The following is a 53,156-nucleotide window of genomic DNA, read 5'->3' on the forward strand; positions in this document are numbered from 1 at the left end:
TCAAATACGACGACCCCGCCCGCGGACTCGTCTCCGCCGGCCTGTGGCGCCTCGGCCCCAAAGGCCGCCCCCTCGCCATCATCTCCACCGAACTCCAGCCCCGCTTCTACGGCAGCCCCCGCATCATCTACGAATACCTCTCCCTCACCCCCAAAGCCTTCAGCATCACCTCGACCGACTCCCGCTGGGCCCCCTCCGCCAGCGAGATCGAATTCAAGCCCATCCCGAACGCCCCCGAACCTGCCGAGAACGCCCCCCAGCGCCTCATCCAGATGCGGGCCCAGGCCCGCCGCTTCACCGCCTCGGAAGTCGTCAAAGAGCGGTTCGAACTCCGCCTCATGCCCCAGCCCATCGAACGCTACACCCCGGAGGGATCCGACCGCGCCGACGGCAGCATGTTCCTCCTCGCCTTCGGCCTCAATCCCGAGGCAATCCTGTTCATCGAGTCCGACGGCAAACAGTGGAACTACGCCATCGGCCGCCTCGCCGGCGCGAGCAAGATGAACGCCGAAATCGACGGCCAGCCCGCCTGGGAAATCGGCCCCGTCAAATACGGCTGGCAGAACTCCTACACCGCCTCGAACTCTCAGGCCGACATCCCCGGCATCGCTCCCAACGGCACGCCGGTCAAACCGATGGAACCGTGATCGGACAACATCGTCCGGGGCGGGCCGTTCCCGCTCCCCCCCTTGACGATGCCATTCCAAACGGGGCAGACTGCTGTCGACAGGCCGAATCAGACGGCCACCTGCTGAACTTGGACTCGAATCCTCATCGCGAGGGGGCCATGCGATCTCGTCTTCTTTTCGCTCTGGCGGCGCTGAGTGCCTCGACGGCCTTCGGTGAATGGAAACCGCCCGCCGACCCCAATCCCAGCGCCATCCTGCAGGAGGCAGTGGCGGACAGGACCGCGCGGCGGTACGAGGACGCGCTCGCCAAGCACGTCTGGTTCCACGAGCACGCCCTGGAATACGAACAGGCTCAGTACGGCGTCCGCCTCTCGTTTGCCCTCGCATACTGGGCGGAGCTGGGCAAGGTCTATTCGCCGGCTCAAAAGAAGCTCGAAGAGATCCGCGACGAGACCGAAAAGAAGGTGCTCGCCAATCCGACGGAATCGGCCCCTTTCCACGACCTCACAGCTCTCAACAAGACCCTCCAGGATGAGATCCGGACCCGGGAAACATTCGAAGCGGTCGAAGCCAAGGATGCGGTCGCGGCCCGCACGCTGTACGACCGCGCCCAGCCCGCGCTCGTGAAGACCAAGGCCTACAAGCTCTGCGGCAAGTACATCGACGGTCCGCGGGACTTCAAGGCGGCCCAGAAGAGTCTCGAGGAGGGGCTGCAGCTCGCCAAAGACCCGCGCTTCGGCCCCTCGCTGGAATCGCACTACAGAAATGCGTTCCGAAACAAGGTGACAACCCTCGTGGCGCTTCTCGTCGTCAACGAGCGCAAGGACGAGGCGGAAACGGTCGCCAAGTCCGCCCGCGCGGCCTCGGACGACACGGTGCTGTCCAAGCAGCTCGACCTCGCTCTCGAAGGCAAAGTCCCCCCTCCGTGGCCATAACCCCCTGCAGCCAGGGCGGAGCGGGGCGGGATCGCATTGAGTCGAAGGGCCATCGTTCCGCGGATCGCAGGACAACATGCATTCCGGCCAGGTCTTCTTGTATGTGATCCTCGCCGCGGCGGTTCTCCCGCTTCTCCTTTGCAAGGACCCATCCGCCTCACCTGCAGGCCGGGGCGACAACGCGGACGGAAGGCGCCCCTCCGACGGGGGTGGCGGTGGTGCTGGCCATGACTTCATTACAGGCGACGGCTCCGAAGGGAGCGACGCGGACTGCTCGGGCGGAGGCGGCGACTTCGGCGACGGAGGAGCGGGCTCCAGCAATGGCGGAGACGGTGGCGGAGGGGGCTGTGGAGACGGCGGTGGTGGAGGTGGCGACGGCTGAGGAGGTGACGGTGGCGGCGGAGACGGGGGCGGTGGATGGGGCTGAGCGGGGGCGATTCGCGTGGGGAACGGCTCATATCGGCCCACAGGGCCATCCGTTCCCCCAGCCAGAACCAACGGCCCTGGTTTCGCCGACAGACCGGATGTCGGCCCAACGGGCCAACCATTCGCGTCTCCTCGCGGGCCTGGACGTTTCCGCTCGGTCACCGTCCGGCAAACCTAGAACAAACCGGCGACAGCACGGAACAGGACAAACGCTCCGGTGAACAGGCAGATCAAGGCCAGAAAGCTCAGAACCGCCGTGAAAAGCAACCGTAACCGCTCGACCGCGAGAGAGGCGACCGAAGACATCGGTCCCTGGCGGATGAGCTCAACGATGTCGATCCCGTCGATTTCTTCCGCGAGAGACGGAGCGTCGAGACTCTTCGCCAGCGACTGAAGGGCTGCGGCGTACTTCTCCCGCGGAACTTCGACGTTCAGAATATTCACATCGCGTCGAATCTGGATGGTCATGGGCTCTCCCGATCGCCTCAGAACTCCAGCATCGCGTCTGGACTCTGGCTGGACGAGTCGCGGTGACGCGATGCCGCCGACGGGCCGCGGCCCGACCTCTACGGTCGTTCAACTCGGGACCGCTTCGCCCGGCCCGCCGCCCCGGTTGGCCAGCCGCTTCAGCCGCACCCCCAGCGCGATCGACAGGATCCCGAACGTGATCGCGTTCGCCCCCACGATCCACGCGATCGTCACCAGCCCCGCCGCCGGCCAGAGCAGGAGCAGCACCCCGAAGGCGACCGAAGCCAGCCCCGCCAGACCCAGCAGCAGCTCGTCCTCAATCACCTTCCGCAACCGGATCGCCGCCACGATCTCAAAGATCCCCCGCAGGATCGCCCAGATCGCCACAAAGGCCAGCAGCACCACGGCCGTGATCCCCGGCCACGCAAAGGCCGTGATCCCCGCCAGGATCCCCAGCACTCCCACCAGGATCATTCCCCACCACGCGCCCCCTTCGACGCGGCCGGTCATCGCAATTCCCAGGACCGTCGCCCCGTCGATGATGACGTGGGCGGCGTACAGCAGGACCAGCGTCAGGACGGTGATCCCCGGCCAAGCAAACGCCATGATCCCGAAGGCGATGGCGCAGATTCCGCGCACCAGAAACATCCACCAGTTACGAGTGAGTCCGGCCAGCATAGCGACACCTCAGAAGTGGGAGCACAGGTGAGTCGATATGGTACCACAGGAACAAGTCGAGCGCGATGTTGGCCCGCGCCCTCTCCTCCCTGGCGGACTGGTAAAACCTCCGGGAGGGCGAGGCTCCTGCCGAGCCGCAAGCCGGCGCGGGCGTCGATCCCGGTTCGGACGCAACCTCACAACGGACGACTGCACAATGAGAACGACCAAACGTCGGTGGGATCGTCAATGGCGGACGAGGATCGTGCTGCTCGCGTGGGTTTTGTCGCTGCTGATCCTCACCACTGTGGGACAGCCTGAGTCCCGCGCCGCGGAGCCCGTCATGCCCGAGCACTGGATCGAGCGCCCGTCCCTCCCCGACCCGCGAGGCTTCGCCAGCATGTTCGCCGGCGTCTCGAACGGCGCGATCCTCGCGGCCGGCGGCGCCAACTTTCCCGGGGCCCTGCCGTGGGAAGGGGGCCGCAAGGTCTGGCACGACCGGATCTTCCTCGCCGACGTGAAGGGGGGCGCATGGAGACTCGCCGATGAGAAGCTCCCCCGGCCGCTTGCCTACGGTGTCTCGGCGACGTGGCGGGACGAGATCCTCTGCGTCGGCGGCGAAACATCGATCGCCGATCCCCCGGGATCGCAGTACCGATCGGAAGCGTTCTCTCTCCGCTGGACCGGCCAGGCGATCGAGCGAACCGACCTCCCGCCGCTCCCGCAGCCGATCTCCAACGCCTGCGGCGCGCTGATCGACTCCCGCCTGTACGTCGCCGGCGGCGCGTCCTCGCCAACCGCCACCAGCACCCTCCACACCTTCCTGATGCTCGACCTCGCCGCCCCGGCCGCGGAACGAAAGTGGGCCCCCCTCGACCCCTGGCCCGGCCCCCCGCGGATGCTCGCCATCGCGGCCGTTCATGACGGCGCGTTCTACCTCCTCAGCGGCACCGACCTCTCCGCCGACGTCGACGGCAAACCCCAGCGCAAGTACCTCCGCGACGCCTACTGCTTTACCCCCGCACACGGCTGGAAGAAGCTGACCGACCTGCCCCGCGCCGCCGTCGCCGCCCCCACACCCGCCCCGGTCCGCAGCGGCCACATCCTCGTCATCAGTGGAGACGACGCCTCCCAGCTCCACCTCCCGCAACCGGAGCGAACCGGCTTCCCCGCCGACATCCTCGCCTACGACCCCGCGACAGACCGCTGGCTGAGCGCCGGCCGCAGTCCCGCCCCCCGCGTCACGGTTCCGACGGTGAAGACCCCGACCGGCTGGCAGATCCTCAGCGGAGAACAACGCCCCGGCGTCCGCTCGCCGCAGGTCTGGGAATTTCTGAGTACGCCCCCCAAGTAGTCCGACCGACACCAGCCCGACGCGCAAGCGAGGGATCACTCCCCTCGCCCTTCGCTTGAGCTTCGGGTGAGTGAGCCAAAGATGGAACGGTGCGCGGTGTGGGAGACAGCACGACCGCTTTCCAAGGGCACGCCCACAGCTGAGCCGCGCCGGCGTTGTTGCGGTTCATCAGCCTTCGGGTTTTTGAAACACAGAGACGCAGAGGACACGGAGAGGAAGGATGCAGAGGCCGGGCGGGAGGCCGTGGGGACCACCTTCCTGCCTTGATCTGTGTCCATCCGTGTTCATCTGTGGCGCCCCCTCTTTCCCTAGACCGCTTGCGAACATCTTCATCTCCTGTCGTCCCTCTCCGTGTCCTCTGCGCCTCTGTGTTTTCCATCTCTTCTCATCAGGACCCTGCAGAGCGCCGAGATGGCCTGGGCGCGGTGCTCACTCTGTGGCTCAGTAACGGGATTCCGCCTTAAGCCTTCCGCCTCACCTCTTCCCTCTCCATCATCCAACTCCCCGGCCACCTCGCGGAGCGCGCTCATGCCTGCAGACCGTCCGTCTCTCTCTCTCTCCCTCCGCACCGCTTGGATGGTCGTGGCCCTCCTGTGGCCCGTCGCGCTGCTGAACTATCTCGACCGGCAGATGCTCGCCTCCATGAAGTACTCCGTCATGGAAAGCATCCCGACGATCGGGTCGGACAAGAACTGGGGCTACATGCTCGGCCAGTTCAAATGGGTCTACGCCTTCCTCAGCCCCATCGGCGGCCTCATCGCCGACCGCATCGGCCGCCGCTACACCATCTGCGGCAGCCTCTTCGTCTGGTCCGCCGTGACGTGGTGGACCGGCCACGTCAACAGCTACACGGAGCTCCTCTGGGCCCGCTCCCTGATGGGAATCAGCGAAGCCTTCTACATCCCCGCCGCCCTGGCCCTTATCGCCGACTACCACACCGGCCACACCCGCTCCCGTGCTGTGGGCCTCCACCAGATGGCAATCTACTGCGGCGTCATCGTCGGCGGCTTTGCGGGCTACATCGCCGACGACCCCCAGCTCACCTGGCGGTTCGCCTTCGATGTCTGCGGGATCTTCGGCATGCTCTACGCGGTTCCGCTCCTCATGATCCTCCGCGACGTCCCCCGCGACACCAGCGCCAACGCGGCCGACACTCCGCGGACCACCTCCGCCGCGGCGACGATCACGCAGCTCCTGACGAACGGATCGTTCATCCTCCTCGTTCTCTACTTCACCCTCCCGGCCCTCGCCGGCTGGGTGGTCCGGGACTGGATGCCAGCGATCCTCAAGGACAAGTTCCACATCGGCCAGGGGCAGGCGGGCGTCTCCGCCACGCTCTACTGGCAGGCGGCGGCGATCTTCGGAGCGATCCTCGGCGGCTGGATGGCGGACGGCTGGATGCGGCGGAACATCCGCGGCCGGATCTACGTCAGCGCCCTTGGGATGGTCCTGATCATTCCGGCGATCTTCGGACTCGGCTACGCCTCGACGCTCGGGATGGCGATTGCGCTGCTGGTCCTGTTCGGTCTTGGCTGGGGCCTCTTCGATGGCAACAACATGCCGATCCTTTGCCAGATTGTTCGTCCCGAGCTCCGGGCGACGGGCTACGGCATCATGAATCTTGTCAGCATCAGTTGCGGCGGACTCGCCGACTGGGGTTTCGGCGAGATGCGCGACCGTCAGGTCCCGCTGCATCTCATCTTTGGTCTGTTCGCCGCCTGTGCCGCCTTCTCGGCGATCCTCGTCCTCCTGATCCGCCCAAGAGCCGATCTCAGCGGAACGCCCTCCTGAATAAACCGGGTCCAGGGGCACCCTGGTGGGGAGTGCAGAGGGGCAACGCCCCTTTGCCCGCCGGAGGCCTGGCCGTCGAGAGACGTCTGAAGGAGCGAGTGTCCAAGCGCGGACACCGTGTCGGATGCCCCCTCACCAACCCGCCGCGGCTGTAAAGCGCGCGGTGAGTTCTCAACGCCGGTTCCACAAAAGGGACGTCCGTTGCTTACCACGGTTCCTCATGGAAATGCCTCCGGCGGCAAGGGGGCGTGGCCCCCTTGACCCCAGGCTGCTGTCGCACGTTGGGTTTGAGCAATGGAAGTCCGTCCGGCAAGGACACGGGTTGAGCCCTCGCGACAAGCGGACCCCCAACCCAACCGGCGAAAACTGCGTTTCCCAACACCCCCCCAACCAACTCCACTGGACGGTTCCCGGCAGCTCCAGCGACAACGACGCCACACGTCGTTCCGCTCGAGGTCCCGCATCATGCCCTGGAAGCCGCTCTGCCTCCCGCTGCTCGCCCTGCTGCTGAGCGCCGGCTGCGTCACCCCCCTGGGTAAGAGCCGGACCGCGGCCCGCCACTCCGACTCCGAAGACGAGGACGACGACGACGCCACCCCGGAAACGATCCGTCGCCACACCGGGAAGCCGACCTACGAGCCGGACCCCTGGAACATCAACAAGTGGCTCAAGGACGAACGGACCGCCGAGATCGAACGCAACCTCGGAGTCCACTGACCCCGCCCGGTCGCCGCGTCCCGAGTCGTCCCCCGACATCGCTCCACCGCGTCCCACCCTCCCGCTCCTGACCCGCCGCCGCAACGCCGCTCTCCCCCCGGATGAGCCGCCGCGGCCTCTCGGAAAACTCACTCTCGCGGCCGCTTGCTCGCCGCATTCCGCCCCCGTACGCTCACGCTCCAGATCTTCCTCCGGTCCCGCCACCCCGGCCTGAGATGAGACGCGTGGCGCGATCGGCCCGGCCTCTTTTCCGAGGATGTTCAACATGCTGTTTCGGTCGCTCTCGATGCTCGTGGGATGGGCCGCCGCCCTCTCCGCCTCCGCTGCCTTCGCGGACGTCAAACTCGGCTCCCCCTTCCAGCACCACATGGTCCTGCAGCGGGACGCCAACGTCCCCGTCTGGGGCTGGGCCGACGCCGGCGAAGGAGTCACCGTCACCATCCGCGGCCAGGCCAAGTCCGCCAAGGCGGGCGACGACGGCAAGTGGACCGTCACCCTCGACCCCCTCTCGGCCAGCAGCGAAGCGACCTCGCTGACGGTGAAGGGAAAGAACGAGATCAAGCTCGACGACGTCCTCGTCGGCGAAGTCTGGGTCTGCAGCGGCCAGTCCAACATGGAATGGTCCATCGCCGCCTCGATCGATCCCGACCTGGAATCGTCGGGCGCCAACTTCCCGCAGATCCGCCTCCTCCAGATCCCCAACGTCCCCATGATGGAGCCGCAGCAGACCTGCGGCGGCGAGTGGAAGGTCTGCACGCCGGACGCCGTCCGCGGCTTCTCCGCCGTCGGCTTCTTCTTCGGCCGGCAGCTCCACCAGACCCTCGGCGTCCCCGTCGGCCTCATCGCCTCGGACTGGGGCGGCACCCCGGCCGAAGCCTGGACCAGCCCGGAAGCGATGGCCGGCACCGCCGAACTCCAGCCGGTCGTCGACCGCTGGAAGGGAATGGTCGCCAACTATGAGAAGAACAAGGACGTCGTCGGCCAGGACGGCAAGAAGCCCCAGGACCCGACCAAGAACCCGCACCACCCCAGCGTCCTCTACAACGGCATGATCGCCCCCATCGCCGGTTACGCCATCCGCGGCGCCATCTGGTACCAGGGGGAATCGAACGCCAGCCGCGCCTACCAGTACCGCCTCCTCATGCCGACGATGATCCAGAGCTGGCGGACCGCCTGGAAGCAGGGAGACTTCTCCTTCTACCAGGTCCAGCTCGCCAACTTCATGGCCCCCAAAGGCGAACCCGGCGACAGCGCCTGGGCCGAACTGCGGGAAGCCCAGATCGTCGCCACCAAGGCGATCCCGAACGTCGGCGCTGCCTGCATCATCGACATCGGGGCCGAGAAGGACATCCACCCCAAGGACAAGCAGAACGTCGGCAAGCGCCTCGCCCGCCTCGCCCTCAACCGGGACTACAACCGCAAGGACGTCGTCCCGCACGGCCCGCTCTACCAGTCCTCCGAGGTCAAGGAGGACAAGTGCGTGATCAAGTTCGACATCGCCGGCTCCAAGCTGATCCCCTACTACGGCCAGCCCCTCAAGGGCTTTGCCATCGCTGGTGAAGACAAGGCCTGGAAGTGGGCCGAAGCCAAAATCACCGGTCCGGACACGATCGAAGTCTGGAGCAAGGACGTCCCCGCCCCCAAGTCGGTCCGCTACAACTGGGCCGACAACCCGAGCGGCACGCTCTATAACGAGCTCTACCTCCCGGCCTACCCGTTCCGGACGGACGACTGGAAAGGCGTCACGGCTGACGCGAAGTAGTTGACCAGCGACCGAATCGTCGAACCCCCACGCCCCGCCCGGTGTCCCCCAGGCGGGGCGTGTTCATTTCCTCACCCGTCCGCGTCTGAACCGGTCCGTTCCCGTTCCCGCCACCTCCAGCGCCGACGGAACCCCCGATGTTGATCCGGTGTCTCGGCTGCGAAGTCATCCACGATTCCGCGGCGGCAGTCTGCCCCGGCTGCGGCCGCTGCCCGAACTGCGGAGACCGCCGCATCTCCAGCCGGGACCTCCAATCCCACCACCTGTGCCCCCAGTGCCGAACCCCCTACTGCAGCGGCTGCAGCCGCTGCCACCAATGCGGAACCGTCCGAACGTTCGAAGCCCCACCCTGCCGCTGCGGATTTCCACATCAACCGGGCCTGATCGAAGCCCTGGAGAACCGCTGCGGAGTCCCCTCCGGCGAATGAATCCGAAGCCCGCCATCAATCATGTCCCACCGCCTCCGCCACCTTGACGCTGGCCCGGCGGAAGGACTAACGTCCGCGACGCCGCAAGGCACCGGGGTGTAGCTCAGCCTGGCTAGAGCGCCTGCTTTGGGAGAGCGTGTTCTCCACAGCGCCCCACCTCTGCGGCCGTGGATTTCTTGGCATCAACCCCGTGTCAGCCGGTTTTCACACCACTCTGACCCCTTATGGCCTTCGCGACAGCCTCTGCCGTGATCTCGTGGTCTCCGGTCTGCGCGTGTCCGTAAAGGTCGATCGTGGTACTCGCCAAGGTGTGCCCGAGCATGCTGGAAACCAGATGGACTGGCGTCTGTGCTTTCAGGGCCAGCGTCGCAGTGGTGTGCCGGGCATGGTGCAAGCCGCGGTGAGCGAGCCCGAGAGTTTTCAGGAGCGGCTTCCACATCCGGTTCCCGAAGTTCGATCGCCGGAGAGGCTTTCCCCGCTCCCCGATGAACACCCACGGATTCGCTGCCTGCTTTTCCCGCACGGCGAGTTGACGGCGCTCATGCAGGGCGTCGAGGCATATCTCGGACAGACCGATGGTCCTTTTGCCCGCCGTCGTCTTGGGCTCGCGCTCATGAATGACTCCGGCGACTTCCGATCGCTGCCGTGTGACGGAGATCGTTTTGTCATCCCAGTTGATGTCCTTCCACTGGAGGGCAAACAGCTCTCCCTGGCGGAGGCCGCAGAAGAACGACATCACGAAGAGGGCATACAGCCGATCATTGCGGACAGACGCCAAGATGCGCTGCACCTCTTCGACCGTGAACGGAATGATCGTTGGTCGTGGCATCGACGGGCGTCGCACCCCCGCCGTGAAGTCGTATCCAGTGGCACCCATCTCAATGGCGCCCTTTGCCGCCGCGCGAAGAACAGACAGGGCGATCTGTCGAGTGCGAGCCCCAATCTTCGTCGACTTTCCCTTCCTCTCGACGGTTCTCTCTTTCAGGGACGCCATCCAGCGACTGACCTCGAACGCTGTCAGCTGCGAAAGGTAGTAGTGCCCCAGGTCAGGGATGATGTAGTTGTCGATCGAAAGCCGGTAGGACTGACGCGTCGCCGGCGCCAGTTCAATTGCCTCCATCCAGTTCTGCAGAAACTCCCTCAGAGTCATTCGCCCAACGGAAACGGATCGCTGGCGAACGATTGTCCGCATGGCCTCCAGTTCCTGCAGAGCCTGCTCTCGCGTTGCGGCATATCGCTCAGTTCGCTTCTGCTTGCCATCCAGCAACGTGACGCAGACCCGGGCCACCCAGCGCCCGTCCTTTCGCCTGAAGACAGAGCCATCACCTCGGCGGCCGCGGCTTTTTCGTTTTCGGTTCATCGCTTGTTATGGTCTCCATGTTGTCGAGAACGACCGAGCGTTGAAGAAGCAGGTTATGTCCCCACTTCTTGTGGAAAATCCTGTTGGCGTGGACCTTCGAGCGAAACGTCTCCAGCTCCTGGCCGAAGAACGCCGCGTATTCGGAATCGAGATACCAGTCGGTCCCCTCGAAGGGATTTCTGTTTGACATGGGCGCGCAGGCTCCGTAGCATCACCCGCACGCAAGGCGCGAGTAATTCCTGTGAGAGGGAGTCATTCAGCCGCGTTCGAGATGCCGAGCCGCTCCAGAGGATTGCCGTCCTCTGGAGCTTTTCTTTTGGCCTGACTGCGGCGACGAAGAGTTGTCCGCGCTACGGGAGCGGGCGGGGGCCGACAGCTGGAGGCGCGCGAAGCCGCGCGAGAGAACACCACGGTGGTTCTTCCTTGTTAACGCAAGAGAAGATTTGCGCTGCGCGGTCTTGGCGGACCGCCGCGACGCCGTGGCTGATTGTGTCACGTTGTTTCGGAACGTCAACCTTTCTTCGCAGAACGTTGAGGGTTGTCAACACGCTGTTTTCATAGTCCCGGCTGATCCGCAGCCGTGATCGCCGCGTTACGCTGACTGGTTTGAACCTCTGGAGGGCCTGGAGATGAGTCAGAACACGATAGCGCCAGCCGGGTCGCATCGCGACAAGGTGGCAACCGCCATTGTCTTCGTGATCATGGGCGGGTTCATTGGATGCGGACTGCTCGGCTTTGATGCCGCGCAGCCGCCCGGCACGGGGAACCCGTGGGTCCCGGTGGTTGGCTACGGGGTCATTCTCGTGGCCGCGCTCTTCCTCGGTGTGACGACGTTGAACACGCTCGCCGCCGCCGCGGACTACCTGAAGCAGATCGCCGACCAGCAATCGGCAGCGATCGCGAGAAAGCAGGGTGCAGCCGCTCCACCGAAGGCTCCGTCTGAGGCCGATCGCTTTGCGGACTCGCTCGCCTCTTCGCCGCCCCCCGCCTACAAGGGGCGTGCTCTCGGCAAGCCGGACCTGTAGCCGCACCGGCACGTCCGCCAGGTCGAGGCGGTTGAAGCCGAGGTAGACGACCACGATGAGAGTGTGCATGTTTTGACTTTTGGGTCTTGCGCCAGCGGGGCGTCGTGGTGAGAATCGGGCCGTTCTTTCCAGTTCTCACCGGAGGCCACCATGGGCGTTTCTGTTGCTCGTTCCGAAACCTTCTACCGGGAGTGGCTCATGGGCCGTGGCAAGTGGAATCCTGAAGACTTTGGCATTGCGGACCTGACGCGGGAGCAGGCGATCGACGCTATCTGCAACCAGTTCGCCGACACCTTCCATGGAACGTGGACTGTCGATGAACTGGTCCTTCATCCGGTGGATGCGATTCGGTTTTGCCAGGACGTTCGGTACCGACAGCGGTGGTACGACTGCCCTGACGACATCATCCTGCGATCCCTCATGAGTCGCCGGAAAAACCCGTAGTCCCCGGTTGCGAGCACGAATCCATTCGACCTCCCTCAACGTCAGAGTGATGTTGTCGCCTTCGATGACTCTCTCCCCGTTGGGGGTGGTGAGAATGGGCATAGGACGGTTCCTGAGCAGTGGGCGCACGGGGGCCCGGAGACGACACCGCGGCGAAGTGCGCGCGGCGGGACACGGAGTGAATCAGGGATAGAGAGCGACGCGAGCAGGCGCCGCCGGTGGGTCAGCGTACCCTAGAGAGACGGCCAGAGCTGGCGGGCCTGTAGCATCACAGCATGGGCGCGGAGGAACGCGAGCGACCGGCACAGGTCCGGGTCGGTTCTCCAATCGGTGATCTGGTCATCAACAACGTGGCGCATGGGGTTCCTCCGATCTTCCTCCAAAGGGGAAACGTGATGTGGGTTTCGGGTCCGATCCAAGAAGCCTGAACATCACAGGCGGCGGCAGCGATCCAACGCTGTCATCAGTGCAATACGAGAAGAATGCAGTCCCGGATGAGTCGGGTCAAGGACATTTGGTCAGCAGTGGACAGATTGTAGCCTGATCGCGGGAAACCCAACGTTTCGTCAAGCAGGTCCACAATCACTTGACAGTTTCCATGTGGAGAACGTGTCAAACCTCGATCCCGGCCGCGGCGGTGAAGATGTCGTCGAGGGCCGCTTCTAACCCTGGGACCGCAGCCGCAATCAACTGCAGCATCGGCGAGTCCCGGCGGAACGTGAGAGCGTTGCGATAGGCGATCAGGGCTTCCTCCCCAGCAGACGCGACCGCGGTTTCGACCGCCTCCAGAAACCCCGCGCGGCGGAGGGCGATCTTGGCCTGGAGCGGGGAGACTTCGGCCGGGATGGATGCGGCATCCCAATTCCACGCGGCAAGGATTCCGTTCGCCAGATTCTGCAGCTCTTGGCTGACGCCCTCCGCGAAGTCGATCCGCTCTTTCGACAGACCGACGAAGCCGACCCCTTCACGAGTCAGGAGGCGGGACAGGTCGTCCACCCGTCCCCGAAACTGCAGCATTTCTTCCATCGTCGGGATCATGCGAGCACCTGCCCCCCGACGGTGTAGTAGTAGTAGGTCGAGTTCCCGCTCCCTGTGGCGGATTCGGTGACGTAGTAGACCGCGTAGCCAGTGTTGGCATCGACCGTCATCGTCATCCCGAAGCCTGGGATGATCGTGCTGTTCCAGTCCATCCACTGCGTGTGCGAGGTCGTGACGGAACCAAGGCCAAGGCGAGCCCCCTGCGATCCCGCTCCCGATGCGTTGAACGCTCCGTTGAGCCAGAGCATGGTCGAACTGTGGGCCATGCACGAGACCCACTCCATCGTGTGCGTCGAGGCGTTGTTCCACCCTCGGACCGTCGTGCTGGAGTAGGTGTGGTTCGTGGCGTCCGTGCGATGGAACCGCCTGCTGACGGGGTGCCAGAGATTCGACACGAACCGCTTCGCCAGAGAGTCCTCGGTTGTGCTGGTGCCGGTGGTCCGGATCGTTCCGAGAAGCGTTCCGCGGTTCGCCGCGACCGTTCCGCCCGCCATGACCGGGGTAAAGGACGACGTGTTGACCCAGATACCGTTGAGCAGAGAGACCGCCGCCGAGCGGGTCGTGTCGTTCGTCCAGGCCGGGGCCAGGTCAATCACCGGCGCGCCGCCGGAGTCGTAGGCGAAGACGTCATAGTTCTTCCCCGACGTGAGCCCCGAGAGTGAGCGGCTGAGCTCCGCGAAGGCGTACGGCACCCACAGCGTCCCGTTGTAGATCGAGACGACGTTCCCCCGCCACGGCGTCAGATAGACGGTTGACTTTGCCGCCTGATCGGCTGTGGAGATCGGAACGCCGGTTTCCAGTGTCAGCCGGCCGCACAGGAAGGGAGTCGGATTCGCAAGGGACGCGTTCCCGAGACCCAGGTTGTCCCGAGCGCCGGCCGCCGTAGTCGCGCCGGTGCCCCCTTCCACGATAGGAAGCCCGGACGGCAGGTCGATCTGCGAGAGGAACTCCATCCCTTACCCCAGAATGACGACCTTGAGGGCGTTCGACCCGGGAGCGGCGGCGAGAGTCACCGTTGCCGTCGTCGTGCTGGTCATCTGGATGTCGCAGCCGACGACATTGTCGTTCGAAGCCCGGCGGACCTGGGCGACGAGGTCCTTCGTGCCGAGGTTGTGCGTGATCGTGTAGACCGTGTCCGACCCGTTGCCGAAGGTCGAGATGTAGCGGAGCTTGCGGTTGGCGTAGCCCGCGAGGGTCTCGGGTGTGACGACTCGCGTCTGATCGGTCCCAGCGTCGACCTCCCCCTGGGTTGCGAGCTCGACCTTCCCTTTCACTGTCGTCGAGGCGTCCGGCACCGCCGCATCGAATGAGTCCCAGACGATGTCATCGGTGTCGATCGTCCCGTTGACCTCCGTCTGTCGCCAGCGGGTCTGAGCGTTCGCCGTTCCCTCGTCGACGGTCACGACGGCGTTCTCGAGCTTGTCGAACGTGTCCGCGTCCGGGCACCGGGTCATCGCGGCCGACGACCCGTTGTAGAAGTAGATCCCGTTCTCGCTCTCGTCGGTCTGGCTCTTCACCAGAATCCGGTCGTCTGTCGCCGGCGTGACTCCGTCGATGGTCCCCCCGGGCGAGCTCAGATTGACGTTCCCCGTCGTCGCGAGCCGGACATTGTCCTTCCAGTTCAGGCCTTCAATCTTGGCGTCGACATACGCCTTAGTCGCCGCGTCCTGGGGGTCAACCGGGTTGATGAGGTCTGTCGCCGTTGCGACGTCACCGAAGCTGATGTTCGAAAGCTGGTCCATGGCAGGTTCCTAAAGCAGCCTTGCCGAACCGGCAACGGCGGTGTTGAAAGTGATCGTCAAGGTGTTGAGGGAAACGTTGTGGACCGTGCCCCCCATGATCCCACCACCGACGCGGTAGATCGTGACGTCGGGCCAGTAGCCGAGGTTGTGATTGATCGTCCAGACCTCCGCCGCCGGCGTCTGGGTATGGGTACGGGGAACGATGTTGATCCCGTCACGCCCGCGGGGGCCGCGGTAGGTCTCGACCTCAATTGTCCGTGTGACATCGACGTTGATGACCTTCGCGACAGGCTCGACCGTGACGCCCCCCTGCACGATGACTTCCGTCACGCGCGGGCGAGGCTCAACGGTCGTGTCGCAGTCGCTCATGAGGGATCAGCGGAGGTGGGGAGGATGACGAAGTTGCGGCGCGTCCATTCCTTCCAGCGGGGCGGATCTTCCTGTACCTGCTCTTGGACGATCAGAGTCCCCTGGTCGTAGGACGTACCGAAGGTCTCCTCCTCGTACTGGAAACTGACGCGGCCGACCCCCTTCCGCTCTTCCTCGGTCGCGCCGTCCGGGTTCGGGGCGATGTACTCGGCCTCATAGTCAGTCAGTGCCGTATGTCGCGTCTTTCCGTCGAGGCTCTGAACGATCAGCCGCGCGCCGATCCACTCCTCCGTGTTGAGTGGCACGCCGTCCTCCCGAAGGCCGAAAACGATCTCATCGACCGTCAGGCGGGGGATCTGTTCCAGTCCGCAGCAGGCACAGCAACTCATACCCACTCCTCCGGTCCGCTGTAGTGGCGGCAGACGATCGACCAGTCGACGACCGCGGCGAGCTCGGCATCCCAGGCGGCATAGAAACTCGGGTCGTACCATGCAGACCCGCGATGGTTCGCGAAGGGGTGCTGCGAGAGGTACGGAGACCGGATCAGCATGCAGCCGAAGCCGCTGCCGTTGATCTCGTCGACGCCCTTCCCCTCCTCGCCGTCGCGGACGTTCTCCCCCGCCTCCCGCTGAATGTGCCAGTGCCGATCGTCGTGGTGGCGGGTCCGGTAGGCGGCCGTGACGAGGTCGATAACCGGACCGACCCGCCGCATCAGCCGTTCGATCACGTCAGCCGGCGGGAGGATGTCGTCCTCCAGGCAGAGGCTCCACGGCGTCGTCAGGCCGCGGGTGAGCTTCGCCCAGGCACGAGCGACGGCGAGGTTGACCTCTTGCCCGTTCTGCCGGCGGGGGGCATCTGCGACGCCCTGGGGGCCGACAGCCTGCCGGATGTGGCGGACGTCGGTGTAGCCGCTCCGGCCGATCCACTCCGCGACCGCCCGGGAGAAGTCCGCGTCCTGGGAGGAGTCGAGCAACCGGAGCTCGATCTGGTCGTGCGGCCACGTCTGGCGGTCGAGCCAGGCGAAGAGTTGTTCCCACGCCCAGAGGCGACCGGCGAGGGGGATCAGGATCGTGATCGTCTCCGTCGAGGCCGAGGCGAGCTCATACCAGCTCTTGCACCGGACCTTCGTCAGCATCGAGCCGTCCGGGTGGCGGCGGTAGCGGTAGATCGCGGGGGACTTCCGCCCATGCCAGCCATAGCGGAGGATCTGCCGCCACAGCCACCAGTCTTCGTGAGCGGACGGTTTCAGGTGCTCCTCGAAGACCTGGGCGAGTTCGAGTGCCTGCCGGCGGACGACCGATCCCGCATGCAGGTGGTTCTGCCGGTCGATCCAGTACGGGTCCACCCATTCATGGAAGTCCGTCCGGCCAGTCACGTCGCCGAATCGTTCCATGTCGCTGTAGACGATCCCGACTTTCGGCTCCTCGTCGAGGATCTTGCACGCCTCCGAGAGGTAGTCCGGGGGGAGGACGTCGTCCGCATCGAGGAAGCAGACGTTCGCCGCGCGGGTGAGAGCGAAGCCGGCCCCGCGGGTGGCGTGGACGTTCCGATGCTCGACCCGGATGTACTTGACTTGGTGGTACCGGGCGGCCACCTCCGCTGTGTCGTCCTCGCTGGCGTCGTCCACCACGATGATCTCAGCCGGGTTGGCCGCGATCGCCGACTCAATGCACTCCGCCAGGAACCGTCCGTAGTTGTGACAGGGGATGACGATGGCGACGTCGTTCCAGGCGGGGAGCGTCTTCTCCTTGACCTCGGCCGGCAGGAACCCGGTCACGAAACCGCTGATCGACAGGGCCAGTTGCATCGCCAGCGTCTCCGGCTTGCCCTCCGCCTGCAGGATCGCCGCTTCGATGTGGATCCGGGTGACGGTGTCGAACGACGGAAGCCAGACGATCCCCTTCGACGCTGCGTTCTCCTTCACGCGGTCGAGGATCCAGTCGATGTTCGCCCGGCAGCCGACCGGACCCCACTCGTCCATCTTCGCCGCGACGGAGTTGCACCGGCCGCACGTCTCCGAGAAGCCGACCTGCTTGTATCGCTTCTTGAGGAAGAACCCCGGACCGTTCGCCGGGCGCGGCGGCACGTTCCGTCGCCGGCGGCTGTGAACGACTTCCCCGGGCATCAAGCCTGATTGCATGGTTGCTCCAGATACGGCAGGCCAGTGATATCGCCGGGGTCCTCACACTCTTCGCAGCCGTCCGGGCAGGGAGTCACGAGGTACATGTACCGCAGGCGGAGCGACGCGAAGCCGTCAGCACAGGCTCCGATCACGACGTCGTACTCCGCGGAGGCGTTCTCCGGGATCGTGGGTTCCAAGTCCGCAATCGCGTTGTCGATCCCCTCCTGCTGCGGAACGCCATCGACACAGACGACCTGAACATTGGACGTGAAGGCTTCCTCCCACCGGCAGGTTGCCGTCGGCGGGCAGCTCCCGGCCTCCGTCTCCTCGCCGCTGCAGGTCGATCCAGGCGCCCCGCTGTTCGTCACCTTGGGGAGCGAGATGCCTTTGATCTGGACGATGCCCGCCCGCTCAGCCGCGTCAATTCCCGGGTCGTATGCGGGGTTCACGCTGCCCTGATACGACCACGCGGTTTCTCCGGGCACAGTTGACACGAGGGCCAAGAAAAAGCCTGTGTTGCCCTCTATGGTCGAGTTGATCGACTTCACGGCGAAGAGGTAGTTGTTGAGGTCCCCCTCCACGAGCGAGTAGCCGTTTTGGGCCTCCATGTCCTCCTCTGTGTCGTACCAGTATTTCGTCTGGCTGGTCAGGGACCTTCCGTTGTCGAACCAATCCGCCCGGAGTTCGAGCGTCGGCTCCTGGCACCAGTTCTCCGACTCCTGCCCCTCGTAGGACGGCGTGCCCCCCTCGCCCTCGTGGAGCACGTAGTAGCGGTAGAGCCGCGGGTTCTGACCCTCCCCGGTGCAGAACTCTTCGTATTCGCACAGATCCTTATCGATGAACGTAGCCGCCGCGAAGACCTCCCCGGGACCGGCTTCGACGAAGAGCCAGACCAGCGTCGTCGAGTCCTCGAACTTGTAGGCGTTGCAGTTCCCACCGCGGGGGAGGCGGAGGTTCGCGGGGAAGCCCGGGACAGAGATTCCCTTGATGTCCGGGCACTCGCCGGCGGAGCTCATCCAGAAGTTGGGATCGTCGACCGGCACGACCCAGTTGTCGCACGCCCCGACCCGCTGGAGGGTGATCTTCTTCCCGGCCACACCAATCAGCTTCTCGGTGTACTCCCCGCCGGTCGGGGTGTAGCTGTAGAAGGCCCCATCCGGGACCGTCATCTCGTAGGCTTCGGGCGGATCCTGCGGGCAGGACCAGCAGGTGTAGAACGGGAGCCGCAGCGTCGGCGTCACACAGATTTCGCAGACCGCCGGGGGCTCGACGTTCCGGAAGTCCTTCAGCGTCCCCTTCCATACGCCGTTGCACCGCAGACCACACGCGGGGGTCAGGCAGTACTCGACGTAGATTTCCGGGGCGTTCGGGTACTCGACCGAGCGCCGCCGCAACTTGATCGTGAGCGCCCGCCGGTCGACCTCCCACCGGTAGTCGTCATGGACTGGCTCCGGCGCCTCTTCCCCCTCCCACTCCTCCTCCGGCGGGATGTAGTCCGGCCCTGCAAACCAGTTCGAGACCCAGAGGCATTCCCCGGAATACTTGAGAGTGACGAGCGACGAGGCGGCCGACCACAGGATCTTCTCCAAGGCATCCGGCCAGCGGACCCACCACGCCGGCGGATACATGTACCGCGTCTTGTTGATGCAGCCGCATTCCGGCTTGCAGTCGTGGTTCGCTGTGCCGTCGAGGGAGTCGCCGCAGCCGCAGCCCTGGGAGGCGAAGGGCAGGCCGAAGTAGTTGACGTCGAAGGAGAAGATCTCCCACTGGCCCTTCCGCGGTGGGTCCTCCCCTTTCTGGGAGGAGATCTCCATCCCTGGCGTCCAGTAGATGATGAACGGCTCGCCGGTGTCGACGTCGCCATTGCGGGCGTAGGCGTCGACCTGCATGCCCTCAACGCCGTTGATCTGGACCTTTCCGTAGTAGCCCTTCGTGATCGGCTGAATCGCGTGAGCGAGCGCCGGCGGATCGTCGTACGGGACCACGTTGGACCGGCCGGGCGCTTCACCTCGCTGCCGGCTCCGCGCCATGTCGGCCAGCTCGTTACCCAGAGACTCTCCGAAGATGACTCCTCTCTTCTTCATCCGACCAGCACCTCAATCGGGGCGAAGTCGGCGAGGGGGTAGTTGCCCCGATAGATGTAGTTCGGCTCAGGCTTCTCCGTGTCGCTGTTCAGTTCGACGGTGTTGCCACCTTCTGGGGACAGCCACTGCGGTGTAGACACGCGGCGGTTTCCGAACATGAAGGGGACCAAGTCATCGGTACCAGCGTCCAGGTAGTCCATTCCGACGTTGGCGAACTCCGTGTCCCAGTTGATCGCGCGGCGGTATTTTCCAACGTCCGCAAAGGAGTCGATAAAGTGTTCCGCGGTGACGTCGGTCCACGTGTCACCCGACTTCTGCTCGTCGAGGCTCATGACCACCGTTTCCCCGTCGACTTCTGCCTCGGGGCCGGCCACTTCTCCGAGCCTGAGAATCCGATAGCCCGTGATGATGTCGAGCATCCAGCGGACTTCGACGAAGCTGTAGTCGTTCTCCGTCAGTTGCTCCGAGATGCTGATCGGAATGAGGCGGGCGGAGCGCCGCGGGAAAACCCGCTGGAGGCTATGACCGACGAAGATCGAGCTCTCGTTGATGCAGTCCCCGAGTCCGGTCCAAGACGTGGCCCGACTGAACCACCAGTCCGGCACGTTGTCGAAGTTCTTTCGGAACGACAGTTGAAGGCGGCTGATCTCGATCGCCGGAGGCGGGTCCAGGGGGACATTCGCCGCGTTCTGATACGCCTTGCCGTATCGGTCGACCGGCGGAACATAGACCTGTGCGACTCGATTCCCCTCCATGATCGTCGGCCGGTCGAGGGGATTCCGGAACGCGATCTTGTCCTCTTCCCGCTGGGAGAGGGGGCCGTTCGAATAACTGGCCGTCGCGACGAAGAGCCCCTTGTCTCGGTCCGCGTTCGGGTTGACGCTGACTTCCCGGCACCACGCGGTCGACTTCGGATGGGTGGCCCCGCGGGAGACGCCTGTCGCCTCCAGTGCGGCCCGGACGTCCGTTGGATCGTCCTCATCAATCGCATCGCTGTAGATGTGAAAGACCCGCGTCAGATCCTCCTGCTGAAGGGAGAACTTGCCGGTGTACCGGAACAACTCTTTTATCCAGAGGATGGCCATTATCGGTCGATCACCCCCACGACGCCGGCGTCTTCCCAGAAGGAGCCCATTTCCTTGGCGGCGTCGGTTACCGTCGAAGCAAAGTCCCGGACCTCCTGGCTGTACTTCTCCTGAGCCGTCATGACGTCGACCATCTTGTCGATCAGCTTTTTCTGCTCGCTCTCCGCGTTCATGCGGTTCCGCGCAGAGGCTTCCTCGACGGTTCCGCGGACCATCGCTTGGGCGAGCATCGGCTGGCCCTGCTGCTGCTGAATGTCTCGGGCAAGGGACATACGGACCTGATCCTGGGAGAGCAGACCGGCGGACTGCATCTTCAGGAGATCGCGGGTTCGCGCGCGTATCGCCTCATCCGGAGTCCGTAGGGAGTCCTGTATCGACTTCGCCTCCAAGGACATCTTCTGCATGACCTGTCCGAAGACGCGGCCTTGCTCGATGACGAGATCGACCTTCTCTCGACGGAGCTTGTTTTCGAGCTCCATCAACCGCAGGTCTTTGACGGTCACTCCATATTCAGCAGCCTGCCAATAGAGAGCCGCTGTTTCCGCCTGGGCGTCCGCCAGAACTTGCTTGAGGTTGCCTGTTTCGCCTTTCGAGAACTCCAACGCTGCCGATGCTCTCTGGGCCTGCGTGGCCTCCAGTGCAAGCCGCGCTGAGGCAGCCGAAGCATCTAGGGCGGCACGCTCTTTTTGGAGTGCGGCAAGCTCTTCTGTCATTCGCGGCTTGTTGGCAGCCTCGTTGATCTGTGCGACGCGGAGTGCCTCACCAGACAAAGCCCCCTGCTCATAGGCGGGTCGCCAATCTAGCGAGTCGATCGCCCCTTGCCGCTTCTTGATGAGTTCCCCAAACCGACGAGACGACTCCTCTTGAACCCGTAGGGACTGCTGCTCCTGCTTGTAGCTGTCCGTGAAGTCTCTGCCCCGCTTGCTCCAGAGTTCCGAAACCTTCTGCGCGGCCTGAGTGGCGGCGGCCGTCTTCTCGACCTCGTCTTTGGTCTTGCTCCATGCCACCCCGAGTTGAACCGCGGCCACGGTCAAGGCGCCGACGGTTCCTGCCATCGGGTTCACCAACGACAGCATCTGGATCAGGTTGTTCCCACCGGCCATAATCCCGCCGGCGATGCCGTTCAACTGTGCCCCAACGACGGCATCCTGTAGACCGATGGCCCCCTGCTGGGCGATGAATCCGAGCGGCATCCCCCCGCCCGATCGGCTGGACATCGCCGAATTCCGCTTGGCGAGAGAGATCGCCTGCGAGAGTTGCAGTTCGGTGATCAGGCCCTGATTGCGGAGCGCCTGCAGCCGTCCCGTCTCCTTCTCCAAGAGTTCGGCTCGACTCATCAGTGACAACTTGACCTGCGCGGCCTGCTGTGCCATGGCCATCTGCTTGGCCACATTTCGGTCATCGATGCGGTTCTGGTTCTCCTTGAACTGAGAGATCAACCGTTCCTGCTGAAGGTTGTGCGAGATCACCGCCGCCCGCTGATCCTTCTCCCGCTGCTGATACTGCTGGATCAGATCGGCCTGCTTCTCGTTGTGGATGCGGTTCGCCTGCCGGCGGGCTTCCTCCTGCTTCGCCAGCTGCTGGACGGCCTGCCGCTCTGCTTCGGCCTGCGCCTTCGCGGCTGCGGCGGCTTCCGCGGCGGCCCGCGCCTTTGCATCCTTCTCCGCCTGCGCGGCGGCAACTGCCGCATCCCGCGCCGCGGCCTCCTGGGCAACCTTCTGGGCTGCTGCCTCGGTCTGCGCCTTCTTCACGCTCTCAATCTGGGCGTGAGCCTGCTGGAACCGCTGGACCAGTTCCGGCGATGCTCCGGCCGCTAGGAACTTCTCAGACGCCATCTGAGCGGCAGACATCTCGCCCGAGAGAATCTTGGCCTGGGCTTCGACCTGCGCGAGGGCTTTTACGAGGCCGGAAGAGAAGTCGGCCTTTCCAGCGTTCTCGAGCCCCTGCAGACTGGCAGCCCCCTTGTTGACCCCGAGGACAAAGTCATCGAAGTCGCTGCCGGCCTTCCAGACGATGTCGTTGTTGCCCGCCGGCATCGGGTTTCACCTTTCCTCGGCTGCGGCCTTGGCGGTACATCGCCAGGACTCGTTTGACGTCCTCCACCGACTGCTGTTGTGGAGGCTTCTCGATGGCCTTCGCCGTCGCAGGGACCGCGGCGAACGTCGGATCCCAGAACAGCTTTTCCGATCCCTCACGGCCGGCGAGGGCTGACGTCTGGGCCGCCCGCCAGTCGGCTCGCTCTTCGCCCCACGGGTCCACCCGTTCCATCGCCAGCAGCTGCTCGAACCGCTCCGGCCCCATCAGGGCTGCGAGGGCGTCGATATCCCACGGCAGGTAGGGGGTCCCGATGTGCCACGTCGGGTACGTCCGGGTCAGCTTCCAGAGGAAGCGGTATCGGACGCTGAGTCGGGCTTTTTTGCGGTCTCGGTGTCGCCCTCCCCGGCCGCTTCATCGATCCGGCTCAAGCGGCGCGCCTTGACGAAGATCGGCTCCGTCACGCTCGCGTCGAGGGCGATCAGCGCCGGCAGGTCGTCCGGGGAGAAGATCCGCTGGCCGTCGTCTCCAACGACCGAGAGGAGGATCAGCCGCGGGGACCGCTCGTTGAACACCTCGGGCAGGAACTTCCCGTCGGCGCCATGGCGATCGGAGTAGTAGGCCGTCTTCTCCGGCTCGGTCAGGGACTGGATCCGGACTTCGCCGAGGGTCGGGACCGTGACCGTGTCGTATCGGCGGGCTCCGGCGGCGAAGAACTGCTCTTTGGTCAGCACGTCAGGGGCTCAGGGTTGGAGGAAGGGGGCGGGCCGCGCGGCTCAGGCGAACGTCGGCAGGCTGTCGAGGCTAATGGTCAGCGAGCCCTTGAGAGCCTGCCCCTGCTGCACGTTGCGGGGGAAGTCGACCAGCGTTCCCTCGAAGGAGGTCACTTCGTTGTCCTCGTCGTCGACGATCGTCCACGGCAGGGACTCCGGGGCCCCGAGCTTCTGGCGGAGAGCCAGGTGGGTCGCGTCGGCCGCGTTGGTGAACACCTCCGCCGTCACGTCGCCCGGGTCAGAGATGCCGATGTTCAGCTTCTCGACGAACGTCGAGTCGAGGTCCGGCGTTTCCACGCGAACCGGCTTCGGGGAGGGCTCCTTGATCGAGACCACCCCCATGACCTGCACCGGACCAGCGCCCAGGTCCACCTTGAGCTTCCAGTTCTGAGAGGTCTGCTTCGTCAGCGACATGGTTCAAACTCCAACGCACGAACGGGGGGACTACTGGATGCTCGACAGAGAGCCGCGGAACGCCTTGTCGAGGTCGCCGAACACGACCTCTTCGAACTTGAGACGGGCCTGGACGATGGTGGCGTCGACGCCCTGCTGAACGAACGGGTACTTCGTGACTCGACCGCGGAACCGGACTGGCTTTCCGGTCCCTCTGGTGCCGTAGATCGACCAGCGGCGTTTGACCTGCTGCCGGAGGGTTTTCATCCCCGAGTACCTGTCGACCGTGCCGACCGCGAGGAAGATTCCAGTGGGCCGGTAGGAGCCGCGCTTCTTGCCGACCCCAATCCCGACCTTCATCTCGATCTCACGGCCGACGCCGAGTTGCTTGACGCTGGAGCCGATCGCCTTCGTGATCGACTCGCGGGAGTGACCGTCCGTCTTCGTTGGCGGGACCGCCTTCCTGATCCCGCGCGCCATGATCGTTCCGGCGGCTCGGAGACCCCGCTTTGCGATCTTCATCGCCTGATTGGGCTTTGCCATCTCCTGTAGGATCTTGAGGCTTTCCCGGACCCCCAGGGTTTGTGTCTCGAACGTCGGCATCAGGTCACACCGGCGGTGAACATCACGTCGTACCGGAGGGAGATGTAGAAGCCGTGCGACTCATCCCCGTCGTCCTGGGGCGGCTCGTACCCTCGCGCGGGACCGCGCCGCAGACAGTGCTGAATCTGGGTCCCGGCGACTGTCCCGCGGTAGTTGTTCAGGATGGTGTCGACGGCGTTCGCGATCTCGACCGTTGTCTCTCGCTTCGCCCCGACGCAGATGACCAGCATCTGTGCCGTGCCGTCCCCGTTGACTCCATCGAGGTCCGGGAGGGTGTCCTCGTCGGCGACCTCCAGAACAATGAACGGGGGCGTGTCCTTGATCCGGCAGGCGTCCGGCCGAATCTTCTGGCCGATCTTCGTCTCGGCCCCCTTGGGGCTCGTCTCGGTGATGTTCCGGACGGCGTCGACCTCGAGAAGCGTCTGGATGACCTTCTGGAGGGGGGCAATCTGCGTCGTCATGCCGCCCCCTTGACTTCCATCGCTCTGATCTCGATCTCGGCGTTGTCCTCGGTCGTGAAGACGCTGCCGACGTTCCAGTACCGGTTCCTCCAGACGAGTCGCCACGTCTGGTCGATGCATCGCGTATCCGGGTCGTTGATGACCGTCACGCGGATGGTGTTCTCGCGGGTGATTCGGCGGCCTTCCTCGGACTCGCTCCCCTCTTGGGGGACGATCCGGGCCCAGCGCGGGAACTGGTCCTCAAATCGGGTCTCCTGCTCCTCGCCGGCCGCCTGAGACGTGATCGGCTTCTGGAACATGGGCCGTTCGCGCCGCTGTCCCGCGGGGGTCATGGAGCCCTCCACGAAATCCGGCGGATGAACGAGCGGTAGCTGTCTTCGATGTTCTTCGGGACGTCCCCGACGATCTCGCGGTTCTGATACCAGAAGCCGACGAGCATCAGGGCGGCCTGCTTGGCCATCGGCGGCACCTCGGCTTCCGAGTATCCCCCGGTGTAGGCGATCTGGACGCACTCGGACTGCCGGCGGACTGTCGGATAGGACTGCCCGAAGGCAGGGGTGATTCGTGGTGGGAGGGAACTCAGTCCGACGATGTAGAGTTCCGGGTCCCAGGTCTGTCGGACGCCGTTCGTGTCGAGGTAGGTGATCCCGGTGACCTCGGCGATGGGGAACCGCTCGACGAAGATCGGGCAGCCTCCCCCGGGGAACCGGTCGAGGTTGAGTACCCCCTCCTGCGGTCGAAGGAAGAGGCTCGTCTCGTCCTCGATCATCTTCGTGGCCGTCGCCAGCCATTCGAGGAGGTCGGCATCCTCGGAGGCAGAATCCACTCGGCACTGCCGCCGGAGCCGGGCCGCATCCACGATCGAAGCCGTCGGGGCCTCGGTCGTGACGTAGGCGGCGTTGAGCTCCAGGGCGTTCATTGGTTCTCCGGTCGGGGGCCTCGGTCTCGGTAACACGCGGGGGGTCAGTCGATCAGGAGCTGGACCCGCATGACGCCGGAGGTGAGGGCTCCGTGGGAGAAGAACGCCTTCGCGATGGCGTCACCGGCCACCGGATTCGTCGGGTCCCGGTCCTCGAGCCAGGCGAACGCCCGGTTGTCGGTCGACCGCGGGCCGCCGAGCACCTTCGCCAGGATCTCGGAGTCGTCGGTCTCGGCCAGGACGATCGTCCCGAGCTGACCGGCGAACATCTCGATCCCGACCACGTCATCCCCGTCGGCGACGAGCACCTCCTCCTGAGGGACCATGGCCGTGATGTTCGTGAGGTTGGCCGGCAGGTCATCCCCGGCGCCGAGCGTGAACGGGACGCTGTTCGTCGCGACCGTTCCTACCAGGACTCCCCGGCGACTGCCGCCAGGGAAGTAGATGTCGAGCCGCGCCCCGGTCGTGATGCCGTGGCCCCCCGCCATCGTCAGCGTCCCGACGGAAGTGCTCGTCCGCGTCGTGAGCTGGCCGGACTTCGCGGCGGAGAGGGTGACCTCTTTCGTCACGATCCCGTCGGCGCTCGCGGAGATCTGCGAACTCGACGTCTTGCCGCCGAGTTGGATGGTTTCCTTGACGATCAGTTCGTAGGCCATGGGGGCACGTCAGGGGAAAGAGGCGTGGAGGAAGAACCGGTCCACATCCGTGCGGACCGGATACGGAGGGGACGATCAGGCCGTGCCTTCGTCGGCCGAGATGACGGCATCCTGAACGGAGACCGTCGAGCCCTGCGTGATGGGGATGTCCCGGCCGGCGTACTGAATCGCCAGGATCCCATCGAGGACGGCATTGGCGGTCCCGCGGACGAGCACCGGCCGAACGTACTGCTTCGTCGGCCGGAAGACGTCGAGGAGGATGATCTTGTTGCTGTCCCCGTCCGCCATGTTCCCCGTCGAGGAACCGGCGATATCGGAGTAGTCGTCCGCGGCGGCATTGTCCGAGGACTGCTGGGCCTTCAGCGACGTGGCGTGCGTCGTCGTCAGGGTGCCGAGGAGGGCGATGAACAGGACGCCATCCCATCCGGCCATGTCGACGCCGGTCGCGTTGACGGCCGTCTGGGCCGCCGCCGCCGCGTTGTTCACGCGGGTGACTTTGACCTGCTTGCTCAGCAGGAGTGCATGGAGATTCATGAGAGACCCCTTTCAGGGCTGAGGTGTGGAAGAAAAACGGCGGAGTGAATCAGCGCGTATCACGCGGTATGGCCGGCCCGATCAGGCGTCGGCTTCGGGCTTCGCCTCCGCCGCTTTGGACTTGGCCGCCGCCTTCGCGGGCTTCTTGTCGGCTTCGGGCTTCGCCTCCGGCTCCAGGGAGACCGCCTGTCCCTCCGCGATCATCCGCTCCCCCTCGACATCGGCGACTTCGATCTCTTGACCAGCGACCTGGGAGAAATCGAGGCCGCCACGGCTGACGAGGAGCTTGATCTTCATGGAATGAACCAGAACGGGGACCAGGGAGCGGAGGAGAGCGAGGATTCGTCAGGCCAGCGGGGCCGCGGCTCAGGTGTTCATGAGGAGGTGGCGAACCGCCCCCTTGCCGGCATCCAGCAGGTTGCCGTCGACCTCAACGAAGGCCATGAAGCCGTCCTGATCGTTCTCGCGATACCGCTCTTCGAGGCGGTAGAGGCGGATCCGGTTCACCTGCCGGATCTTGTACCGGTTCAGCTGGCCGTAGAGGGCGATCTTCGCGGAGGCCGCGATCGACGCGACGTCCTCGTTGATGTGGTACGGCGACCCGAGCAGAGTCCCCGGCATGCCGACCTGAAGCCCCGGCTGCCAGATGTACTGGGAGTCGTTGCTCTTCAGCTTCCGCAGAACCTTCAGCGTCGAGTCGTTGAACATGAACGCCGCGCCGTTGCGGTAGGCGATCGGCACCGAGTGCTGGAAGTCGATGAACTCGTCGGCCGTCACGGCACTGTTCGACGAGGTCGTCTTGCCCATCGTCGACGCGGTCACGATCCCCTTGATCGTCGCCGCCCCGGTGCCGGTCGTGGCCCGGGTGTTGATGATCCGGCCGAGCCGCTCGCCCAGCATCTCGCCCAGGAGCTGCGGGAGGTTGATCGCCGAGTCGCGGAGGAGCTCGAACGGGACCTTGATGACGCCGGAGGTCCACTTGTAGGCGTTCATGACCATCGCGGCGAACGCCGGATCGGTCGCCGTCGGGACGGCCGCACTCTCACCGATCTGGCTGCCGGTGTTGGTCGTGTCGTCGGCCGTCGGCCACGCCATCGGGTTGGCGTCCGAGGTGCGGATGACCTGGGACGTCTGGAGCATCGGGCCGTACCAGAGCATCGCCTGCTCCAGGGGGCCGAGGACCGAACCGAGGCGGAGGATCCCACCCGTCGCCGGGTTGTTGCTGCTCAGGGCGTTGAAGTACTCCCGCTGCAGCCGGCCGTAGTCGTTCGAGAGCTTGATGTCGAGGTTCTTGGCGAGCGGGTTCAGGCCGCACCGCTTCCCGGCTTCAACGCAGGCGTCCGGCACCTCCTCGCCGAGTTGGTTGAGGAACCAGCCCCGCATCGCCGTGCTCTGGTCGTTGGACGGGTCCGTCTTCTCCTGCTCGAAGGGGGAGTTGTTGACGGCGGAACCGGCGACCTTTTCGAGTTCGCCACGGTTCACCTTCTTGAGCGCGTCTTCGTGAGCGGTGAGGCGGTTCAGCGCCTCGGTCCGCTTCTGCTCCGCGGTCTCCCCCGCCTCGATGTCCTTCGTCAGGGCGTCGGCCGCGTCCAGCGCCTTATTCAGCGCCAGCTCGTCCGCCTCCGAAAGGTCCCGGTTCTCCGCCTTCGCCTTCTTGGCGGCAACTTCGTACTCCGTGCGGGCGGTGTTGACGATCGTCGCCCGCTTCTCGCGCAATTCCTGCAAACTCGGCATGGTGGTCTACCTCACAGGCACGCCAAAGCGGGGCGAGCCGGGGAACGGTGTGGAAGAGCGACCGAGGGTCCGCCTGTGCGGTCCCAGCCACCGTTACCCCCGAGAGAGGTCCGACCTGTCGCGGACTCAAATGGGGGCCTTTACTGGGCCCCCCCGGGTGTTGCTCTTTTTTTCGACGATTAAGGACTTACGTCGACCGGTTCAGGCCACCGCGAGCCGTTCCGCCATCCGGTCCAGCCGCGGAGTCGCAGCGTTTTCATTGGCGGCCAGCCAGTTGGCGGGAACATTGCGGAAATTCGAAAGATTCCATCGCGCTGTTGCCTCTTTCGGCGTTTTCTCGCCCACGTTGGGCAGGATCTCGTCGACGAAGCCGTGTTCCTTCGACTCGTCGGCCGTGAACCACGTTTCGTCGAGCATCCAGGACCGGAGCTGCTGGTCTTCGATGCCCGACCGGTCCCGGTACATGTTCACGATGACGTCCCGGAGCTTTTCCAGCAGGCCAGCGGTCTTCTGGTGCTCGGCGGCGTCCCCGAAGGTTACCGCGGCGGGCTCGTGGATCATGATCATCGCGTTGGCGGCGATCTTCCGCGTCTCCCCGACCATGGCGATGTAGCTGGCGGCCGACGCGGCGAGGGAATCGATGATCGTCGTCACCTTCCCCTCGTGCTCCTTGAGGAGGTTGTAGATCGCGTTGGCTTCGAAGATGGATCCACCGGGAGAGTTGATCCGGACGGTCACGTCCTTCGGCCCCAGGTCCCGGAGCGCGGCCTTCACCGCCTTCGCGGAGACCCCTCCGTAGAAGAATCCCTCCCCGATGACGTCGTAGATCAGGATTTCGGACTTCTCAGCGTTCAGGATCGTCTTCATGGGGTCCCTTCGGGAGCGGTTTCGGGGAGCAGGAGGTCGAGGAGATCGCGCCCGGACCACCCGGAAACCACCTCTGCGACGTCAGTGCAGGAGTTCAGGGCCGCTTTCCGGGCTTCACAGTGCGTCGCTACGGCCTTTTTCCACTCCGGGATGAGTTCGGAGTCGTCTGCGGCCTCCAAAAGCCCGCAGAGAGGCAGCACGGAGTCGAGGAGATGCTCCTCGTGCTCGCGGTAGAAGGCGGTTCCCCACGCGAACCAGTCCATCTGGGGAGTTCGGGCTGCCACCTTGGCGACTTTCTCCCGCTCGATGTCCGCTTTCCGGTTCAGGAGGGGGAGTAGGGCGTCCCGGCAGGCGTTCCGGACGTTCTTGGAGGACTTAGCCGGCGGCGCGGGGGTGGGTTGAGGGGCAGGTGTCGCCGGCGGCCCCGCGGTGAGTTCCGTCCAGTTCGCCGGGATGTGCCGCTTGTCCCCCTCCGGCCCGATTGTCGGCCGGGACTCGATCCGGTTGATGTCGTTGACGCTGTAGACGCCGGTCGCGCGGCCCTTGTCGTAGCTCCCCCAGCGGGCCGTCGCGTCCATCCGGAGCCGGGCGTTCCGGTTGAACTCCATGAAGTGGGACTCGGACTCCAGCTCCTGGGGACTGAGCAGCTTCTCCGCGCACTCCGCCTCCCACTCGCACAGCCAGCGGTCGAGGCAGTCGTCGAGGTAGTGCTGGCTCTCGATCTCCAGCGAGTTGTAGGACGTCCGGGACTTGTCCCCGAGTTTGTGCGGAGGGACCCCGGTGATGTTCGAGACCGTCATGACCTCGTTCTCGAGCAGCCCGACGGCGGCCGCCTCCTCCGGCTTCGACGAGAGGGGCAGGAACTTCACCCCCTCGTGGAGCATCGCCACCTTCCCGGTGTTCTTCAGTCCCTCGGCCGCCTTCTCCCAGTTCCGCTGGACGTTGTCGACCTTCTCCTTCTTCATGTTCTCCGGGACCATCAGCACGCCGGAGACGTTGGTCCCGTTCCCGAAGAACTTGCAGACCCACTTCCGGGTTGCCATCCCGAGGGACAGGGCCTCCGCCATCAGGGACATCACGTCGATCCCGCAGAGACCGTTGTGGGACAGGCCGCGGATGTGCAGGACGTCACGGGAGCGGAACTTCTTGGGCTCGGTTCCGACGGTCGTCAGGTACCAGATCTCCGACGAGCCAACCGTGTCATCGGTCAGCGTGACGGGGTAGGTCACGTCCGGATCCAGGATGACCAGTTCCCGCGGGCGACCGGCGCCGTCCCGGATGATCGCCGCAAACCCGTTGCCGCGGAGGAGGGCGTGGGCGGTCATCGTCTCCCGAAACGTCATCGCCAGGAGGAAGGGATTCGCCCGGCGACGGAGCAGGACGTAGGCGGGGTGATCCTTGTCGACCTCCTTGCCCCCGTCCTTCAGGCGACGGTAGACCGCGAACGGCAGCCGGCCGACGTCCCCCGAGATGAGGCTGATCGCGCGGAACAGCGCGGGGTAGCCCATCGCCGTCTTCTGGTTGACGGTGATCCCGGTCGAGGTGGGCTCGCCCATGAGCCCGTTCTCCTCCCACGTCTTTGGGTCATCGAGGCTGAGCGCGGGATTCTCCAGAGAGTTCCGCAGTTCCCCGTCGAGGCCGATGTGAATGATCTGGTTCATATGAGGGGGATCTCGTACTCGTCGTCGGTCGATTCGCGGCCGTGGTACAGGCACTCGCTGATCGCCATGAGCGTCGCGACCATGCCGTCGATCTTGAACGGGCCGCCGATCTTGGCGGGACCCCATTCATCCTTGCCGTTCCGCTTGATGGTCAGATTGCCCGCCTGCCACGCGAGGCAGGTGTCTCCCCCGTGGATCAGCCGGCCGTCTTTCGCCATCTGGAGCATGGTCCGGATCGGCTCGTTGTAGAACCGCTCGGACTGAGAGAAGGGGAAGATGCTGAAGCCGTGATCGTCCTGCAGCATCTCCGCCATCAGTTTCGCGAAGGACGGGTCGTAGGCCCAGGAGCGAATCTCCGCGAGCCCGGCCATTTCGATGCAATACTCTGCGACTTCGCGCTGGCTGATCGAGTCCCCCTCGCAGACGATCAGTTCCCCCCGCTCGATGAACTGGGCGAGCGGCGCCTGATACAACTTCAGGTCGGTGTCCCGGCAGGTCCAAGACCGCACCTTCAGGTCGATCGACATCTGCCCGTCGACCATCCGCGGGAAGGCGAGGGCGACCGCCGCGAAGTCGCTGTTCCGACCCATGTCAAAGGCGCCGAAGCCCGATCGCCCCTTCATCTCCAGGATGGGGGAGTTGCCCTTTGCCCACACCTCCGGCAGGATCGCCCGGGTCGCTGAGGCCGTCTTGACGTTGCAGTAGTACCGCCTCAGCTTCGAGATCGCGGAAGGCTTGCGCCGTGCCTCATTCGCCGCCGTGCGGTAGGAAGACACCTTGACCGTGCGACCAAGATGCGGATTCGCCTTAATCCAGCACGCCTCGTCGAACGGGTCATCGTCATCATCGATCCGGCAAATGAACGAGAACAGGGTGTCGTCAAACACGGCGCCGGTCAGGACGGACTCGACACAGCGCACCGCGTAGTCGTCCTCCTCAGCCCAGATTTCAGACTTGTCGTCGCCGGCGGTCGTGATGGTCAGGATGAGGGGCTGGCGACGGGAACCGCTGCCGGTGTCGATCTTCTCGTGAAGTCCGCGGTGGATACCGCGCCACGCATGGAGCTCGTCCTTGATGACGCCATGGGGGAACAGACCGTCCGTTCCATCCGAGTCACTGCCCAGCGGCCGGAAGAACGAGTTCGTCTCTGGATACTCAATGACCTTCTTTTTGACGTCGAGGCGAGCCTTGAGCGCGGCGGACTTCAGGACCATGGCCCGGGCGTCCCGGAAGACGATTGCGGCCTGATCCTCCTTCGTCGCGACAGAGTAGACCTCTGCCCCCTCCTCCAGGGGGTTGTCGAATACCAGCAGCAACAGAGCGATCACCGCGGCGAACAACGTCTTCCCCCACTTCCGTGCGATGCAGATGTACCCCTTCCCGAACCGGCGGAACCCGGTCTCAGCGTGCCGCCATCCGAACAGGCACCAAACGATGAACAGCTGGTCGGGCTCGAGGATGACGGGCGTCCGCGCCCACTCCGCCTTGTAGTGCTGGCAGCACCGCTCGATGAACTCGATCGCCTCAAGGGCATGTGCCTCCGAGAAAACAAACCCGCGTGCTCCTGCTTCCTTCAAGTCCTTCAGGTGCCGCTTGACCGCCAACCGCTGCAACCGGCCGGCAACGATCGTCCCGCTGTCTACGCCGCGGATGTAGGCTTCAACGATGCTCTTCCGCGCAGCGTCATCTCGCTGATTGGGTCCCCCGTTCCCTGCGGGGCCCCCGTTGCCGTTGAGATGGTCCCTGGCGGGAGCAGGCCGGTTGCCGCCGCCGGCGTGAGGCCGAGTTCCCTTTGCAGCTTTACGAGCTGGGACTGGCACTTGTCCTTCATCCCCACGCACGGGTGCGGAATCTTCGTCCCGTTTCCGGCGACCGTGACGTACCCCTCCGCCGCGAGTGTTTCGTGATGCGCCCAATACTCCGCCCAGGTCTGACAGTAGAGAGCGAGGACATCCCGGAACCGATCCGAGAGCAGGCCGGCCGCCGCCAGCACGGGTGCGATGTGATCCCAGGTGGCAAGGGCGACGCCGGTGAGACCAGCGGGAGCCGCAGGAACGGACCCAGCACCAGCCAGGAGCCCCCCGGAATGACGGTCACGGCGGTAGGTGCCGGCACGTTCATGGACAGCAGCCGGCTTCGGTCGAGGTCCACGACGCCCCAAGGAACGACCCCCTGATGAAACGTGACGAGATTTCTAGGACGCGGCGGTGCGGTTTCCGGGGTGGGGGCTGGCAGAAAATCGACCACCCCTCCCCCTCGCGTTTGGCACGCGACATTGCGTGCCGTGCCGCCTCAAACTTCTGCGATTCGAGTCACCTGAATTCCTGCCACATCTGAATGCCAGTGCAAACGATCGTGATCAGTAGGCACACCAACGTGAGAACCTCAATCCATCCCATTACAGCGTCTCCCCATGAGTCTTGATCGCGTGGCACCTACGACACAGGGACTGGAAGTTCGTCTCATCGAAGAACCGCGGGTCTGCTGGTCCTGATACCGCTTCGATGTGGTCGACCAGATCCACCGGGGTCACGATGCCTTCCCTCTCCCAGCACATAGCACAGTTCGGGTTGCTCTCTCTCCATCGCTTCGAGACCCGCGCCCACCGTCCCCCATACCCACGCTCTGTCGCAGTCCGGCGGTCATCCGGCCGCTTCAGGCCAAACCGTTCTCTCCTGCTCTTCACCCGACTCATGACGCCATCGCCTCCGGCGAAGGTGGGTTCAGCAGGGCAGCGACCTTCTTCCGGACCTTCCTGATCCGACGGGAGACGCTGGACCGATGGAGCCCCACACACTCGGCGATCCGGGAGTACGACCAGCCGCGGGTGTCTCGGAGTTGTAGGAGCCAGAGGTCCCGCCACCGACGGGGGGAGCCGGCCGCCCAGGACAGCATCGCACCGGTGGCGTAGTCGTCTCGCAACTCCACCCCACGATGCACGCCATCCCGATCGACAAACGCCACTCACTGAGCCTCCAGGTACGTATCGATGGTCCACAGGATCGCCGCGATGATCACGCTGTAGGGCCACGGCGCCAGACCTCCCATCAGCCTTATCCACCACGGCACCCCGTTAGCTGCCATCGCAGCAGTCACGAGCTGCCGGCGGCGCATCCGGGCAGCCTTAAGGTTCCCCTTGCACCCTACCGAAACGAGCGCCTTATCAATCGCCTTATGAGCCAGTTCGGCGGCTTGGCAGAACCGGTCGTAGTCCTTTGGGGCGATCCCATCCGTGCCGGCCGCATGGGCGTATGCCTTGGCGTGGCGTGCTGCTACCGCTGGTTCAAGGGCTCCTATCACAGTCAGACCTCCCTCTCGAACGAAACGATCAGGTGCAGCCCGGCGACGATCCGGCCATCGAAGTAGACGTCGACATACTCCAACCACGGATTGACCCCGTCCCGGTCCACTTCCAGCCGCTCGCTGGGGGTGATGCGAAAGCCATGAGGTTGTGGGTCCACAGAGAATCGGAACGGTGCCCGCACCTTCAGGTTCGTTCCCTTCACCAGTTCGATGAATCCGGCACCCAGTTCCCGAGCAAACTTCGCCACGGCGGCGGCCTGGTCGGGAGACTGGGCAACCGAGAGGTTCGCTTCCTGGGTCATCGTCGCCACAAGTTCAGGAAGTCCTTCAGGATGAGGAACATCCCAAGCCAGACTGCAAAAAAGAACACAGCACATGCTGCTGCGGAAAGTCCAAGCCAAAGCAGAACCGTCCACACATGACGCATCGTGATTTCAACAGCCAACAGCATTACCGCCTCCGTCGGGGGAAGTAGGTCCGGATCTGGCCACCAGCCTGCGGGGCCGGGCAAACGCCACCAGGGCACGACTGGACCGGACGGGCCGGTGTAGGGGCAGATACCGCGGGAGCCGGTTGCGGGGTGGCCTTGGGGGCGTCAGCCACGATCGGCGTCATGGTCGTGATGAGCTTCGAATCCGGCTGCAGGCCGCGAATGGTCCCCAGGAGACACCCATCGTCCCCGAAGACACCTCCGCCGCTGTCGCCGTTGTGGACCGGCGTCTCACAGGCGTCCAGCGGTACCAGACCGAATCCAGCCTTGATGTCGGTCGCCCCAATGTAGGTTCCCTGAGCGAACGACTTCGTCTTAAGCCCGTAGACCGTGACCCGTTCGCCGTAGACCGGCACTCGGACCGGAACCGGCTTCAGATTCGCCCCGGGGACGATCGCCACGGAGAAATCCTTCCCGGCGACCGGTGACCAGTTTGCCCGCTTCCATTCCCCGTCGACCAGGACCTCGGCGCGACTCCCGGCCGGCATCTGGTGCGTCAGGTGAGCAGCCGTGTGGATCTTGTCCGGACCGACCGCCACGCCGCAGCCATCGAACGTCATGCTTCCCGGCTGCCCGATGACGCCGTAGGCCATGCGGACAGGATAGACCGATTTGACCCACACCGGGTCGATCTTGGGCGGATCCGCGGGCGCCGGGACCTCCGGCAGCTTGATCTCCGGAATCACGAACTCCGGGTCCTGGGGGAGACCGGTGAACTCCGGTGCGATCGGCTCGCCGGAGACTTCGACCGGTATCGCCACGATGGGCAGATCGACCGACTCAACCGCGGCAACAGCAACCGGTGCCGCAGAGCGGGGGAGAAGCGTCAGTAGTGCCAGGAGCAGGGCAGAACAGAGAGCGGTGCGCATCAGTTGATTCCCATCGGGTTGAACTGTCCCTCGTACTGGCGGTGGGGCGATTCGTCGCCCATCAGGACATACGCGCCGTACGGGGAGTAGTTCCGGTCCCGCATCTCTTCGTAGGCGGGCTCCGAAATGAAGAAGCCTTTGTCGTTGTGCGAGTTCGCGACCCAAAACAGCCATTCCCCGCGGGCGGTCAGGACCGGCCAGACGACCTCCGTCGCGTGTCCGCTGCTGCCGTGGCTCCGGCGGTACTGGCGACAGACTCGAGCCGTGACGCCCGGGGTGATCTCTTCCGTCCGGAAACTGAGCCCCCAGAAGTGCCCCCAGTGAATCGGGTTGCCGAGGGCTAGGTGAATCTTGGCTTCGCCGAAGGAGGGGGCGACGATCGCGCCGCTGATCCGTCGGGTGGCTGCACTGGCCTTGATGGCGGCCGTGTTCCAGCGGTCGAACTGCTGCCGGTTGCGGGTGTATTGGCTGTAGGGGTATTCGGCCTCCAGCGGGGCTCCGTCGCCTTTCAGGACCGCGACGCCCGACTGCACTGACGTCCCCGAATTCGATCCGAGCTTCCGGTCGAGGATCTCGCAGGACTGGTAAACGAACATGCGGGATTGCTCGCCGGCCTTCCCCTTCCGCCGCTTCTCGATGACCTCGTTCCCGGTCGTCGCCGCGTTGGCTTGGCAATCGTTTTCCTTCTGCCACTCGTTGCGGATGAAGTTCCGCGGGTCGTTGTCGGCGGTGAGCAGCCGTTGCCAGTCCGGGAAGTCCTTCGGGTCCAGGGGGGCGCAGACCGAGAGCGAGCCATCGACTTCGGCTCGCAGTTCGTCGGATGCGATGATGATTCCGCTCACCGTGCCTCCATTCCCGCCGCGAAACTGCGGAACCAGTCCGCCCGGGCCTTCGCTTTGACCGCGTCGTCGGCCTTCATCGCCCGGACCTTGGCGTACATGGCCTGAAACCCCGCTCCGGGACCGGATGCCGAGGTCGAATCCTTCGCCACCTTCCCGGCGACCTCCGCCCAGGCCTTCATCTCGGCAGCTTCGTCCTGGAACTCCATCGCCTCGATTCGATCGGCGTGCTTCCGGGCCGCCACGCTCGTCGCACCGCGGTAGGCGTTCCGCATTGAGATTGCGGTGGCCGATCCCTCCCCAGACGGCGGGGGCTCCGGCGAGGGAGAAGGGTCGGGAGCCCCCTGCCGTCCCATCGAGGAGACCAGCAGCAGCACGACAGCAACGATCGTCAGGAGGATGTTCCGGGAACTCACTTCGATTCCTCCCGGACCGGCCGCATCAGCTCCGTCAGCGCGGCGACCGTGTGGTTGAGAACCGCATCCCGCCCCTGCGTCCGGGCGATCTTGGCCACCCGCAGCAGTTCAGCCGCAGCGGTGTCGATCTCATCCTCGGCACTGGCGACGGGAGCGGCCTTCCGGTTGAGCAACGGCAGCCACTTGAGCTTGACCCGCTTGCCAGCTTCAGACGCGCCGACGATCGCGACCAGCAGGCCGGACAGGCCGCCGGCAACCGTCTGCCAGTTTTCAATCAACCAGTCCATCTGAGTCCCTTAGGAGTTGTCTGCCTGCCAGGCCTCGATGGCGGCAACGAGCCACGCGACACCAGCGGAGACTGCGGCATCGGCGAATCCGAAGTCGTACTTGTTCAGCACGCCCAGCGCGGCGACTGCCCCAGTCCCGACGAACACGACCAGTGCCAACTTGACCGTGTACCAGAGGTCTTCGAGGTCGAACTTGCCGGGGGTCGAGTTCTGGTTCGTGCCGAGGAAGGCTTTAGCAAGGGTGAGGAGTTTTTCGATCATTGGTTTGCCGCGAAGGGTTTGTTCTCGAGGGCCTTCCGAGCGTTCAAGACTTCACGCATCCACGAGCGTTCAGCCTCTCGGTCTTCCTTGAGGAGCTGGATCTGCTCGGACTGCTTGGCCTCGATTCGCTCATACCCGGACTGGATCTGCATCAGGTGAGCGGGGACCATCGCTTTGATGTCCTGCAGGGCATACCAGCCCCCGGCGAGGAGTGTCGTGACGATGGCGCCGAGCAGGACCGTTGTCGGTGGCTGCGAGAAGAGGAACTCCAGGGCTCTCTCTTTGACAGACTTTGAACCGTTCGTTCCCTCTTCAGCCATCCGTCACCTCAACTCCATGAAAAGCTCCCCGCTTGGCTCATTGCCGTCCAAGGCGGATCACCTCCCTCCAGGGGATAGAGTTGAACCAGAGCCAAGCGGGGCTCTTACAGCATGGCAAGCGGCCAGCTAAGTAGAAGAGGTCTTGAGCCTATAAAGCTCTTTGTCAAACAGGGAAAGTCCACCCGTCGAATCGGGGACTCTCTTTTTAACCCGTTTGATGTCATAAGAGACCCACTTCTCGGTTGTATAAGCCTGAAGCGGGCAACTGGGAGTGGTGCAAACGCGGCAGCGATCGTACTCGGTCAGCCCTTTGGTGTCCGCGTCGTCGTTACCATAGACGACGCGGGTCGGAGCATGGCAGTAGGGGCACAGCAACTCTTACTCCTGGGAGAACTCGAATCCCTTCTGCGGTTCCAGCCTCGGGTCTCTCATTGCTCGGGGTCCTCGCTGATGACTTCGGTGACTCTTCGGAGTAGGCGGAATCGCATGGAGCGGTTTCGGGCTCTCTCCGTGACCAGTTGATCTTCTGCCGTACCGCGTGACGCGATGCCGGGAATCCATCGCCCCCAGTCTCCGCTCACAGGATCGAACGCCTCGATGGTGAAGGTCTCGTTCGTCGGGTCTCTCTGGCTCATTGGGTTGGCTCCTTCAGTCTCTTGATGGCCGCCCGGATCTTCCGTTGCTCGGTCTCGTAGTCTTCCTTGATGGCGACCAGATCGAGTTCCGCCTCTTCGATTGCTTGGGCTCTCGCTGCGTCGCAGGTCTTGTGGTAGCTGTAGCACACGTGACGCTTCCTGCTCTTTCGGCCGTCAGGGTGGTAGACAAAGTCCCTCGTGGCGCGCACCACAGACACTTCGACGACCTCGTACCCTCTGCGTAACCACCACGTTTCCACGCCCCCCTCCTTCCGCCCGAACGGGCTAGTTCTGTGACTTACCTCGACGCCGACACATTGGCGTTTGGGTAGTCCCTACATGCCTCCAGATAGCTGCGAACCCAGGGGACGAATTGTTCGTAAGTCCCCCAACCGTTCGACGCATTGAACTGCTGGTAGTGCAGCGGAGCTGCAACCAGCTTCTCCAAGCCCGCCTGAATCAGCGGGATCAACTGGGCCGCCTTGGTCACCCCGATCTCTTCAGGTCGCCAAAGGGCTTCGTAGATGCCCGCCTCCCTGGCCATTCGATTGAGATTGTGGGTGATGTTCGAGTCGTAGTACCGCTCGCATTGCGTTCTCTTGTGAGCGTGTCCACAGCACCGACATTCGCACTCGACCTCTTCAGGGTCACCTTCCAAGTACACATCCAGACTCATCATCCCACCTCTCCTCGTTCGCCCCGGATGGGGCTTGGGTTACTGGTCTACTCCATGTCGCCGGTGAACACGTTCTTGAGTTCCCGGATGCTCGACTTCCATCCCTCCCAGACGCCCTTGCCGCTCACCTTCAACTCCACGTAGTCGCCGTAGGAATTGGGGATGAAGTCAGGCACGTAGTCCTCGATCGTTTTGACCACGGCGCCAGCAGGGTCGATTAGTTCGTAGACCCCGCTGTCGCACGCCTTCCATGTCTCTTCGGCCTCCAGTCCAGAGGGCCAGGCCTGAATCACCCCATCGTCCACGCCGACGACCAGCGTCACCTGATTGCCTTTGCGACCGGGGAAGTCCTCGGCGGTCTCGTCATCGTCACGGACAGGCACCGTGAGCCGGATAGCAGCGATCTCGATCTCTTTGGTCTTCGGAACTTTCAACTTCATCATCCCTCTCCCATGTAGTGCCGAACCTCTCGGCTTGATTGGTGATGCCGGGATCTGCCCCCGGTTGCATCCGACTCAGTCCTCAGGACGAAAGCCTATCCCCTGAGTCCGACGCACAGACTATCTCACCATCACCATGAGCGTTTTCGCGATGCGCTCCCCCGCGTCTACCTCAGCCGATGACGACTCGCAGAGGCTCTTTGGAAACCTCTCTGGCATTCTTGATCATCAGTTGCGCCATCTCGACTGCCTGCTGAGGAGTCATCCCGACCCACGTAACGGGCTTGCCGAAGTCGATGACGACTACGCCTCGTTCCCCGTCACCCCCGATTTTGAATGCGACCTCACCGTCATCCGACGCATTGAGTCGGCCATTCGGGTATTCCCGCTTTGCCATGCCCTCCTGCTGCTGCTTTAGCCGCTCAATGAGTCGACTCTGCTCCTGCTCAAAAGGGTTGTCGCCGTGGTGCTGAAAGCTCATCTCGATCTCCTTGGTTAACGTACTACTTGCGGTGATGCTCACGTCGCATCACCTCCCTTCGTGCCTCGCGGCGGTTACTCAACCTCTCGTCGCTCTGGTGCCTTGGTGCCGAAATCCGTCGCCTTCTTCAGTTCGGTCAGTCCGGCAATCAGGGCGTCAATGAATGACACGGTCTCGTCCTCTTGGGCAACACCTCCGCTTCCTTGGAAGGCGATCCACGTCCCCCATTGGTCACGCACGCACTGGACGTGAAGTTCCGGTGGCTCGTTCTCCTTTCGACCATTGACGAAAACGTCGAGCGTCATGCCGAACAGGCCCTCGTCGTTCTCGGTCACCTCGATCCACGACCGAGGCGCGTCCGACTGGTGAGTGCAATTGTCGAATTCAAACTCCACCTTCGCAGCCATCTCTCAAATCTCCCTCGGTTGGTTATCGACTCAGCCGCTCGATGTCCTGGTGAACCTCAAGCATGGTCTGTGGCAGTAGACCGAACGGAATGAACTCTGCATTGGCTGCGGCGCTGTGAACCTTTCCGTCGATCAGGTGCAGTTCGTACAGCCGCCCACCTTCAGGCCCTCGGAAGATGAAGAGGTTGGACTGCCTCTCCGCCCCCAACTCCACCAACCCAGTCTCGCTGACCGGGGTCTGGGCGAGGCGGTAGGAGGCGAGGGCTGCTTCTGCAACGATCGCGCAGTCACACGCGTAGGCGTATTCAGTGTCATGATCTCTGGCCTCCAGCCGCTTCAGTGCTTCCAGCCTCTCTTCAGCCTTCATTGGGGGCTCCTTTCTGAACCTGCACCTTCCACCACCACTTGCCGTCCGAGTCACGAATGGCCGGCACGCACGAGACACAAACAGGGTGGGAGCGGATCGCCCAGTCGGGCATGGTCTCGGCGGGTTCCCAACGGAAGGTCCCGTCCATGAAGTCGTAGCCAGCCTCGTAACGGATGCATGCGAGATGCTCCTCGCAGATGTCACCGCACTTCGACGCCCATCGTTCCCGCACCCCGACAACGGCGCCGGGAAGGAAGGGGGGAATGACAGATCCCAGAATCTTCCGCAGCCTTCCCTCCAGAGGACCGCAGAGAACGAAGAAGAGTTCTCCGTTTACGTCCTCTTCCTCATTGAAGGCCTCAACTCCGTCTGGGGCATCGGCCATGGGCACCCAAACCTCAACCCGCTCCCCGTTCGCAATCCTCCGTGCCTCGGAGTCGGTCGCTGTGATGGTCATGGCGTGGCTCCGGTCGTGTTCCTGTTGTTCCATGCCTCAAGGGTGCAGTCCGCCGTGTGTCCATCCTCCACGTGACAGATGGAGCATTCATCCGCATTTCGGAGGCAGTCGAACTGCGACTGGGGCAACTTCTCGATGACGCTCGCAGCCAGATTCAGTTGCTCCCGCGCCTCCTCAAGCTGCTGGCGGAGTCCTGGCACCGGGTCGGGGATGACCTGCTCCCCGATGCTGTCCAACTCGTCATCGTTGAACCAATTCCCAAAGCCCGGGAGAAACCATCCCCACCCGGATCCCTCTGCGTCATTGATGTACGCCCAAGTCCCAACCTCCTGTTGCCCCTGGAATACGACCCAGTAGTGACCTGCGGTTCTGTCGTTGTAGGGCGACTCACTCATGGCTCACCTCAGGGCCTTTCGGGGGTGTTGTCATAACGGTTCGACTCCATTTGGCCCCTTCGGCTTGGGCATCCAGTGAGTCACCTCGGTATCGAGCGGATACCACTTCCAGTCGCCAAACATGCTCGTTGTGTATTCGCAGATTTCGCCGTCAATGAACCGAACGTCTGGCTTGCGACCATGGAACGTGGCCCAGACATCGAACTCGCTCCCATCCTTCGGCGCCGACTCAATCCCGCGCCACTCGTCGGTCTTTGCGGGCTTGTCTGACTCGTCGGAACTGGGTGCAGTCGTTGCGGAATTTGCAACAACTGAAGCCTTCGCAACCGCCTGCTCGTAGCCGGGGAGGAGGGTGCGGAGCCAGTAGTACGATTTTGCGAGGATGATCGTCTCCTCTCCAGACTCAGGGTGCGTGAAGACCTTGAGGGAAAAGCCGCGGTGAGAGATCGCCTCCACCAACTCCTCAAGGCTCGGCAGGGGGACCGGGCGACGGTAGTCCTCGCTAGTCCCTCTCCTCATCCAGTTTGCCAAGACCCAAGAGCCTTTGAGTTGAATCTCATCTCCCGTCTCCAGCGGTACGTCCTTCTCCAACCGCACCCACGCCCGCCACTCGCGCGGCTGCCACTGCTCAAGCGTCCATTTGCCGATGGTCAGTTCAGTGCTCATTGCCCCACCTCGATTCGCTTGAAGTCGATGGCCCAGATCCACGGGTTGAGCGCCCATGAGCCGTCTCCGTTGATGGATTCCCAGAGGCTCAAGAATGACTTGATGGGCTGGCCTGTTGCTTCAGCCTCCCATTGCTCACGCTTGCCGTAGAGCTTCCAGATTTGCCGAACGGGTTCGATCCCCTCCGCGATCGCATCCTCCTCGCTGATGTCCTGCAACCTCTCGACCTTGATGCCCGTGATCTCCAGCGTGAGGCGGCTGGCCCAGCGCGGCATGTGTATGGAGGGGATCTTCTTCCATTGAACGCGGTCCCATCCCGGTCCTTCCGCCTTGGGTGGCTCATCGAACCTCACCTGCCTATCGCCGGACCAGCAGATCTCCCACTCGCCCGACTCTCCAAAGTCGTGCCTGTAGTTGTGCCCGTGTTGCCAGCAGGGCTCCTTCATCCAAAAGTGCCCATCGGGTCGGTAGCACATCGTTACCGGCCCAATCACGCGATCGTTTGCAACGCGAATCCGTGCAAATGGGCATGTGATCCATGAGTGGGTTTCGCACGACGAGTTGAAGGCACAGACGAGCCCGTGTTCATCAATCTCGATCTCGCGTCCAGACGCCCACTTCGGCACCTTGACGGGTACGCGGAACTGTGTCTGCTGCCCCGACAGGATCGCCGTCGGTCGCAGGTCCTTCGCGTAGATCGGCCGCTCTGTTCCAGTGCTCATCCCTTGCCCTCCGCCTTTGGTTGTCGTGCGTGTCTTAGAAACCACAGCGACCGAGTCCGCTTCGTGTGTCCACAGTTCTTGCACTGAATCAGCACGGACGAATCGGATCGGCTGAGAATCAACCATGAGTCCCAGCCACACGAGCATCGATCAGTTCCCCGCTTCGGCATGTGCCCCTCCAGCGACATCGAGCTGGGCGAGCGTCTGGAGCGCGGCATCGTTCGAGCCCGGATCAGGCAGGCGGATGAAGCCAAACTCGATGCCGTTCCGGATGAATTGGCGAGCAGCCTCAACCGCCACCCTCAGCCGGTCGTTCTGCTTGGTCAGCAGCTCGTGGTTGTTGACGGCTTCGACGATCAGGGCTGCGTTGGCCCTCGCAACGGGGTCCGGTTCGCCAGTCGTCCGCTGGTCCAGATACGCGATCAGCTCGTACTCGTTTGGGGTCTCGTGGCCAGGAATGTTGCAGCCGACCGCCGACAGAGCGATCACGCTCGTACTGGGGTACGGTCCGCCAAGTTCCCACGGTCTCGCGGTCGCCTGCTCAAACATCTCGGAATCCCCGGCCTGCGACTGACGCACCGTTCGTCCGAACTTTGCCAGCGGCTGGAACGCCTCGACGCACTCTTTGGCCTTCGCGTCGTCGGCCATCCACCGCGCGACCGTTTCGAGATCATCCGTCATCTCCCAGCATCGTCCGGGGCGACAGTAGATGTCCTCGTGGTGAGGGTGGCGACACTTTGCCGCGTACTCGGCGACCTCAGTTTCGGTAAACATCTCGGAATCCTCCTGGGTTACTTCGGAGTGGTGAGTTCACTTGGACTCTGTTTCGAGTGGCACAATTTCCAAATCAGACCAAGGTGGCGCAACAGCCATGTCTGGGTGACACGGCCGGCACATCCCCAGATCGGTCGAGTCGTAGAGGGTGTCGTACGTGCCCCACTCGCACGTGTAGACGATCTTTCTTTTGAATCGCCGAAGCACCCACCTCAGCAGGCGAGAGTCGCAGAGTTCCACCACAAACAAGAACCACGTTCGCCTCTTCACAGAAAACCTCCAGGGGGTACGAGCCGCGAGGGCGGGTCACTTGGTCTTCCTGATGAGTTGCCACACGGCCCACCACGCCACGCCGATCGCAAAAATCATTGCCGGAACGATCACGGCCCATAGGTAGATCCACATCCAGGACCACTTCATCTCAGGCTCCTTTGTTTGCTTCGAAGACCGCTCGTGCGAATCCCATCGGGGTCGCTGATCTGAGGTTCGCCCGATCCGCACTCGGCGGCATGAGGTGCATCCGGCTTCCGTCGGTTGGCTCGATCGGACAGCGGTCAGGCATTACGAAGCCCCCCCCTGTCCACAGACAGGTCTTCTTCGTGTAGTTGTCAGCAAGTTCGAACTGGCCGTAGTCGCACGGGTCGAACATGTGGTCCGCTTTCCGCCAGTAGGTCGCGAGCGTCCCCACCGGGTTCTCCAGCATCCACGGGGCGCCGCTCCACTCGCAGATGTCCCGGCACCGCTCGACCAAGTTCACGGCTTGAGCCAGGCCGCCAAGCCCCTTGTCCTTGAACCAGCGGGCACCACTTACGGCGAAGTGGGTGCAAGGAGGGAAGGCGAAGACGATCGCGTACTCTCGCCGTGGGGGGAGCCATTCGAGGATGTCCGCCCCTACGCGAACCAGGTTGCCGTCCTTGCTGACTCCCGGAGCATGTTGCATGTCGACGCACCAGCACTCGTAGCCGGCGTCCAGCCACGGGCGAACCATGTTGGTCGTCAGGTCGCACAGGGACAGGACGATCTTGTTCACGCTCACACCCTCCAAACAAAAACCACCTGCCTCTTCCCACCCTCCGGCTTCATTGCCGGGCTACTCTCCAGTTCGTCCAAGTCGGTCGATCTCGGCGGCGATCAGCGCTCCAGCCTTAACCAGTTCCCGAATGCGGTCGCCTGGCGTTGGCTTCCACCAGTGCGACTCGAACGGCCAGACGAGCCCCTGAACAGATGCATGGCCTGACTCAACTCCGAACATCATTGATCGGTTGCCGTCCGACATCGCGTAGCACGCCGCTGCGTTGGACAGTTCCCCATACTGATGCCCGTCGTCGTGCTCCGGAGTCCACCCCTCAGACGACACCTGCCGCTCTCGTTCTGCGGCGATCAATTCGACACCGGTCATGACATCCCCTTTTGGTTGGAAACAAAACAATTGCCGGGCAGCACAAAAGAACTCGCTCGACGCGTTGTGCGAACCGCAGATGCAGCACCGCCAGACCAGCTCTCCGCCGACCAAGGACACCACGCGATCGGAGAGGGGACGGATCACAAAACCTCCTTCACTCAAAAGCTCTCCGCCGACGAGCGGGGTGTTACTGGGACGTCAGGGCGGTAACTTCCTCTGATCCAGTGGGCATGAACCCTCCCGGTCGATACGCCCCAATGTCGATGAGGTGAGCGTTTGAAAGAGCGTTCCCCACTTGATCAGCGGCCCACTGCAGGTCCAGATTGCCGTTCCCTTCCTTGGACCAATCAGCGAGTTCGATGATCTTGTTGCAGTCGTGGGTGAACAGTCGCTTGATCGACAGGAGCTTGTCCCGCTCCACCTTCAGCCCCGCCACCTCACCCTGCAGGCGACGGACCTCGGCGTCCGACTCCTCCAGTTCTCGCCCCAGAGCGTCACATGCCATCGCATCACCGACCGCGTCCCTCGCAGCGTCCACCGCCTTGATGATCGTCTCAGCCATCAGACGACCTGACCCACCGCAGTAGTGGCAGTCGATCGCTTCTCCTGTGTGGTCCGTGCCAGCGTGGCCGTCATTGCACTTCGGACACTTGAGACTGACCCCATCAGCCTCGGCGGGAATCTCCCGGATTCGTCTCCGCAGGTCTCGCAGGCACGCCTTGATGCACTCGCGGTGCTGAGCGGGCATGTCGGTGTACTTATTCAGCGCGTCGTAGCCGGTCTCGGACATCTCCATCAGCAACTTGTTCTTGTCATCCGACGTAATCAGGGCGACGGAGGTCTCAATAAACGCCTCATCGATCGGGTCCTCCGGCGCCTCGTCGTACGCCCGCTCCAGTTCTTCGTCTGTCATCTCCTCGGCGGGAATCTCGGCGGGGGTGAGGTCGGAGGACGTGGCGCGGCGGGCGAAACGGTACCTGTTCGGCAGATAGATGTCCGACACGTACGACTCTCCTTGCTGGTCGTTGATGAACCATTTCCCGGACCTCACGCCGAGAAAAAACTCCGGCTCGGGATCTCCCTCCTTGGGGAAGTCCTCCACCAATCGCACCAGTTCAGCAGGCACGTCGCCTCGGTTCGCTTCAGTCAGCTCAATCAGCATGGAGAACTCCTACGACGGGCTTGGGGGAATTAGTTTTCGAAGTAACCGCGGTCCGCGAACTTCATCGCGTGCTTCTGCCAAACAAGGCCAGCAAGCCCTGTCGGACCGGATCGGTTCTTCGCCACGATCAAGTCCGCCTCGCCCGGGCGGTTCTCTGGCTCGTATGCGTCCGGACGGTGAAGGAACATCACCACGTCCGCGTCCTGCTCAATTGCCCCGGATTCGCGAAGGTCTGAGAGCTTTGGTTTTTTGTCTTCTCGAGACTCAACCGCTCGGTTCAATTGCCCCAGGGCGATCACCGGTACACTCAGACTTTTGGCCAGGCACTTAAGGCGGCGGGTGATACTCGAGATCTGCTGTTCTCGAGGAATGTGACGATCCTCGGACTCGATCAACTGGAGGTAGTCGATCACGATGAGGCCGATGTCGTCGCTCCGCTTCGTTCTCCTCGAGATCGCGGCGATTCGTGTCATCGTTTGACCGGGCTGGTCATCGATCAGAATGCTGTACCCACGAAGGCTTTCTGCCGCCTCCGTAAGTGCGAACTGCTCCTGCTCGCTGAGCTCCCCCAGTCGCAACTTGTGGCCACTGATCTGCGCCTCGATGCATAGAAGCCGCTCGCCAAGTTCGAGCTTTGACTGCTCGAGACTGAACACCAGAACCCCGCGGTTTGCTCGAGCAACTGCCAAGGCCAAGTTGCACACCAGGGCCGTTTTCCCCATCGAGGGGCGAGCCGCCAGGATGATGAGTTCCGACGGATGAAACCCCGTCAGAATCTTGTCGAGGCTGTCGAAGCCCGAAGGGACTCCGCGTTGCCCATCGGCTCCCATGCGGTCAAAGATTCTCGAGAACGTGTCCTCGAGGATGTCCTTCAGTTTGATCTTGGCCGTACCCGATTGTCGCTCAACGATCTCGAACAGTCGATGTTCTGCTCGAGCCAGGATCTCTTCGCTTTCGTCGTTGCCATCTCGAGCTTCCCGGATTGAGTCCGTGCAGGATTCGATCACCGACCGAAGCACGTATTTGCTCCGCACGATGTTGGCGTAGTATTCGGCGTGGGCCGCGTGAGGGACTGTAGCTATGACGGCAATGATGTAGTTCTGGCCGCCAACGTCATCGAGTTGCCCCCGCTTCTCCATCTCGTTTCGCAGGGTGACGGCATCGATCCCGCGGATCCCCCGTTCGTGCATCTCCCGGATGGCCAGGAAAAGTTTGCGGTTCGCATCGGCGTAAAAGTGATCCACCTCAACGATCGGCGTCACCTCATCGATCGCCCTCTGATCGCAGAGCATGCTTCCGAGAACGCACCGCTCTGCCTCGAGGTCTTGCGGTGGAACAAAGAACGAGTCACCCACGATTTACCTCACCATTGCCCCTTGAAGCCTGATCACGGAGATACGCCAACATCGGATTGCGAACGGCCGGAGATGCCCGCGGGTTCGCAAAGTTCTTGAGCATCGCCAGCGCCGCCGGCTCACGCTCGAGAACACGCTCCGCCAGAGGCCGAAACTCGGCGGGTGGAATGCTGTCCAAGGTTGCCCCGAACAACACCTCGAGATCCGACGACTCGGCGGGCGGTTGCTCCTGATCGGCCCACCCCTTCGTCGGCTCGAGATCCCGGGCGACCCGCTTGAGTCGGGCAATCAGGGTCCAGTGGGTCCAGCCGGCCTTCTTGAACCGGGCCCCGAACACCTCGAGAACCTGGGAGACATGCTCGAGACTCGAGGCCGCGACGGCATCAGGAACAATCCGGAAAGCCCCCTCAACGCCGAAGCCTTCCGCCCTCTGGATCAAATCGCCACACCCACCCCCACCCTGTGTGTGTGTAATTGAAGATGAAAGTGAAGATGAAGGGGTTGGATTTTGGTTAACCTGGGTGGTTGGATTTTGGTTAACCAAACTGGGGTTCCCCCCCTTCGACCCGGCAGTTTTGCGAATCTGGCGAAGCTGCTCGTCCCGGATCATCCTTCGGCAAACGAGAGCACCCGTCTCTTCGTCCCGACTGGCCACTCCGTATGCCTCCAATTTGGTTAAGGTACTTTCGAGATTTTGGTTATCCAAACCGAGGGCAGCCGCCAGGGCTTCGTTCGGCATTGGCTTCCCGTTAAGGAGCAAAACCCCCCTCTTTGACGACTCGTGCATCAGCAGGAGGATCTCGAACCACACCCCACGGTCGTGGTAGTTGAGCGCCTGCACGCCCGGATCCTTCTTCCAGTCTCCTGGGTAGAACTGAAACGAGGGGAGTTTGTTCACTTGGCTGCTCCCCCTCCGTACGCACGCTGGCGATGAAACTCCTGGGCCCTGCGCAACAACTCATCCGCCTGCGAGGGATTGGCCTCCGCCAGGGCTGAGAAACTTGGGGCGGATTCTCGAGAGCCGCCGGAGTCGCCCACCTGCCTCTCGAGTATTCGAACTCGGGACACGAGCGAGTCGATCTTCTTCCGCAGGATGATCCGACCTTCCTTGCCCCTGAACTTGCGAAACCGCAGTTCCGTCTCCCGCGGCGAACACTTCCGGTCGCCGTCAAACTCAATCAGTTCGTGACACGTTCCGCACAGCGCCACCAGGGCCGAGATGTCATCGCCGAGCATTGTCGCCAGGTCGTAGGTCCGGTGATGAACCTGGGTGGCCTCGGCGGCGCACAGGCGGCAAATGCGGTTCTCCCGGTTCAGCACCCGTTCGCGGATGCTCCTCCACAGCGGAAGAGCCAGATATTCGTCGTAGGTGATTCCACCCAAGTTCAGCAGGGCTTCTGCCCGCAAATCCTGAAACGAGACCTTGCCAGCACGCCCATGACGCACCATAGTCTTAGCAGACATGGAACCCTCAACCGGTTCTGTGTTTAGAGGCCCGGGTTGAGCGTTAGTAGCGCTCCCCGGGTCTCGTTCATTGTAGGCTTGGGGTTCCGTCTTCACTAATTAAATCCCTTGCTAACCGAACATTTTGGCCTGCGTCTTAGGCTTCTTTTCTCGCTCGGCTTCTAACCACTGCCTCACCGCGGCACATTCCGCCTGCCAACGCGACGGTTTCGGCTCCCCGCTCTCGAATTCGATGATGGCTGCCCGCTCTTCCAGGGCGTCCGGATCCGGGATGCGAGCCTTCAATCCCTCGAAGGTCATGCTCGCTCCTTGTGTGGTCCAATCTGCTCAACGTCCCATCCCCCGCCGTTCTTCTGCGCGATGGGCACCACCGCAGAGAACCTTGCCCACTGATGTGTTTCGGCCGCGACCTTCAACTTGACGCGGCTCTTGTCTTGGTTCGGGGCGTTCCAGCTTCCCTTCACCTCGATGAACTCCATCGTTTGATCGTTGTGGATCACCATGAAGTCGGGCGTGTAGAAGGTGTTGTCCGCCAGCCTCAACTTCACGTGCTCGAAGTGGAACTCAGCGATTTCCTTGGCGGCCGCTCGCGCCTCCAACGCGGCCGCATACCTCTCCTCGGTCTTGGACATTTGTCCGGGGACTCGTCGTTTCATCGCCTTTGCCCGCGCCATCTGTTTCGTCCTCCAATGTGATTCCTGGCGGCAACCGTCCTTCGGTCACCAGCCTTTTCTTCTCGCACAGAGTGCACCGCTTCGTGCCGTGCTCGTCGCTCCAGGCCGCGTCACTTCGGCCGCACCCGCACCTCGGACTCTCCACAGGCTTTGCTGCCTGCTTGCAGCGGGCCAGGATCGCTGCGAGACCGGGGGAGTCAGTAGAGGGCATAACTTGCCCGCTCGGTCTTGGGCTTCTTGGTTCCGAACTTCTGGCCGCAGGTGCCTTCCACCTCGCCGTTCTTGCCGCAGATGGCTTTCAGTTCGTCCTGAACCTGATCCTGAACCGCCTCGATGATCGTCAGCAGGTCGACCAGCTCGGCCGGCGTGGTCTCAACGCGGGATTTCCAGCACTGGCGGGCGCCTTGGCACCGTCGGCACTTCTCGGCCGTTGCGAATCGGTCAGTGATGAGCGGCTTGTCTGGCTTGGAGCGATTCTTGACGTCGAGCCATCGAGCCGCCGCCCCTTGAATCTCCGCCTCCAGCACCGGCAGTTCGTCGCGATGAAACTTCACCGGCGGAGACAGGTCCTTGTATTGCGTCCGCAAAACCTGAACACGGAGAACGTTGCAGGCGGGGTATGTGTCGAACACCAAGGCCGCATGCAGGCGGAATTGAAAGGACTTCTTGATGTGGTCGATGTCGTAGGGTGTGTGGCCTGTCTTCCAGTCCACCTCAAGGAAGACGTCCTCAGAGACAGTTGCCAGCAACAGATCGAGTTCACTGGTGACCCGGACCGTTTCCCCGCCGACAGAAATGTCTTTGGCGAGCTGCCCGCTGTAGGCACCTTGTCCACCGTCGAACCGCTCGACATCTCCCGGTCTGTGGCACGACAGCAACTCGGCAATCTTCCACATGCTCGGCCACATTGCCTCCCAGGTGTCGGGTAGGAGGTCGGTCCGCGTCGCCAGAACCTCCCGCTTCAGAAACTCCGCAATGTCCCGCTTTGACAGCCCCTCACGGATGAACGCTTCGATGGTTGCCGAGATCGCGGCGTGCCCCTGATTCCCAACCTCGGCAGCACGAGACGGGATTCGGATTTGCCCCTGCTCGTAGGCGAACTTCTGTGGGCAGTCATAGGCGGTTTCAAGGTCGCTGCGGTCGGCAACGTGGATGTCGTCGATGAGATTGAGTTCCATTAGAACGGCACCTCCAAGCGATCCATGCAGATCGACCACAACTCGCGGGTCCACTTCTTCATCTGATCGGCGTCGGCAACGGCAATGGCGCCGTCAGTCGCCTTGTTCGCCCACACAAAGAACTTGGCTCGACGCTCAGTTTCCGGAACGCCCTCGCCAAGTTGTCGCTGCCATTCATTGAAGAGATTGGCCATCTCCTCCTTCGTTACCCGGTTATCTCGGGGGGCCTGCTGTGGAGCATCGCTACGAGCATCAGGGCGGGGCCGTGGAGTTGCCGACCGCCCGTCGTCGTCGCTGTCGGCGGTCACGATCCCCAGTGCTTCACAGAGGGCGTGGCGCTTCCCGTACGTGATGGCTGATGCCGCCTTTTGAAGGGCGTTCATCATCTTTGTTCCGTCCACCGGCGCCGTGTATTGGGCGGGGAGGCAGTGCCCATCGACGTGGCGGATCGTGCAGATGACCGTGATGCTCTGTCCGTCGACCCGGGAGTCGAAGGAGTACGACAGCCGGTGCTTTGCGAGATACGGCTTGATGACCGCAACGATCTGCGGAAGGCTCGCGTACGAATACTCGCTCTTGTAGCCCTCGGCGTCGTGACCTACCGCTGGGCACTCATCCTGAAACGCAGAGAACGCGAGGTTGAACGCCTTCTCCGCCTCAGACTTCCGAACCCTCTCCTGGAGGTCCACCAGTTTCGCCAGGCTGTCCGGGTCGGTCCCCTTCGTGATCGCCAACTCGATGATGCTCATCGGAGCCATCGGCTGGGCCACGACCGTTGGTTGTGCTGTCAGTCCCGTTGTCATTCTTCCGCCTCATCCAAGGAAAGATCGCCCCACGCAACCCGACCGGTCCTGCGCCACGAATCGGACCCGTCTCTTGGCCTGCGTCGATTGCCTGCTCCCAAGCCGCGGGCCGTCCGCGATAGACGCTCAAAACGGCACCAGATCCCCGAGCACCTTTCGGCACTCCTCGTCGGCGTCAGCCTTGATCACGGCAGCGAGTGCCCGCCGCCCATCTGGAGTGTCCGGAAACAAAAACTCCCCGTCGGTCGTGATGTCGATGGTCGCGCCCGGAGTCCTGATCCCGATGTCGCGGAGTCCCGGATCGGTGATCAGAACCTCCGAATGCTTGGGGCCGCTCTCGTAGTGCAGCACCCGTTCGCCCTTCTGGAAGGTGGCCATTAGCGGGCCTCCCGGAGCATGTTCACGAGGACTTCAAGACGATCAGCCACTTCTTCGCGAGCCCAATTTGGGACCTGTGAGGCGATGGCATCGCACTGTGTTGGCCATGCATGGCTGGGCCACTTCTGGATCTCCATCGACATCGCCTTGAGGAACTCAGCCTGCACCTCATAGGAGTGGTTGGCAAAGTTCCGGCCAGCCTCGGCGGGAGACAGCGCCACGACCGGCGCTTCCTGCTCAAAGAACGCATCGCTTGAAGACATCACCCACCCCCAAAGAAGCCGCATCCACACGCGGCGAGAAAGGAAAAGGACAGGAACAGGACTGGCGTCAGCAGGAGGGTCATGGCTCGTCGTCCGCGCTAACGAGATCCAAGAGATCCAGTGTTGGAACCGGATCAGACCGCCGAGCGTCATGCGGATTGAAGAGCCCCTTCTCCGCGCCGTACTCGTATCGCAGTGCCAGAATCGCAACCTTCTGCGGAGACCCCGGCAGGCACGACGTTGCGTGCGTCGGGCGAAACTTGGTGTGGCCGATCTTGGCCTTATAGGACTCGTACGCTTCGTTAAAGGCGGCGACTGACTCTGCTTCAGTCATGTGCCGAACGTTGCACTCAACGTTGTTTGACTGGTAGCGAACGATGCGAATCGGAATAGGGCGGGTGCGACGGGCCATGTGAGATTTCCTTTCGAGTAAATCGCCGCGACGGGTAACGATCCCGTTGCCACTCCTTGGAGCTGCCTAGCTCGCGGCGGGGGCTAGAGGGGCTTCTGACGGAGGGACTTCCGCCAGTCAGTGCAGATAGGTGGCAGCGTGAAGTTGGTGAAGGACCGAAAGTCACGGTCTACGCGAACAACCGGACCA

At 63.4% G+C, this 53,156-nt stretch carries 72 protein-coding genes (2 of these 72 only partly in view); 9 read left to right on the top strand and 63 right to left on the bottom strand.

The genetic code is table 11. From position 1 onward, the window contains the following. Both VT03_RS20710 and VT03_RS20715 read left to right on the top strand, forming a co-directional pair. Positions 1 to 647: the 3' portion of a hypothetical protein gene (locus VT03_RS20710; protein ID WP_075094747.1), read on the top strand. It extends 262 nt beyond the left edge of the window; the window shows 647 of its 909 coding nt (coding positions 263-909); its start codon lies off the left edge, out of view; it ends in the stop codon at positions 645 to 647. A gap of 140 nt (positions 648 to 787) precedes the next feature. Then, complete coding sequence (locus VT03_RS20715; RefSeq protein WP_075094748.1) at positions 788 to 1,564, top strand: hypothetical protein; 777 nt, start codon at positions 788 to 790, stop codon at positions 1,562 to 1,564. A 600-nt stretch (positions 1,565 to 2,164) separates the two neighbouring features. On the opposite strand, the gene VT03_RS20720 is transcribed toward VT03_RS20715, so the two are convergent. Both VT03_RS20720 and VT03_RS20725 read right to left on the bottom strand, forming a co-directional pair. Then, the gene (locus tag VT03_RS20720; RefSeq protein ID WP_075094749.1) at positions 2,165 to 2,458 is read right to left on the bottom strand and encodes a hypothetical protein; all 294 of its coding nucleotides are present in this window, start codon (positions 2,456 to 2,458) and stop codon (positions 2,165 to 2,167) included. Positions 2,459 to 2,566: 108 nt separating this feature from the next. Beyond that, positions 2,567 to 3,106: an HdeD family acid-resistance protein gene (locus tag VT03_RS20725; RefSeq protein WP_410000424.1), complete on the bottom strand. Its 540-nt coding sequence runs from the start codon at positions 3,104 to 3,106 to the stop codon at positions 2,567 to 2,569. A 274-nt stretch (positions 3,107 to 3,380) separates the two neighbouring features. Between VT03_RS20725 and VT03_RS20730 the strand changes: the two genes are divergently transcribed. From VT03_RS20730 to VT03_RS33685, 5 genes are all read left to right on the top strand, one after another. Further along, on the top strand, positions 3,381 to 4,469 hold the full coding sequence (locus VT03_RS20730) for a galactose oxidase (RefSeq protein WP_156514656.1): 1,089 nt from the start codon (positions 3,381 to 3,383) through the stop codon (positions 4,467 to 4,469). A gap of 528 nt (positions 4,470 to 4,997) precedes the next feature. Beyond that, positions 4,998 to 6,260, top strand: coding sequence for an MFS transporter (locus VT03_RS20740; RefSeq protein ID WP_075094752.1), 1,263 nt, complete (start codon positions 4,998 to 5,000; stop codon positions 6,258 to 6,260). 465 nt (positions 6,261 to 6,725) lie between these two features. Then, positions 6,726 to 6,977 (top strand): hypothetical protein, encoded by a 252-nt coding sequence (locus tag VT03_RS20745; RefSeq protein ID WP_075094753.1) that lies wholly within the window; start codon positions 6,726 to 6,728, stop codon positions 6,975 to 6,977. A 265-nt stretch (positions 6,978 to 7,242) separates the two neighbouring features. Then, entirely contained in the window at positions 7,243 to 8,739 is a 1,497-nt protein-coding gene (locus VT03_RS20750) for a sialate O-acetylesterase (protein WP_197489028.1), read from the top strand. Between the two features lie 137 nt (positions 8,740 to 8,876). After that, the gene (locus VT03_RS33685; RefSeq protein ID WP_156514657.1) at positions 8,877 to 9,167 is read left to right on the top strand and encodes a hypothetical protein; all 291 of its coding nucleotides are present in this window, start codon (positions 8,877 to 8,879) and stop codon (positions 9,165 to 9,167) included. A 193-nt stretch (positions 9,168 to 9,360) separates the two neighbouring features. Here VT03_RS33685 and VT03_RS20755 read toward each other — a convergent pair whose 3' ends face one another. Beyond that, positions 9,361 to 10,527 (bottom strand): tyrosine-type recombinase/integrase, encoded by a 1,167-nt coding sequence (locus VT03_RS20755; RefSeq protein WP_082846392.1) that lies wholly within the window; start codon positions 10,525 to 10,527, stop codon positions 9,361 to 9,363. Next, positions 10,490 to 10,717: a hypothetical protein gene (locus VT03_RS33690; protein ID WP_075094756.1), complete on the bottom strand. Its 228-nt coding sequence runs from the start codon at positions 10,715 to 10,717 to the stop codon at positions 10,490 to 10,492. The genes VT03_RS20755 and VT03_RS33690 overlap by 38 nt, the downstream gene beginning before the upstream one ends. Positions 10,718 to 11,156: 439 nt before the next feature. On the opposite strand from VT03_RS33690, the gene VT03_RS20765 reads away from it, so the two are divergent. Both VT03_RS20765 and VT03_RS20770 read left to right on the top strand, forming a co-directional pair. Further along, the gene (locus VT03_RS20765) at positions 11,157 to 11,552 is read left to right on the top strand and encodes a hypothetical protein (protein WP_075094757.1); all 396 of its coding nucleotides are present in this window, start codon (positions 11,157 to 11,159) and stop codon (positions 11,550 to 11,552) included. Positions 11,553 to 11,702: 150 nt separating this feature from the next. Further along, on the top strand, positions 11,703 to 11,996 hold the full coding sequence (locus tag VT03_RS20770) for a hypothetical protein (protein WP_075094758.1): 294 nt from the start codon (positions 11,703 to 11,705) through the stop codon (positions 11,994 to 11,996). Positions 11,997 to 12,229: 233 nt separating this feature from the next. On the opposite strand, the gene VT03_RS34995 is transcribed toward VT03_RS20770, so the two are convergent. The 59 genes from VT03_RS34995 to VT03_RS21070 form a co-directional block, all read right to left on the bottom strand. Further along, complete coding sequence (locus tag VT03_RS34995) at positions 12,230 to 12,355, bottom strand: hypothetical protein (RefSeq protein WP_255378405.1); 126 nt, start codon at positions 12,353 to 12,355, stop codon at positions 12,230 to 12,232. Positions 12,356 to 12,608: 253 nt separating this feature from the next. After that, positions 12,609 to 13,034 (bottom strand): hypothetical protein, encoded by a 426-nt coding sequence (locus tag VT03_RS20775; protein WP_075094759.1) that lies wholly within the window; start codon positions 13,032 to 13,034, stop codon positions 12,609 to 12,611. Next, entirely contained in the window at positions 13,031 to 13,987 is a 957-nt protein-coding gene (locus VT03_RS20780; RefSeq protein ID WP_075094760.1) for a hypothetical protein, read from the bottom strand. The genes VT03_RS20775 and VT03_RS20780 overlap by 4 nt, the downstream gene beginning before the upstream one ends. 3 nt (positions 13,988 to 13,990) lie before the next feature. Then, positions 13,991 to 14,776: a hypothetical protein gene (locus VT03_RS20785; RefSeq protein WP_075094761.1), complete on the bottom strand. Its 786-nt coding sequence runs from the start codon at positions 14,774 to 14,776 to the stop codon at positions 13,991 to 13,993. A gap of 9 nt (positions 14,777 to 14,785) precedes the next feature. Then, complete coding sequence (locus tag VT03_RS20790) at positions 14,786 to 15,145, bottom strand: hypothetical protein (protein WP_075094762.1); 360 nt, start codon at positions 15,143 to 15,145, stop codon at positions 14,786 to 14,788. After that, entirely contained in the window at positions 15,142 to 15,534 is a 393-nt protein-coding gene (locus tag VT03_RS20795; RefSeq protein ID WP_075094763.1) for a hypothetical protein, read from the bottom strand. The genes VT03_RS20790 and VT03_RS20795 overlap by 4 nt, the downstream gene beginning before the upstream one ends. After that, positions 15,531 to 17,285, bottom strand: coding sequence for a glycosyltransferase family 2 protein (locus VT03_RS20800; RefSeq protein ID WP_082846393.1), 1,755 nt, complete (start codon positions 17,283 to 17,285; stop codon positions 15,531 to 15,533). The genes VT03_RS20795 and VT03_RS20800 overlap by 4 nt, the downstream gene beginning before the upstream one ends. After that, positions 17,270 to 19,351 (bottom strand): hypothetical protein, encoded by a 2,082-nt coding sequence (locus VT03_RS20805; protein WP_075094765.1) that lies wholly within the window; start codon positions 19,349 to 19,351, stop codon positions 17,270 to 17,272. The genes VT03_RS20800 and VT03_RS20805 overlap by 16 nt, the downstream gene beginning before the upstream one ends. Continuing rightward, positions 19,348 to 20,436: a hypothetical protein gene (locus VT03_RS20810; protein WP_075094766.1), complete on the bottom strand. Its 1,089-nt coding sequence runs from the start codon at positions 20,434 to 20,436 to the stop codon at positions 19,348 to 19,350. The genes VT03_RS20805 and VT03_RS20810 overlap by 4 nt, the downstream gene beginning before the upstream one ends. After that, complete coding sequence (locus VT03_RS20815; RefSeq protein ID WP_156514658.1) at positions 20,436 to 22,187, bottom strand: hypothetical protein; 1,752 nt, start codon at positions 22,185 to 22,187, stop codon at positions 20,436 to 20,438. The genes VT03_RS20810 and VT03_RS20815 overlap by 1 nt, the downstream gene beginning before the upstream one ends. A 232-nt stretch (positions 22,188 to 22,419) precedes the next feature. After that, positions 22,420 to 22,737 carry a hypothetical protein gene (locus VT03_RS20820; RefSeq protein ID WP_075094768.1) on the bottom strand — a complete coding sequence of 106 codons (318 nt, stop codon included), beginning with the start codon at positions 22,735 to 22,737 and terminating at the stop codon, positions 22,420 to 22,422. Positions 22,738 to 22,808: 71 nt separating this feature from the next. After that, on the bottom strand, positions 22,809 to 23,204 hold the full coding sequence (locus VT03_RS20825; protein ID WP_075094769.1) for a hypothetical protein: 396 nt from the start codon (positions 23,202 to 23,204) through the stop codon (positions 22,809 to 22,811). Between the two features lie 42 nt (positions 23,205 to 23,246). After that, positions 23,247 to 23,657 carry a hypothetical protein gene (locus VT03_RS20830; RefSeq protein ID WP_075094770.1) on the bottom strand — a complete coding sequence of 137 codons (411 nt, stop codon included), beginning with the start codon at positions 23,655 to 23,657 and terminating at the stop codon, positions 23,247 to 23,249. A 30-nt stretch (positions 23,658 to 23,687) separates the two neighbouring features. Then, positions 23,688 to 24,239 carry an HK97 gp10 family phage protein gene (locus VT03_RS20835; protein ID WP_075094771.1) on the bottom strand — a complete coding sequence of 184 codons (552 nt, stop codon included), beginning with the start codon at positions 24,237 to 24,239 and terminating at the stop codon, positions 23,688 to 23,690. After that, entirely contained in the window at positions 24,239 to 24,700 is a 462-nt protein-coding gene (locus VT03_RS20840; protein WP_075094772.1) for a hypothetical protein, read from the bottom strand. Before VT03_RS20840 ends, VT03_RS20835 begins: the two co-directional genes overlap by 1 nt. Further along, positions 24,697 to 25,032: a head-tail adaptor protein gene (locus VT03_RS20845; protein ID WP_082846394.1), complete on the bottom strand. Its 336-nt coding sequence runs from the start codon at positions 25,030 to 25,032 to the stop codon at positions 24,697 to 24,699. Before VT03_RS20845 ends, VT03_RS20840 begins: the two co-directional genes overlap by 4 nt. Continuing rightward, positions 25,029 to 25,619, bottom strand: a complete 591-nt coding sequence (locus VT03_RS20850; protein WP_075094774.1) for a head-tail connector protein — start codon at positions 25,617 to 25,619, stop codon at positions 25,029 to 25,031. The genes VT03_RS20845 and VT03_RS20850 overlap by 4 nt, the downstream gene beginning before the upstream one ends. Before the next feature lie 44 nt (positions 25,620 to 25,663). Next, a complete protein-coding gene (locus tag VT03_RS20855) occupies positions 25,664 to 26,275 on the bottom strand; it encodes a hypothetical protein (RefSeq protein WP_075094775.1) in 612 nt (203 codons plus the stop codon). 75 nt (positions 26,276 to 26,350) lie between these two features. Beyond that, a complete protein-coding gene (locus VT03_RS20860; RefSeq protein ID WP_075094776.1) occupies positions 26,351 to 26,809 on the bottom strand; it encodes a hypothetical protein in 459 nt (152 codons plus the stop codon). Between the two features lie 81 nt (positions 26,810 to 26,890). Further along, positions 26,891 to 27,106: a hypothetical protein gene (locus tag VT03_RS20865; RefSeq protein WP_075094777.1), complete on the bottom strand. Its 216-nt coding sequence runs from the start codon at positions 27,104 to 27,106 to the stop codon at positions 26,891 to 26,893. Positions 27,107 to 27,175: 69 nt separating this feature from the next. Then, entirely contained in the window at positions 27,176 to 28,543 is a 1,368-nt protein-coding gene (locus tag VT03_RS20870) for a phage major capsid protein (protein ID WP_075094778.1), read from the bottom strand. Between the two features lie 201 nt (positions 28,544 to 28,744). After that, entirely contained in the window at positions 28,745 to 29,410 is a 666-nt protein-coding gene (locus VT03_RS20875; protein WP_082846395.1) for a head maturation protease, ClpP-related, read from the bottom strand. Next, positions 29,407 to 31,071: a phage portal protein gene (locus VT03_RS20880; protein ID WP_075094779.1), complete on the bottom strand. Its 1,665-nt coding sequence runs from the start codon at positions 31,069 to 31,071 to the stop codon at positions 29,407 to 29,409. The genes VT03_RS20875 and VT03_RS20880 overlap by 4 nt, the downstream gene beginning before the upstream one ends. Then, complete coding sequence (locus VT03_RS20885) at positions 31,068 to 32,684, bottom strand: terminase large subunit (protein WP_075094780.1); 1,617 nt, start codon at positions 32,682 to 32,684, stop codon at positions 31,068 to 31,070. The genes VT03_RS20880 and VT03_RS20885 overlap by 4 nt, the downstream gene beginning before the upstream one ends. A 26-nt stretch (positions 32,685 to 32,710) precedes the next feature. Continuing rightward, complete coding sequence (locus VT03_RS20890; protein WP_075094781.1) at positions 32,711 to 33,232, bottom strand: phage terminase small subunit P27 family; 522 nt, start codon at positions 33,230 to 33,232, stop codon at positions 32,711 to 32,713. Positions 33,233 to 33,469: 237 nt separating this feature from the next. Continuing rightward, positions 33,470 to 33,766 (bottom strand): HNH endonuclease, encoded by a 297-nt coding sequence (locus VT03_RS35275; protein ID WP_075094782.1) that lies wholly within the window; start codon positions 33,764 to 33,766, stop codon positions 33,470 to 33,472. 269 nt (positions 33,767 to 34,035) lie between these two features. Beyond that, a complete protein-coding gene (locus tag VT03_RS20905; protein WP_075094784.1) occupies positions 34,036 to 34,371 on the bottom strand; it encodes a hypothetical protein in 336 nt (111 codons plus the stop codon). Positions 34,372 to 34,373: 2 nt separating this feature from the next. Next, positions 34,374 to 34,790, bottom strand: a complete 417-nt coding sequence (locus tag VT03_RS20910; RefSeq protein WP_156514659.1) for a hypothetical protein — start codon at positions 34,788 to 34,790, stop codon at positions 34,374 to 34,376. A gap of 34 nt (positions 34,791 to 34,824) precedes the next feature. Continuing rightward, positions 34,825 to 35,733 carry a trypsin-like peptidase domain-containing protein gene (locus tag VT03_RS20915; RefSeq protein ID WP_075094786.1) on the bottom strand — a complete coding sequence of 303 codons (909 nt, stop codon included), beginning with the start codon at positions 35,731 to 35,733 and terminating at the stop codon, positions 34,825 to 34,827. Further along, positions 35,733 to 36,575, bottom strand: a complete 843-nt coding sequence (locus VT03_RS34310) for a hypothetical protein (RefSeq protein ID WP_075094787.1) — start codon at positions 36,573 to 36,575, stop codon at positions 35,733 to 35,735. Before VT03_RS34310 ends, VT03_RS20915 begins: the two co-directional genes overlap by 1 nt. Further along, positions 36,572 to 36,988 carry a hypothetical protein gene (locus VT03_RS20925; RefSeq protein WP_075094788.1) on the bottom strand — a complete coding sequence of 139 codons (417 nt, stop codon included), beginning with the start codon at positions 36,986 to 36,988 and terminating at the stop codon, positions 36,572 to 36,574. Before VT03_RS20925 ends, VT03_RS34310 begins: the two co-directional genes overlap by 4 nt. After that, positions 36,985 to 37,275, bottom strand: a complete 291-nt coding sequence (locus VT03_RS20930) for a hypothetical protein (protein WP_075094789.1) — start codon at positions 37,273 to 37,275, stop codon at positions 36,985 to 36,987. The genes VT03_RS20925 and VT03_RS20930 overlap by 4 nt, the downstream gene beginning before the upstream one ends. Before the next feature lie 9 nt (positions 37,276 to 37,284). Next, positions 37,285 to 37,536, bottom strand: a complete 252-nt coding sequence (locus tag VT03_RS20935) for a hypothetical protein (protein ID WP_075094790.1) — start codon at positions 37,534 to 37,536, stop codon at positions 37,285 to 37,287. Further along, positions 37,533 to 37,856 (bottom strand): hypothetical protein, encoded by a 324-nt coding sequence (locus VT03_RS20940; protein WP_075094791.1) that lies wholly within the window; start codon positions 37,854 to 37,856, stop codon positions 37,533 to 37,535. The genes VT03_RS20935 and VT03_RS20940 overlap by 4 nt, the downstream gene beginning before the upstream one ends. Positions 37,857 to 38,487: 631 nt before the next feature. Beyond that, entirely contained in the window at positions 38,488 to 38,751 is a 264-nt protein-coding gene (locus tag VT03_RS20950; protein WP_075094793.1) for a hypothetical protein, read from the bottom strand. 38 nt (positions 38,752 to 38,789) lie between these two features. After that, positions 38,790 to 39,170 carry a hypothetical protein gene (locus VT03_RS20955; protein ID WP_082846398.1) on the bottom strand — a complete coding sequence of 127 codons (381 nt, stop codon included), beginning with the start codon at positions 39,168 to 39,170 and terminating at the stop codon, positions 38,790 to 38,792. A gap of 44 nt (positions 39,171 to 39,214) precedes the next feature. Beyond that, positions 39,215 to 39,601, bottom strand: coding sequence for a hypothetical protein (locus tag VT03_RS20960; protein WP_156514661.1), 387 nt, complete (start codon positions 39,599 to 39,601; stop codon positions 39,215 to 39,217). A gap of 178 nt (positions 39,602 to 39,779) precedes the next feature. After that, positions 39,780 to 40,130, bottom strand: a complete 351-nt coding sequence (locus VT03_RS20965) for a hypothetical protein (RefSeq protein WP_075094795.1) — start codon at positions 40,128 to 40,130, stop codon at positions 39,780 to 39,782. Positions 40,131 to 40,162: 32 nt separating this feature from the next. After that, positions 40,163 to 40,495, bottom strand: a complete 333-nt coding sequence (locus tag VT03_RS20970; protein WP_075094796.1) for a hypothetical protein — start codon at positions 40,493 to 40,495, stop codon at positions 40,163 to 40,165. 22 nt (positions 40,496 to 40,517) lie between these two features. Continuing rightward, positions 40,518 to 40,862, bottom strand: coding sequence for a hypothetical protein (locus VT03_RS20975; RefSeq protein WP_075094797.1), 345 nt, complete (start codon positions 40,860 to 40,862; stop codon positions 40,518 to 40,520). Continuing rightward, on the bottom strand, positions 40,852 to 41,319 hold the full coding sequence (locus VT03_RS20980) for a hypothetical protein (RefSeq protein ID WP_075094798.1): 468 nt from the start codon (positions 41,317 to 41,319) through the stop codon (positions 40,852 to 40,854). The genes VT03_RS20975 and VT03_RS20980 overlap by 11 nt, the downstream gene beginning before the upstream one ends. Then, positions 41,316 to 41,714, bottom strand: coding sequence for a hypothetical protein (locus tag VT03_RS20985; protein ID WP_075094799.1), 399 nt, complete (start codon positions 41,712 to 41,714; stop codon positions 41,316 to 41,318). Before VT03_RS20985 ends, VT03_RS20980 begins: the two co-directional genes overlap by 4 nt. A 30-nt stretch (positions 41,715 to 41,744) precedes the next feature. Then, complete coding sequence (locus VT03_RS20990) at positions 41,745 to 42,380, bottom strand: hypothetical protein (RefSeq protein ID WP_075094800.1); 636 nt, start codon at positions 42,378 to 42,380, stop codon at positions 41,745 to 41,747. Then, positions 42,377 to 43,102 carry a hypothetical protein gene (locus VT03_RS20995; protein ID WP_156514662.1) on the bottom strand — a complete coding sequence of 242 codons (726 nt, stop codon included), beginning with the start codon at positions 43,100 to 43,102 and terminating at the stop codon, positions 42,377 to 42,379. The genes VT03_RS20990 and VT03_RS20995 overlap by 4 nt, the downstream gene beginning before the upstream one ends. A gap of 150 nt (positions 43,103 to 43,252) precedes the next feature. Beyond that, entirely contained in the window at positions 43,253 to 43,876 is a 624-nt protein-coding gene (locus VT03_RS21000; protein WP_156514663.1) for a hypothetical protein, read from the bottom strand. A gap of 421 nt (positions 43,877 to 44,297) precedes the next feature. After that, positions 44,298 to 44,906 carry a hypothetical protein gene (locus VT03_RS21005; protein WP_156514664.1) on the bottom strand — a complete coding sequence of 203 codons (609 nt, stop codon included), beginning with the start codon at positions 44,904 to 44,906 and terminating at the stop codon, positions 44,298 to 44,300. A 60-nt stretch (positions 44,907 to 44,966) separates the two neighbouring features. After that, positions 44,967 to 45,422, bottom strand: coding sequence for a hypothetical protein (locus VT03_RS21010; RefSeq protein ID WP_197489030.1), 456 nt, complete (start codon positions 45,420 to 45,422; stop codon positions 44,967 to 44,969). Positions 45,423 to 45,465: 43 nt separating this feature from the next. Continuing rightward, on the bottom strand, positions 45,466 to 46,440 hold the full coding sequence (locus VT03_RS21015) for a hypothetical protein (RefSeq protein WP_075094803.1): 975 nt from the start codon (positions 46,438 to 46,440) through the stop codon (positions 45,466 to 45,468). Positions 46,441 to 46,469: 29 nt separating this feature from the next. Next, positions 46,470 to 47,795, bottom strand: coding sequence for a replicative DNA helicase (dnaB, locus tag VT03_RS21020; protein ID WP_231870489.1), 1,326 nt, complete (start codon positions 47,793 to 47,795; stop codon positions 46,470 to 46,472). Further along, positions 47,788 to 48,693 (bottom strand): hypothetical protein, encoded by a 906-nt coding sequence (locus VT03_RS21025; RefSeq protein WP_075094805.1) that lies wholly within the window; start codon positions 48,691 to 48,693, stop codon positions 47,788 to 47,790. The genes dnaB and VT03_RS21025 overlap by 8 nt, the downstream gene beginning before the upstream one ends. Next, the gene (locus VT03_RS21030; protein WP_075094806.1) at positions 48,690 to 49,259 is read right to left on the bottom strand and encodes an HNH endonuclease; all 570 of its coding nucleotides are present in this window, start codon (positions 49,257 to 49,259) and stop codon (positions 48,690 to 48,692) included. The genes VT03_RS21025 and VT03_RS21030 overlap by 4 nt, the downstream gene beginning before the upstream one ends. A 111-nt stretch (positions 49,260 to 49,370) precedes the next feature. Then, complete coding sequence (locus VT03_RS21035; protein WP_075094807.1) at positions 49,371 to 49,559, bottom strand: hypothetical protein; 189 nt, start codon at positions 49,557 to 49,559, stop codon at positions 49,371 to 49,373. Further along, entirely contained in the window at positions 49,556 to 49,891 is a 336-nt protein-coding gene (locus VT03_RS21040) for a DUF1064 domain-containing protein (RefSeq protein WP_197489031.1), read from the bottom strand. Before VT03_RS21040 ends, VT03_RS21035 begins: the two co-directional genes overlap by 4 nt. A gap of 239 nt (positions 49,892 to 50,130) precedes the next feature. Continuing rightward, the gene (locus VT03_RS21045) at positions 50,131 to 51,150 is read right to left on the bottom strand and encodes a PD-(D/E)XK nuclease family protein (RefSeq protein WP_156514665.1); all 1,020 of its coding nucleotides are present in this window, start codon (positions 51,148 to 51,150) and stop codon (positions 50,131 to 50,133) included. After that, a complete protein-coding gene (locus tag VT03_RS21050) occupies positions 51,111 to 51,860 on the bottom strand; it encodes an ERF family protein (RefSeq protein WP_197489032.1) in 750 nt (249 codons plus the stop codon). Before VT03_RS21050 ends, VT03_RS21045 begins: the two co-directional genes overlap by 40 nt. A gap of 180 nt (positions 51,861 to 52,040) precedes the next feature. Continuing rightward, the gene (locus VT03_RS21055) at positions 52,041 to 52,292 is read right to left on the bottom strand and encodes a hypothetical protein (protein WP_075094811.1); all 252 of its coding nucleotides are present in this window, start codon (positions 52,290 to 52,292) and stop codon (positions 52,041 to 52,043) included. Beyond that, positions 52,292 to 52,555 (bottom strand): hypothetical protein, encoded by a 264-nt coding sequence (locus VT03_RS21060; protein WP_075094812.1) that lies wholly within the window; start codon positions 52,553 to 52,555, stop codon positions 52,292 to 52,294. Before VT03_RS21060 ends, VT03_RS21055 begins: the two co-directional genes overlap by 1 nt. Positions 52,556 to 52,634: 79 nt before the next feature. Further along, on the bottom strand, positions 52,635 to 52,889 hold the full coding sequence (locus VT03_RS21065) for a hypothetical protein (protein WP_156514666.1): 255 nt from the start codon (positions 52,887 to 52,889) through the stop codon (positions 52,635 to 52,637). Between the two features lie 161 nt (positions 52,890 to 53,050). Then, a protein-coding gene (locus tag VT03_RS21070) for a hypothetical protein (protein ID WP_075094814.1) crosses the window boundary here: on the bottom strand, positions 53,051 to 53,156 show its 3' end. Its footprint extends 281 nt past the window's final position; 106 of the gene's 387 nt are visible here — the last part of the coding sequence; its start codon lies beyond the right edge, outside the window; it ends in the stop codon at positions 53,051 to 53,053.

Origin of the sequence: Planctomyces sp. SH-PL14, assembly GCF_001610835.1 — a bacterium.
In the GTDB taxonomy this organism is placed as follows: domain Bacteria; phylum Planctomycetota; class Planctomycetia; order Planctomycetales; family Planctomycetaceae; genus Planctomyces_A.

What these genes read in the sequence shown, in the direction of transcription:
- VT03_RS33690 (WP_075094756.1), bottom strand. Translation starts at nt 10,717, where the DNA reads ATGTCAAACAGAAATCCCTTCGAGGGGACCGACTGGTATCTCGATTCC.
- VT03_RS20860 (WP_075094776.1), bottom strand. Translation starts at nt 26,809, where the DNA reads ATGAATCTCCATGCACTCCTGCTGAGCAAGCAGGTCAAAGTCACCCGC.
- VT03_RS20850 (WP_075094774.1), bottom strand. Translation starts at nt 25,619, where the DNA reads ATGAACGCCCTGGAGCTCAACGCCGCCTACGTCACGACCGAGGCCCCG.
- VT03_RS33685 (WP_156514657.1), top strand. Translation starts at nt 8,877, where the DNA reads ATGTTGATCCGGTGTCTCGGCTGCGAAGTCATCCACGATTCCGCGGCG.
- VT03_RS20935 (WP_075094790.1), bottom strand. Translation starts at nt 37,536, where the DNA reads ATGATCGAAAAACTCCTCACCCTTGCTAAAGCCTTCCTCGGCACGAAC.
- VT03_RS20880 (WP_075094779.1), bottom strand. Translation starts at nt 31,071, where the DNA reads ATGAACCAGATCATTCACATCGGCCTCGACGGGGAACTGCGGAACTCT.
- VT03_RS21050 (WP_197489032.1), bottom strand. Translation starts at nt 51,860, where the DNA reads ATGAGCATCATCGAGTTGGCGATCACGAAGGGGACCGACCCGGACAGC.
- VT03_RS20755 (WP_082846392.1), bottom strand. Translation starts at nt 10,527, where the DNA reads ATGAACCGAAAACGAAAAAGCCGCGGCCGCCGAGGTGATGGCTCTGTC.
- VT03_RS21030 (WP_075094806.1), bottom strand. Translation starts at nt 49,259, where the DNA reads ATGTCTGCTAAGACTATGGTGCGTCATGGGCGTGCTGGCAAGGTCTCG.
- VT03_RS20870 (WP_075094778.1), bottom strand. Translation starts at nt 28,543, where the DNA reads ATGCCGAGTTTGCAGGAATTGCGCGAGAAGCGGGCGACGATCGTCAAC.
- VT03_RS20780 (WP_075094760.1), bottom strand. Translation starts at nt 13,987, where the DNA reads ATGGAGTTCCTCTCGCAGATCGACCTGCCGTCCGGGCTTCCTATCGTG.
- VT03_RS20835 (WP_075094771.1), bottom strand. Translation starts at nt 24,239, where the DNA reads ATGCCGACGTTCGAGACACAAACCCTGGGGGTCCGGGAAAGCCTCAAG.
- VT03_RS20840 (WP_075094772.1), bottom strand. Translation starts at nt 24,700, where the DNA reads ATGACGACGCAGATTGCCCCCCTCCAGAAGGTCATCCAGACGCTTCTC.
- VT03_RS20970 (WP_075094796.1), bottom strand. Translation starts at nt 40,495, where the DNA reads ATGGCTGCGAAGGTGGAGTTTGAATTCGACAATTGCACTCACCAGTCG.
- VT03_RS20810 (WP_075094766.1), bottom strand. Translation starts at nt 20,436, where the DNA reads ATGGCCATCCTCTGGATAAAAGAGTTGTTCCGGTACACCGGCAAGTTC.
- VT03_RS20940 (WP_075094791.1), bottom strand. Translation starts at nt 37,856, where the DNA reads ATGGCTGAAGAGGGAACGAACGGTTCAAAGTCTGTCAAAGAGAGAGCC.
- VT03_RS20930 (WP_075094789.1), bottom strand. Translation starts at nt 37,275, where the DNA reads ATGGACTGGTTGATTGAAAACTGGCAGACGGTTGCCGGCGGCCTGTCC.
- VT03_RS20765 (WP_075094757.1), top strand. Translation starts at nt 11,157, where the DNA reads ATGAGTCAGAACACGATAGCGCCAGCCGGGTCGCATCGCGACAAGGTG.
- VT03_RS20725 (WP_410000424.1), bottom strand. Translation starts at nt 3,106, where the DNA reads ATGTTTCTGGTGCGCGGAATCTGCGCCATCGCCTTCGGGATCATGGCG.
- VT03_RS20820 (WP_075094768.1), bottom strand. Translation starts at nt 22,737, where the DNA reads ATGGGGCCGGAGCGGTTCGAGCAGCTGCTGGCGATGGAACGGGTGGAC.
- VT03_RS21000 (WP_156514663.1), bottom strand. Translation starts at nt 43,876, where the DNA reads ATGTTTACCGAAACTGAGGTCGCCGAGTACGCGGCAAAGTGTCGCCAC.
- VT03_RS21035 (WP_075094807.1), bottom strand. Translation starts at nt 49,559, where the DNA reads ATGACCTTCGAGGGATTGAAGGCTCGCATCCCGGATCCGGACGCCCTG.
- VT03_RS20865 (WP_075094777.1), bottom strand. Translation starts at nt 27,106, where the DNA reads ATGAAGATCAAGCTCCTCGTCAGCCGTGGCGGCCTCGATTTCTCCCAG.
- VT03_RS20955 (WP_082846398.1), bottom strand. Translation starts at nt 39,170, where the DNA reads ATGATGAGTCTGGATGTGTACTTGGAAGGTGACCCTGAAGAGGTCGAG.
- VT03_RS20795 (WP_075094763.1), bottom strand. Translation starts at nt 15,534, where the DNA reads ATGAGTTGCTGTGCCTGCTGCGGACTGGAACAGATCCCCCGCCTGACG.
- VT03_RS20770 (WP_075094758.1), top strand. Translation starts at nt 11,703, where the DNA reads ATGGGCGTTTCTGTTGCTCGTTCCGAAACCTTCTACCGGGAGTGGCTC.
- VT03_RS34995 (WP_255378405.1), bottom strand. Translation starts at nt 12,355, where the DNA reads ATGCGCCACGTTGTTGATGACCAGATCACCGATTGGAGAACCGACCCG.
- VT03_RS20915 (WP_075094786.1), bottom strand. Translation starts at nt 35,733, where the DNA reads ATGCGCACCGCTCTCTGTTCTGCCCTGCTCCTGGCACTACTGACGCTT.
- VT03_RS20805 (WP_075094765.1), bottom strand. Translation starts at nt 19,351, where the DNA reads ATGAAGAAGAGAGGAGTCATCTTCGGAGAGTCTCTGGGTAACGAGCTG.
- VT03_RS20715 (WP_075094748.1), top strand. Translation starts at nt 788, where the DNA reads ATGCGATCTCGTCTTCTTTTCGCTCTGGCGGCGCTGAGTGCCTCGACG.
- VT03_RS20785 (WP_075094761.1), bottom strand. Translation starts at nt 14,776, where the DNA reads ATGGACCAGCTTTCGAACATCAGCTTCGGTGACGTCGCAACGGCGACA.
- VT03_RS20740 (WP_075094752.1), top strand. Translation starts at nt 4,998, where the DNA reads ATGCCTGCAGACCGTCCGTCTCTCTCTCTCTCCCTCCGCACCGCTTGG.
- VT03_RS20750 (WP_197489028.1), top strand. Translation starts at nt 7,243, where the DNA reads ATGCTGTTTCGGTCGCTCTCGATGCTCGTGGGATGGGCCGCCGCCCTC.
- VT03_RS20975 (WP_075094797.1), bottom strand. Translation starts at nt 40,862, where the DNA reads ATGAAGGCTGAAGAGAGGCTGGAAGCACTGAAGCGGCTGGAGGCCAGA.
- VT03_RS21055 (WP_075094811.1), bottom strand. Translation starts at nt 52,292, where the DNA reads ATGGCCACCTTCCAGAAGGGCGAACGGGTGCTGCACTACGAGAGCGGC.
- VT03_RS21040 (WP_197489031.1), bottom strand. Translation starts at nt 49,891, where the DNA reads ATGTCCAAGACCGAGGAGAGGTATGCGGCCGCGTTGGAGGCGCGAGCG.
- VT03_RS20980 (WP_075094798.1), bottom strand. Translation starts at nt 41,319, where the DNA reads ATGACCATCACAGCGACCGACTCCGAGGCACGGAGGATTGCGAACGGG.
- VT03_RS20720 (WP_075094749.1), bottom strand. Translation starts at nt 2,458, where the DNA reads ATGACCATCCAGATTCGACGCGATGTGAATATTCTGAACGTCGAAGTT.
- VT03_RS35275 (WP_075094782.1), bottom strand. Translation starts at nt 33,766, where the DNA reads ATGAGTCGGGTGAAGAGCAGGAGAGAACGGTTTGGCCTGAAGCGGCCG.
- VT03_RS20855 (WP_075094775.1), bottom strand. Translation starts at nt 26,275, where the DNA reads ATGGCCTACGAACTGATCGTCAAGGAAACCATCCAACTCGGCGGCAAG.
- VT03_RS20985 (WP_075094799.1), bottom strand. Translation starts at nt 41,714, where the DNA reads ATGAGTGAGTCGCCCTACAACGACAGAACCGCAGGTCACTACTGGGTC.
- VT03_RS20995 (WP_156514662.1), bottom strand. Translation starts at nt 43,102, where the DNA reads ATGAGCACTGGAACAGAGCGGCCGATCTACGCGAAGGACCTGCGACCG.
- VT03_RS21065 (WP_156514666.1), bottom strand. Translation starts at nt 52,889, where the DNA reads ATGACTGAAGCAGAGTCAGTCGCCGCCTTTAACGAAGCGTACGAGTCC.
- VT03_RS20745 (WP_075094753.1), top strand. Translation starts at nt 6,726, where the DNA reads ATGCCCTGGAAGCCGCTCTGCCTCCCGCTGCTCGCCCTGCTGCTGAGC.
- VT03_RS21060 (WP_075094812.1), bottom strand. Translation starts at nt 52,555, where the DNA reads ATGTCTTCAAGCGATGCGTTCTTTGAGCAGGAAGCGCCGGTCGTGGCG.
- VT03_RS20875 (WP_082846395.1), bottom strand. Translation starts at nt 29,410, where the DNA reads ATGAAGACGATCCTGAACGCTGAGAAGTCCGAAATCCTGATCTACGAC.
- VT03_RS20800 (WP_082846393.1), bottom strand. Translation starts at nt 17,285, where the DNA reads ATGCAATCAGGCTTGATGCCCGGGGAAGTCGTTCACAGCCGCCGGCGA.
- VT03_RS21015 (WP_075094803.1), bottom strand. Translation starts at nt 46,440, where the DNA reads ATGCTGATTGAGCTGACTGAAGCGAACCGAGGCGACGTGCCTGCTGAA.
- VT03_RS20845 (WP_082846394.1), bottom strand. Translation starts at nt 25,032, where the DNA reads ATGACCCCCGCGGGACAGCGGCGCGAACGGCCCATGTTCCAGAAGCCG.
- VT03_RS20790 (WP_075094762.1), bottom strand. Translation starts at nt 15,145, where the DNA reads ATGAGCGACTGCGACACGACCGTTGAGCCTCGCCCGCGCGTGACGGAA.
- VT03_RS20990 (WP_075094800.1), bottom strand. Translation starts at nt 42,380, where the DNA reads ATGAGCACTGAACTGACCATCGGCAAATGGACGCTTGAGCAGTGGCAG.
- VT03_RS20775 (WP_075094759.1), bottom strand. Translation starts at nt 13,034, where the DNA reads ATGATCCCGACGATGGAAGAAATGCTGCAGTTTCGGGGACGGGTGGAC.
- VT03_RS20830 (WP_075094770.1), bottom strand. Translation starts at nt 23,657, where the DNA reads ATGTCGCTGACGAAGCAGACCTCTCAGAACTGGAAGCTCAAGGTGGAC.